Here is a 54,771-nt window from a genome sequence, read left to right as displayed (position 1 = left end):
CATCCTGAGCCAGGATCAAACTCTTCGTTGTAATCAAAAAGTTTAAATGTCTATTTGCCTGGCACGATTGGTTTTCCTCTAAAAGAAAATTGAACTTCTGGTGCTTATCTTCTTTCCTTTTCAATATTTTCAATGAACTTGTATCTCTTCTCTTAATCCCGCTCCTTACTGCCCAACCCTCAGTTGCCGTCGGACGGGCCGAAAAAAGCGTTGCAAAGATAGATAATCTTTTGCGTTAATTCCAAATCTTTTTTCGCCTTTTTTATTTGGCTCCAGTACCGGAAATCAACTCACGCTTTTCGCTAAAAACGTGGCGGCAAAGATAAACCCTTTTATCCCGACTTTCCAAATACTTTCCAAGATTTTTTTCGGTGCTATTCTGACTGCTAAAACCCGACTTTTTTATGCCCCAAACATCTCGCCGTCACGGTTGGACTCCATGACATTCAAAAACCTTTTAAGTGGTCCGCAACATCTCTTCTCATCACCTTCTGAACGCTGCCTCCCTTTCGGAAAGCGGATGCAAAGAAAGCGTATTTTTTCGGCTTACTCCAAATCCAAAAGCAACTTTTTTAACAAAAGAATCAAAAGTTGCTCATTTCCAAGAATAAAAATTCTCCAATACGTCGATGGATTGCATGCCATTTTTGTAAGGGGGCGAATTATTAAACGAAATCCATGGCCAAAAGGTTTACAAATTTCACGGAAAATTTTACCATCAGGAATGAAATCTCATCAAACGACTTTCCGCGAACAAATTAACTAATCTCGCAAACCCTAACAGACATGGATTTAAAAAGGCAAAATACGTTCATTCCAACCTCCAAATCAAGCCGTTTGGTAGAACTACTGGTCACTTCAACCAGTAATGGGAATCCGACATCCACCAGACATACGACCTGCCCGTTTTCATAAAGCAAACGCTTTATGGTTCCTTCCAGTTGGTTTTGGATGGAAATATTGGGAACAGGCTGCAACGAAATGGCAATATCGCCCGGGGGAACAGAGACTTTCACTTCCCGTCCCAACGCAACTCCTTCGCTACATGCATCGCAATGCACTTTAACTTTTCTCTTTCCCTGTTCTCCGGTGAGCGTAGTTATTCCGGTATTTTTATCTACTTCATGTACGTAAAGAGAAATCACATTCAATAACCCTTCACCTGAACTCCGAGGCAACATTTTTCGCGATAGCACCAAATCGAGATATTTGCCAAATGCCTCAACACGACCATCACGCACCATCAGAATTTCATCTGTTAAACGAAGAATATCGGGCAAATCGTGACTAACCACCAACATGGGAATTCTGTATTTCCGGTGAATGCGTACCAGGTAAATCAGAATTTGTTCCCGCAAAGCGACATCGACAGCAGAGAACGGCTCATCCATCAGTAACAACTGTGGAGATTTCAATAAAGCCCTTCCCATGGCAATCCGCTGCTGTTCACCGCCAGAACATTGTTCGGGCTTCTTTTTTAGAAGATGCCCAATCTCCAGGGTGGAAACCACATCGTCAAACTGAATTTGTCGTTGAGATCTCGGCAAAAGCCTTTCGCCATAGCAGAGGTTTTCTTCCACCGAAAGGTGCGGGAAAAGCCTTCCTTCCTGGAAAACAAAGCCCAGTTTCCGGTAACGGGAAGGAGTATCTTTCTTCTGTGCTTTATCAAAAACAACTTCGCCGCCTATGCTGATGAATCCGCTGTCTGGACTCAACAAGCCGCTAATCAACTGAAGTAACGTCGTCTTTCCATGCCCTGACGGACCATAAATCCCGGTAATTCCATCGCCAAAGGCACATTTCATATCAAACTGAAATGCTCCTCGTGATAAAGTGGCCTGGAATTCAATAACGTTCTTCATCGAATTAACTCTTCTTTTGATTTATCTATTTTCTTGAGCGCTTTATCGCCCTACGATTCAAAAATTCGGCCACAATCATTGCCAGCAGCGACAGCAGAACAGATATCATCACCAAACGGAACGTAGCCGTGTCCTGGCCGGGAACCTGCATGTAGGAATATACCGCCAGTGGCAATGTTTGGGTCTCCCCCTCGATGTTTCCCGCAAAGGTAATGGTGGCTCCAAATTCACCCAGACTTCGGGCAAACCCTAAAATAAATCCACTGATGATGCCCGGCGAAGCCATCGGCAGCGTGATAGAAAGAAATGTCTTTACCCGCGAAGCTCCCAATGTACGTGCAGCCTCTTCATATTTTTCGTCGACCAATTCGATAGCCAACCGGATGGAACGGGTGATTAACGGAAAAGATACAACCACACTTGCCAACAATGCTGCATAAAAACTGAAAGCGATGCGAATTCCCGTCAGGTCATAAAGCCATTTTCCCAGAACACCATTCGTTCCCAGAATAATAAGCAAAAGATAACCCGTTACAACTGGAGGCAAAACCAGCGGCAAATGAATCACTCCTTCCAACAACGCCTTCCCACGAAAGTGGTTGCGTGCCAGAAACCAACCGATGGCAATAGCGAACGGCAATGCAATTATCGAAGACCAGATAGCTACTTTCAGTGAAAGTGAAATAGCCGATAAATCGGAAGCCGTGAAGTTAAACAGGTCGGTCATTTGTTAGTAACGGATTTTCGAGGTTCAGCTATGGTTTTAAAGCCGAACTTTTTCCAAATATAATCAGCTTCAGCAGAATGCAAATATTTCAGCAACGAATCGGCAGTCGAACCACCATGTTTCCCTTTTGCCGCCCAGTATTCAATCGGCTGATGCAAGCTTTCCGGGAAAACGCCTACCGCTCTGACTTTTTTCGATTTCATTGCATCGGTAGCATACACAATTCCCATTTCGCACTCTCCCAACTCCACCACCATCAGCGCCGAACGTACGTCTTTTGTTTTCAGAAACCGAGGCTGTAGAAGCTTAAAACACCCCAGCGATTTCAATGCTTCAGCGGCATATTGCCCTGCCGGAACGTGAGCCGGATCGCCAATTGCCAACCGTCCGTTAAACGAGTTTGGAAAATCAAGCGTTGGAGAGATAGGCAGTGTATCGATGCGGCTATTCGTTGGAACAACAGCAACCAGGCTATTCCGGGCCACCGGAAAACAAACGGTTGAATCGGCAGAACCATCTTGGCAAGCGAATTTCATCCATCGCGGACTGGCTGAAAGGTAAATTCCGGGAGTTGCACCTTCCTGCATCTGCCGGGCCAATGTTCCGGAAGAAGCGAAATTCAATGCTACCTTCACGCCCGATTTCGTTTGATATTCCTTAGCTAGCTTTGACATTACGTCGGCTAAACTCGCTGCCGCAAAAACGCTGATTTTCTGCTCCGATTTCTCTGATAGATTCTCCTTGCCTGTTTTCGATTGACACGAAAATAAGAGTATCAGGATGAAGCTAATTAGTCCGGTCGATAAGCGCATACATTCACAATTTCTACAAATATAAAAAGGTAACCGAGAAGGTCTTCTGCTCGTAAACATTTACGACGAAATGAAGGAAGAATTTAGCGATGACGAAAAATCATATCGTTCAGTACATTATTACTTATGATTAATTTTTATTATTTTTACTGATACGCGAATAACGTTTTCACTGTTTTTCAAGCCATTTTATTGCAATTTAAAATTCGATATAGTGAGTAAGAGACAGAAACTGAATACCGGAATTCCTCCATATACAGAACCCAAATAAACGTTTCCCAAATGAGCCAGATTATTCAATGTAACCTAACCACACATTCCCACCAATTAGCCTTCATCGATTTGCTGAATCATTACATCGCTGACGATATGGGTGGAGGTGAAACTTTGAACCGTTCGAAAGCTGAAGAGCTTTTTGTTCAATTGAGTAATCAGCCCAATTTTCGTGCTTTTTTTGTTTTGCATGAGGGAGAAGTTGCCGGGATGATCACGACGTTTAAAAATATTTCCACCTTCCAGGTACGCCCACTCATTAATATCCACGATGTGATTGTGAAAAAGAGTTGCCGGAATAAAGGATTAGGACATAAGCTCGTGAGCTATGTACTCGATTTGGCACGGAATGAGAACTGTTGTCGGGTCAACCTGGAAGTACGGGAGGATAATCACCGGGCCATGGAGGTTTACCGTGATTTTGATTTTGGGCCCACTAATCCCAAAATGCTTTTCTGGGAGCGGGTACTCGATGACTCGGAAGAAAGAATAAAATCGACCGCTGCTGAAAAAGACTTATCCAGCGAATAAAATAAGAAGAGGCCCCGGATTGAGGCCTCTTTTGTTTTATGCTTCGTACTTGTAATGTCCGATATCTTCGAGTGATGAAGCACGAATAAATTCGGCTCTCGAACGTACTTCAGCCTTAGCAATTTTATTGAAAACCACTGCTGAACGCAGGAACGAATTATCGCGGTTAGTATCGATAACCAGCAGGTAACTCATGATGATGTAACCCGCCATTTCAACCAAACGACGTGCGTGGAAATCGAGAAATTCATTATCCTCTGCATCATGCACTTTCTTCACTGCTTCTTCGTAATCCTCGGTAAGTGAAATCAGCGTGCGACGGAATTTTTCCAGTTCGGGTTTCAGATCCGTTTTTTCGTATTCACGGATTTTCTTCAGATAGCCGCCGGTTGTTACACCACGAATAGCAGCAACGACCTGCAACTGGGTTGTTCCTTCATAAATAGAAGTAATACGCGCATCGCGATAAATGCGTTCTACCGGATAATCCTTCATGAAACCGGAACCACCGTGAATCTGTACCGCATCGTAAGCATTCTGGTTACAATATTCGGAACTGATACCTTTGGCCAGCGGAGTGAAGAAATCAGCCCAACGCTGGTATTCCTTCATTTCGTCACGTTCTTCTTTCTCCAGTTTGCGCTCTTCGGCAATATGTTGATAAGTCTTGTAAACATCTACAAAACGGGCAGTTTCGTAAAGCAAGGTGCGTGATGCATCGAGTTTGGCTTTCATTACTGAAAGCATTTCGTAAACGGCCGGGAACTCAATAATGGCCTTGCCGAATTGCTGACGCTCGCGGGCATAATCCAGCGCTTCCCGGTAGGCAGCCTCCGATACACCCACTGACTGAGCGGCAATTCCCAAACGGGCTCCATTCATCAGCGCCATCACGTACTTGATAAGTCCCATGCGGCGGGTACCAACCAACTCGGCCGGTGCGTTCTTGAATACCAACTCACAGGTTGGAGAACCGATGATTCCCATTTTATGCTCAATGCGACGAACCTTTACGCCTCCCTGTTGCTTGTCATACACAAACATTGAAAGACCACGGCCATCTTTGGTTCCTTCTTCCGAACGAGCCAGTACCAGCGAAATATCGCCGTCGCCGTTGGTGATGAAACGCTTTACACCGTTCAGCAACCAAACGTCTTTCTTCTCGTCGTAGGTTGCTTTTAACTGAACGGACTGCAAATCGGAACCTGCATCTGGCTCAGTCAAATCCATTGCCATGGTTTCGCCTTTGCAAACCCGCGGCAGATAATGTTCTTTCTGCTCAGGCGAAGCAAACTCATTCAGCGTTTCAGCACAGTCCTGGAGTCCCCAAATGTTCACGAAACCGGCGTCGGCACGCGAAACAACATCGGCCGCCATGATGTAAGGAACGATCGGGAAGTTGAGTCCGCCGTATTTACGCGGCAGCGTAATGCCCATCAAACCGGCATCAACCAGCGCCTTAATATTTTCGACAGTACCACTGGCATAGTTAACGTGCTCATTAACAACCTCAGGACCTTCCTGATCAACACCTTCGGCGTTGGGTGCAATGATGTCACCACTAATTTCACCCACCACTTCCAGCACGCGATCGTAACTGTCCATGGCATCCTCGAAATCAAGTGGCGCATAATCAAAACTTTCCTTATCGGTGAAATTCCGCTCTTTGAGCCCAACAATCTTCTGCATCAGCGGGTGCGTCAGATGGAATTTCAAATCTTTATTATCGTTATAATAATTAGCCATTTCTCTAATTTTTACGGGACAGACCCGGTTCAACCCTCAATTACTTGGTGTTTGATTTATAAAACCTGATCATCTTGGGAATCACTTCACCAACATCACCGTGAATTACATAATCGGCAATGCTGTTGATGGGAGCATCGGGATCGGTATTAATGGAAATAATCTGTGCCGATTCTTCCATTCCTGCGCGGTGCTGAACCTGTCCCGAAATACCACAGGCGATGTATAGTTTCGGACGAACAGTCACACCGGTTTGTCCAATCTGACGTTCGTGTTCGGCATAACCTGAGTCAACGGCTGCCCGCGAAGCACCAACTTCACCACCCAATACTTCGGCCAGTTCGTACAACATTTTGAAATTCTCTTTGGAACCCACGCCATAACCGCCGGCAACAATAATCGGTGCACCTTTGATGTTCACCTTCTTTTCCTCCATGTGGCGCTCGATAACCGAAACGATGAAGTCTTCATCGGATACATACTGAGCGACATCCAGCTTCTTCACTTTGCCTTTGTACTCCGGATTCAGCACCTCCTTTTTCATCACGCCTTCGCGAACTGTTGCCATTTGCGGACGGCAGTCGGGATTGATAATGGTAGCGATGATGTTTCCACCAAAAGCCGGGCGAATCTGATACAACAGATTTTCGTAGGTTTTACCAGCTTTCTTGTCTTCATGCGGTCCAATTTCCAGACTGGTACAATCGGCTGTTAATCCACTATAAAGAGCAGAAGAAACACGCGGTCCCAGGTCTCGACCAATAGGAGTTGCTCCCATGAGAGCAATCTGCGGCTTCTCTTTATCGAAAAGCTTAATCAGAATCGTTGCGTGAGGTGATGTCGTAAAAGGCTCCAAACGTAGATCGTCGGCAATGTGCACCACATCAGCACCATAGGGAAATATCTGATTTTCGACGCCATCCAGTCCTTTACCGATGACGACAGCTTCCAGTTTGCATTTGAGTTGATTGGCCAGGCTGCGTCCTTTGGTCAGCAATTCCTGACTCACCTCGGCCACAACGCCATCCTCAACTTCGCAATATACAAATACGTTATTCATGATTTTCCGTTTTTTAAATCGTCAGTTTGAGCGGCATCAACCGATGGTGTGGCTCAAAATCAATTCTTTCATTAACAAATCGATATCCTTGTCAACCGGTTTAAGAACCTTGGCATCTTTTGCTTGTAATACCACATTCTCAATTTTCTTCACCTTGGTAGGCGAACCGCTCAGTCCAAGCTGTTCCTGCTCAGCCTTGATATCGTTCACGGTCATTTCACGAATATTGAGGAAAGGACGCGAGTCATACAGGAAGAGGTAATCTTCGCTGGCTTCCTGACGCTCGGTTACCGTGCGCGCGTGTTTGTATTTCATCAGCAGCGTAGCATTCCGGGTACGGCACGGTGCAGCACTGCTGTTTACGGTCAGTACCAGTGGAAGCGGAGCCTTAACGGTTTCCACACCGTTCTCGAGACGACGAAGAGCCGTTACATGCTTGCTGTCTGCATCCATTATTTTCTCGACATATGTAACTTGCGGAAATCCCAGTTTTTCTGCAACCTGCGGGCCAACCTGCGCAGTATCACCGTCGATAGCCTGACGGCCGGCGATAATCAGATCGACTTCGCCCATTTCTTTGATAGCCTGGGCTAATGCATATGAGGTAGCTAACGTATCTGAACCGGCAAATGCCCTATCTGTCAACAAAACACCGTCATCAGCACCACGATACAATCCTTCCCGGATAATCTCGGCAGCACGGCCGGGTCCCATCGTTAATAATGAAACGATTGTTCCGGGATAACGGTCCTTCAATTGTAAAGCCTGCTCCAGCGCATTCAAATCCTCGGGGTTGAAGATGGCGGGCAAGGCTGCCCGGTTCACTGTCCCGTCGGCTTTCATGGCATCTTTCCCAACATTTCGGGTATCGGGAACCTGTTTTGCCAAAACTATAATTTTTAAACCCTTCATAGTGATTTGGTATGAGTTTTATATTCACGGAAGTGAGCAAATATAGAATTTCAACCATATGTTATCAAGATGGATTTAAGACACTTATATCCGAATTAGGTTTTCGTTTTGGAAAACGATTAAAAGCACATCGGGTTTGATATGCTCCACCTCCCATGGGTCAAGAGTTTAAAACAAATTAATCTTCCGGTCGAAAGTTTATAATACCAGGAATGATCAACTCAATTTAGAATAATTTTATTTTTGGAAAGACTCTAAACAGGCCGATACGGCGCGAACGGCTTGAATACAGCGGATAGGAATTTACTCTTTTACAAAGTACCATCCGTCCCATAAAAAAGTTACTATATGTATAGCAAACATGCTATCAGTAAATTTTCCCAATCAGTTCAGCACCGGTTTTTCTCCTCTTCTCTTTATCGTTATTAGTTTATTCTCTGCCATGTAGTTGGCAAACTTCTCATAGCCATGTTCCTGAATGATTGAAATGGCAGCCGGACGATCGCTGTTAAACAAGACTGACATCACCTTTGACATGATACCTTTGTGGTAACGACATTCTCTTACGTCGGTATATTCATCACAATCCGCACAACTTGCTATGCCTTTCTCCCGATTACAGCTTCTGATTTTGCACCAGGTAGCTTTTTCGTTCCCTTCACATCCGGGACATTTTCCTTTCACGTATTTCGGGCAAGAGCCGCAATACAGGCCACAATACGAGATGAGCTGTGTATTTCCTTCCATAGGTTAATTGATTTAATTGGTTTGCTGATTTGAAGTTACGAAAACCTAAAACGTGCTGTGAACTTTAAAAAGTTAACAACCGCCGATCTCCCTATATCTATTCCTATGTTACAATTCCATAACAAATTATGAACAAAATCTCACAAATCTTTACTTATTTTGTTTCATTGTGAACAAAATTGAGCTAAATAGAAGACTCAGCCAAGGTGATCCAGAAGCCTTTGAATCAATTTTTAAACTTACATACCCACGCCTTATCAGTTATTGCAGGCTTTTTATCACAAATGATGCTCAGGCTGAAGATTTAGTACAAGAGTGTTTTGTCCACCTCTGGCGAAAAAGAAATACCATTGCTCCATCGCAATCAACAGAAAGTTTCCTCTTTGTGATGCTGAAACACCGTTGCCTGAATTTTATTAGAGATAACCATTTTCTCGTATTGAAGGAAGACATTAATTTGGTAAAAATTAACGAACTGCAGCAATTGTTCGAGATTGACTTCACCAACTCTGAAAATAAAACTATCGAAGAAGAATTACTGGATGCACTCAGCGAGGAAATAGAAAAACTGCCGGAAAAAAGAAAACTGGTTTTTGTTAAGTCAAAAATTGAAGGATTAAAAAACAGAGAAATAGCAGAACAATTAGGGATTTCTATTAAAACAGTCGAAAAACATCTGCACCAGGCAAAAGAACAAATTCAAAAAGAACTAACAACTAAATTTCCCTTATACGGTGCGCTTTTGGCCCTATTCCTTAAGTAATATTAAAAAAATCTAAATAATAAGGTAGGGTATTCTTAATTTCTGTGTACTCCTAATGTAAGAACATTGCATCAGGATGAAATCAATCATTAACAAATACCTTTCCGGCATAAGCAATAACGAAGAAATGCGTAAGCTGCTCGACTGGCTCCGCAAAGAAGGCAATAAGGAGGAATTCAGAGCGGAGAAGACAGAATGGGAAGACAGAACCGCTAACGAAAGGATGCCCATAGATTCTCAAAGAAACTGGAACGAAATTCAAAGCAAAATTCTCGTTCAAACTCAATACCATTTAAATCACACCCAAAAACGTGTTCGTTATCTTTCTTATGCCGCCAGTATTTTGGTCATATTTACTTTAGCTGCCAGTGGACTCTTCTTTTATCATTACAACCAACAACCTTCACCAACAACCACAACCGTTAAAGCTGCCCCCGGGCAAATTGCCAATGTTGTTTTGGCTGACAGTACCGAAATTTGGATCAATTCCGATTCCTACATACAGTATAACAGCAATTTCGCATCAACCAACAGAGATATAAAACTAGTAGGAGAAGCATTCTTTAGTGTTGCCAAAAACAAAAATCTACCCCTTGTCGTTTCCGGTTCGAAAGTCCACGTAAAAGTACTCGGAACCCGATTCAATGTAGCAGCTTATCCCGACGACAATATTTTCAGTGTCGCACTGGAAAGAGGCAAAGTTGAGCTATTCTCTCCTGACACAAAGGATTTTAATTATAACTTAAGCCCTGATCATGTTGCGATATACAATAAGCAAACCAATGAACTAAATATCAAGAAAGCGAACATTAACCTTTACTCCTCGTGGAAAGACGGTTTAATTCAGATATATGATCTTCCATTAAATGAAGTAGTCGTTAAACTAACAAAAAGGTACAACCAGAAATTTAAAATTGATGAGGCTCTCAAGGCGCTTCACTACACATTCACCATCAAAAATGAACCGCTATCCGAGGTTTTGCACCTGATGGAGACAATTACTCCCATTGATGCAGTGCAGAAAGGAGACATTATCGAACTAAAATATAACAAAAGCAAGGAAAAAAAAATGGAGTAAAAAGAAAAACCGGAAAGCGTTGGCAGCGCTCTCCGGACATTCAAATACTCATCAAACTGATAGACTGATGAGTATCATTAGTAAACTATAAAACAAAACTATGAAAAAAACACTAAAATTCAGAGGGATACTATTTCCCCTGCTGAACAAAAAAATCTCTCGTATTATGCGCCTAACATTTCTTTTCATGTTCGTAGGGCTAATGCATGTTTCAGCCAGTCTCTACAGCCAGTCTACTCAATTGAATCTCGACATGAAGGATGCAAGAGTAAAGGATGTTCTTCACGCAATTGAGAAACAAAGTGAGTTCCACTTTGCATACAGCAAAGAATACGTTGACGTGGACCGGACCGTTAATGCCAATTTTCAGAACCAAACCATTCAGGAAGTTCTTGAATCAATTTTTTCCGGGACGAATATTAAATACCACATTGAAGATCGCCATATCTTGTTATACGACTATCGTGAATCTTCAGCTGAAGCAGCTGCCCAACAAAAGGATCTTACTGTTTCGGGATATGTAAAGAACGAAAAAGGAGAACCGCTTCCCGGGGCTACCATTTCAATCAAAGGCACTTCTATCGGTGTCGTTACCGATATAGATGGAAAGTATAGCATCACAAATGTACCTAGTGATGCAACCCTGGTTTTCTCATTTATTGGTATGGAGTCTCAGGATATTCCGGTAAACGGAAAAGAAACTCTCAACGTAACGATGAGCGAGAGTTCCATTGGGGTTGGAGAGGTTGTTGTTACGGCTCTGGGAATTAAACGGCAAGCCCGTTCACTGGGATATTCAACTGCCCAGGTAAAAGGTGATAATTTAGTTGAATCCAGAACGACTAACCTCGGAAATGCACTGGAAGGAAGAGTCGCAGGAGTAAGTGTAACTGGTAATGCAACAGGTATCGGAGGAAGTAGCCGGGTTATCATTCGGGGAAATGCTTCCCTCACCGGAAACAACCAGCCTTTGTATGTAATTGATGGAGTACCCTTTGACAATACCAACCAAGGTAGTGCCGGAAAGTGGGGTGGTATGGATATGGGGGATGGATTGTCAAATATCAATCCAGACGACATTGCAAGCATCCAGGTACTGAAAGGAGCCGCAGCCGCAGCATTATACGGTTATCGCGGTGGTAATGGAGCAATACTTATTACAACCAAATCCGGAAGGAAACACCAGAATGGAGTCGGTGTTGAATTTAACAATAACCTTACTTTCAGTACTATTTATGACTATCGTGATTTCCAAAAAACTTACGGACAAGGAACGCAAGGTATTAGACCTGCGGATCAAACTTCTGCTTATCAGACTTATAGTTCAAGCTGGGGTGACAAACTAGATGGAAGCGATTTCGTAAACCGACTGGGAGAAACTGTTCCGTATCAATACGTCGATAACTGGAAACATTTCTATAACACGGGAATTAACGAAAACTCTTCTTTAGCAATTAGTGGTAAAACTGACAAAGTTTCTTACCGGTTTGGCGTATCTGATACTTATTCAAAAGGTAATCTTCCTAATTCCGAGCTTCAACAGCAAGGTATTAATATGAATACCATTTATAATATCACAAAAAAACTGACATTGACAGTAAATGCCAATTATGTTTTCGAGCAAGTTAACGGAAGAACAAACCTATCAGACGGTAACGGCAACACAAATGCGACCTTGCTGTATTTAGCCAATGGTTATGATGTAAGATGGCTAAAAGCTGACAACGGAGCCGACACTGATGGTGCTGAGTTCCAACCGGGAAACAATGTATATTTCAACAACCCCTATTGGTTACAGTACCGGAAATCAAATAAGTCAAAGAAAAACCGGACAACAGGAGCTATTTCTCTTCGATATCAGATTGTTGACTGGATGTACGCCCAGGGACAAATTTCCCGCGATGGTTACATTACCGATTTCAAAATGGTACAACCAGACGGAGCCGCTGCGGATCCCAACGGTTATATCCAGGAATTCGAAAAGAACTATTCTGAAGTCAACATGAATTACATGTTAGGTTTTAACAAAAAAATGGATGAATTTTCGATCGACGCTACATTCGGAGGCAACAAGCAGCACGATATTGTCAAACAGTATGGAACAAATGGTGGTATCCGTCCATTCATTATCAGCGGTCTCTATTCCACTTCCAACGTTAATTCGTCTACCCGAACCTTCTCGAAAGAATATTCAGAATACGAGGTTAATTCGATATACGGAACAGCCAATTTTGGCTATAAAGACTGGTTATTCGTCAACTTTACAGGACGTAATGACTGGTTCTCTACACTCGACCCGGATAACAACAGTTATTTCTATCCCTCAGTTAACGTGAGCTGGATGCTGAGTGACTGTTTCAAATTACCTGAATGGGTTACAACAGCAAAATTAAGAGCTTCAGTCGCTTCTGCATCCAACGGTACATCTCCCTACCAAACAATGCTGACTTATACGTTGAACGACTTCAACGTACAGGGGCAATCGATGGGATATATCAGTAATTCCTCCGTCCCGAACGCACTTTTGAAGCCAGTAAAAATTAGTGAAAAAGAAATTGGAGCAAATGCTGCCTTCCTGAACAACCGGGTCGGTTTCGATTTTGATGTTTACGAGAAAAAAACAACAGATGATATTGTTCAGGTTTCTACCAGTGAAACATCCGGATTTAATTCTGCTTACCGAAACATAGGAAAAATCCGTAACCGGGGCATGGAATTAATGGTGTTTGGAGTTCCCGTAGCAACCGAAAACTTTAAATGGAATACTTCATTCAACATTTCATACAACAAAAGCAAAGTACTCTACCTGGGAGACGGAGTCAATTCGCTAACAATTGACGGAGCCAATTCCCGTAGTGGAAATGCTTCCATCCAAAACATCGTTAACGAACCGTACGGACAAATTGTTGGTTATAAATATAAAACGGATAACAATGGAAACAGAGTTTACACTTCAGATGGACTACCTGAAAGATCGGATGACGTTGAACGCTTAGGTAATGGTGTTTATAAGTGGACCGGTGGTTTCCACAACAACTTTTCTTATAAGAATTTTATTCTGTCATTCCTGGTCGACTTTAAGTTCGGCGCTAAATTGTTCTCCGGAACCAACTATAGTTTATACAGAGCAGGATTACAAAAGGCAACACTGGAAGGTAGGGAAAATGGCATTTCAGTTTCAGGAGTAGACGAAAATGGCAATGCCTTCAGCAAATCAGGAATCGATGCCCAGACTTACTGGCAATGGATTGCTTCCAATAACATTACCGAGGAATTTGTTTACGACGCCAGTTTTGTTAAGCTTAGAGAACTTTCACTTGGTTATAATTTCCCAAAGAGTCTTCTCGCCAATAAACTTCCTTTTATACAGGATTTGAAACTTTCTTTGGTGGGACGTAATCTGTGGACAATTCTTAAGCACACACCTAACATCGATCCGGAATCTGCCTATAATAATACAAACGGACAGGGCTTAGAATTAAACGGATATCCAGCAACAAGAAACATTGGATTTAATTTGAATATCAAGTTCTAAAAAGAAAAACTATGAAAAATAAGATTTCATACTATATATCTGCATTGATTTTGGTCTTATCACTCTCAAGTTGTAGTGATTTTGGGAACATGAATGTTAATCCTGAAGCAATCACACAAAATGTGATGGATTACACGTTGGAATTTAGCAATGTAGAGATGTACTGCTATGGTACAGAATACGAAGCATGGAGAAACGGAATGATTTATTGCAGTACTATGCTTCAACATACTGCTTCTACCGAGAGTTACTGGCAAGGAGACAAATACACTTATTCTGCAGGTTACAACTCAGCATATTGGGACAGAATATATCCTAACGGAATTCGTAACGTGATTGACTTACTCGAGAACTGGAAAGACAACAACAAGTATTTTGCCGAGTATCAAATGGCGAGAATTATGAGAGTTCTTATGTTCCAGCGAATGACTGATATGTATGGCGATTGTCCTTACTTTGATGCAGGGAATGGATATTATAAAGCGAATGGATATCCTGCATACGATACACAGAAAGACATCTATGCGGATATGCTGAATGAATTAAATGAGGCGGCTACAAACCTAAACGGTGCTACATCAAGTATTGGTAATGCAGACATCATTTATGGCGGCGATTGCGCCAAATGGCAGAAGTTCGCCTATTCTCTGATGTTACGCGTGGCCATGCGTCTGTCAAAAGTAGATGCAACAACTGCAAAAACATGGGTGAATACAGCTGTAACCGGTGGATTGTTTGCCAGTAACGACGACAACGCAAAAATAGAACACCCAGGTGCTACGACATCAAACAACTCATGCGAACCTTTTGGTAAAATTTATTGCCATGAAGATCCGAATGCTTATCGGATGAGCGAATCATTTGTTGACTTATTGAAGAATACCAGTGATCCCCGCTTACACTTGATTTGTACTGTTGTTGCCGACCCCAGTAAAAAAATCGGTAGTGGCGACTGGCAAATGGGTGACACAATAGCTTCTCACCAATTAGGTATGCCTAATGGATATGATGAAACAACCGGTTCGTCTAGTTCTACTTACTTGCCAAATGCACCCAATTATCCTGGTAATAAAAATGCATACTCGGTTGTTAACCGCTATACCTATGCGCGCATTGATGCACCAACATTCCTTGTGACTTATGCAGAAAACGAACTCTTGTTGGCCGAGGCAGCATACCGTGGCTGGATTTCAGGAAGTGCTGAGGAATATTACAATACAGGTGTAACTGCCGCCATGAAACAATTCGATCAATTTGGCGCCGGCCTGGCTCCCAGCGATACCCAAATTGCGAATTACCTGGCCGCCAATCCTTATAGCGCTTCTACCGCACTCGAACAAATTAATACTCAGTACTACATCAATACATTCTCCGACGAGTATGAAACATTTGCGAACTGGAGAAGATCTGGTTACCCGGTATTGAAAACCGTAAACTATGTAGGAAATGTTACCGGAGGAACAATTCCTCGTCGCTTCACTTACCCCGTATCTGAATCGACAGTTAATGCAGCGAATTACACCGATGCAGTTTCCCGTTTAGATAAAGGAGATAAGATGACCTCCCGTGTTTGGTGGGATGTAAAACAATAATATAATTGTTTCTCTATTGTAAACCAACAATTCATCATGAGGCAGTCTTTCCCGACAGCTTCATGGTGAATTTCCCAATACTAATTAACTACTCCTCCTTTCGTTTCTATTCTTTGCATATCCCTCGGCTCTGTCAAAAGAAATTTGACTCTTTGGCCGAAAATATAGCAATGCATATTATTTTTAATTTTCACCTATTACCTAATCGGAAATGAAACAGATACTTGCATTTCTATTGCCATTGATATGTCTGACCGGAATATTCCAATGTCAGGCCCAAGCTCAATCATCCGAAATAAAAATATTTAGTAAGTACAATTACTACACACAAGAGCAATATGCAAGTGTCATTGGCATTTTTCCCAATGAAGCTGCTTCCCGTAATTTCCATATGGAATGCACCGTTGCACAGAAAGGAATATGGAAAGCACCCTCCGTAAACGGTACCTCTACAGTACGCATTCCTCTAAAATCACTCCCTGTCGATACAACCAATATAACTGTCCGTGTTTTGTCGGGGAATACTGTTATAAAAGATACCATAATAGAACTTGTTCGCCTGAAACCAGCCCCGCACGAGGTAAAGATTGACCGGGTAACCGGAGGACTGGTCGTTGACGGTCTTCCTTTCTTCCCGGTAGGTTTTTATTGTGGAAAAGTTGGCAAACTACCGGAAGAAGAAGTTGGTAATGAATTCAATATGATAGGGCCTTATCAAAGCAATCTGCCCAGTAGCTTGCCCGAAAGAAAAGCATATATGGCTCGTTTCGCTCAACTAGGCATAAAAGTACAATACAGCGTCAACTCACTTATAGGTTTAGGGCATAATGGTGCGAAGGGATTGAATAAAACCGAAGCAGAAAAACTTCAACTGTTAAAAAATGAGGTACTCACCTTCCGAAATCATCCGGCATTGCTGTCTTGGTATATTAATGACGAACCGGCCGGACAGGGGCGCCCGTCGGATGTACTGGAAAAGGCTTATCGGCTGATTCACAAACTCGACCCGTATCATCCCGTTTCCGTTGTATTTATGATGCCTTCGAAAGCCAATAAATACAGGAAAACAATGGATATAGCCATGACCGATCCTTACCCCATTCCTCAATCGGTAAGCGGCGTTAGTGATTACGTCCGGCAGATGCAAAAGTATTTTCGCCATGAGAAATCCGTTTGGCTCGTGCCGCAGGCTTTCGGTGGGCAGGAAATGTGGCCAAGAGAACCCACGGCCAAAGAAATCAGGGTGATGACTTACCTTGGGATTATAGACGAAGCGAAAGGAATACAATACTTTATCCACACAGGACAGAATCTGAATCCGCAGTCAGTGTCGGCCTGGTCGGAATGCCGGGACATGGCAGCGGAAATAAACCAAATGACACCCTTCCTCCTCTCCGATGAGAAAACACAGCAACTATCAACTGATAACCCGGAAATTGTTGCCCGCTCTTTTTCGTATCGGGGAGACAAACTCATTGTCACAGTCAATCAAAGTAACCAGCCAACAGCTTTTAGCATCGGTGGTGTATACTCGCCGACGCACCAGGCTGAGGGATGGTTCGAAAACAGAACAATTGGCCTTCATAATGACACTATCCGGGATATAATTGATGCGCTGGGAACACGCATTTACTTAATCAGAAAAACGAATACACAGGACAACCGGGCCATCGATTCACATAACCTGGTATACAACCCCAGTTTCGAAAAAGTAGCAAGTCCCGGACTGGCGGAAGGCCACCACCTTAGGTTCCGCGATCCAGAAAAAGCAGATCCGGGGGCAACAGTATTCGCCGATTCCCGTCAAAGTGTCGATGGACTGTTTAGCCTCAGGTTGGTCACACCGACCGACAGTTCCGGAAAATGTGTCCAGTTTCTTCCCATCGCTATAAAAAAGGGAAATACGTACCACGTTTCTATTTGGGGCAAGGCGAAACAACAGGAAAAAATGCCAGCCTTCCACCTTTCAGTAAATGGCGACGGTAAAACCATTATCCATACATTTCGACTAACTCCTCAATGGAAGAAGTATTCATTCATTGTACCGGCTGATTCTTTAAGTTCGAATGTGATAATTCAGTTAGAGCTGATAAACCGGGGAACAGCGTGGTTTGATTTGATGCAAATGACTCCGGAGCCATTTCTGAGTTATTCCATGAACCTGTCAGAACAAAAAGCCACCGTATCGGTGGGAACAAACATCGAATCAACAGAAATTAAATACCAAATAGTCGGTTCCCCTAGAACCCAAAGTCCGAGAAAAGCGTATAAAGAACCGTTTGCGATTAAGAAAGCAGCAACGGTTATTGCAGAGGTATACAAGAACGGAAAAGAGCTGGCCCGGAGCAAGATCTTTATTCCGGTCAACAAAGCGTTGGGTAAAACGGTCCGGTTCGAAACGAAGTACAGTGACCAGTACTCTGCCCGGGGCGATTCCTCTTTAACCGACGGTCTAACGGGCTCCACGGCTTTCAAAGACGGGAGATGGCTGGGCTTTACCAATCCGGAGGTCTCTTTTGTTGTCGATATGAAAAAACCAACAGCCATTCATCAGGTGATCGCTAATTTCCTTTGTGACCCCAATAGTGGCATTTTCGTTCCCAAAGGAATGAAGGTATACACATCGTTGGACAGCCTACATTTTCACCTTGCCGGAACAACGGAATACGACACAGCGCAAAGACGAAACGCTTCTAATCTCATTCCGCTCACAGTCGACATTCCCAAAACCAACGCCCGGTACATACGAGTTGTTATTCAACCTTTCGGGGTCATTCCTGAAGGTTATCTGTTTAAGGGAACAGATTCGTGGCTGTTTACCGATGAGTTCATGGTACATTAAGCATTAATGTTAATCACCTGATACTACTTAAACACCCGGAATACTTTATCAATATGAAATTTACCAAACCTTTTCTTTGGGGTCTGTTCCTACTCATTCCTTTTGGTTTACAGGCCCAAACCGGAAGCCCGAGTGAACCGGTTCGATACATTGGCGGAAGGTACATCAATCCCAGCCACCATGAAGGAGGATTACGTTATGCCATTGGCGTCGAAAGCCGGCAAATACTTCGGGCAAACCGAACACATCCTGAATTGAGCGACGGTTTTGGCTGGACATACAATCATGCTCCGATGCTTGCCTACTGGAACCATACTTTTTTTGTTCTGTATCTGAGTAATAAGGAAGGAGAACATACACCCAACGGGCAAACCCTGTTAATAACATCAAAAGATGGTATTCACTGGGAGAAACCCGGATTACTGTTTCCTCCCTATCATGCTCCGGAAGAAGTAAAGTTACCGAAAGGAAGTACCGGCTACATGATGCATCAGCGTATGGGCTTTTATGTCGCTCCCGATGGCCGTTTACTAACATTGGCTTTTTATGCACATAGTCCCAGTCCTTTTGGAAAAGGTGGAATCGGTAGAGTTGTAAGGGAAATCCATCAGGACGGGACTTTTGGCCCGATATATTTCATCCGCTACAGCAGTTTCAATAACTGGAACGAAACAAACACCAGCTATCCGTTTTACAAGGAATCGCCCGATGCTGGTTTTGTGGCCGCCTGCGATTCATTGCTGCACGACCGGTTGAAAACATTGCAGTGGTGGGACGAAGACAACGGTATCGACGGCTTCTTTAGCTTTAATAAAAGCCACGAAGCGCTGTCATATTACCACCGAAACGACGGAAAGGTAGTCGCTCTATGGAAACATTCCTATTGCGCCATTTCTTCCGATAACGGGTACAACTTTTCGGAGCCGGTAAAAGCCGAAACGCTTATTATGTCGGGAGGAAAAATCTGGGGACAGAGAACCGACGACGGAAGATATGCGCTTTGCTACAACCCGATTGACCTGTCGGAATACCGCTGGCCGCTGGTTATTGTTACCGGCGACGACGGGATTGTGTTTGATCATATGCTGGTCGTCCAGGGAGAAGTTCCGCCCCGGAGATTTTACGGACACTGGAAAGATTTCGGGCCTCAATATATGAGGGGAATCGCCGAAGGAAACGGAAATCCTCCCGGGCCTGACATGTGGCTTACCTACAGCATGAATAAGGAAGATATGTGGATTAGCCGTATTCCGGTGCCGGTCCGTTACAAAGTGGACAGCGATATAAACGACACCTTTGAGAATATGAAAGAGGACGGCCCCATCACCAACTGGAACATTTATTCGCCCCTATGGGCTCCGGTGAAACTGATTAAAGACAAAACCGGAAATAAATGCATCCAGATGACCGATAAAGATCCATACGACTACGGTCGGGCCATCCGGGTGTTCAAAGAAGGCCACCACATCAAAGCCAGTATGCAGATTAAAATTGAGAAACAGGATACTTCTTCTTTCGATATTGATATTACTGACCGGTTTGGCAACCGCCCTGTTCAGCTTCAGTTCACCCCGGACGGCACTCTAAAAGCTTCTGACGGTTCGTCGCTAAAAACGGTGAAAAAATACGAGACAGGAAAATGGTATTCGCTCAAGATTGAAATGGATGCCAGTCCATACGGTCATTACTCCCTGTTAATGAATCACGAGAAGGTAGTCGACAAAGCTCCGTTGATAATGGTCGTCAAGTCGGCCGAACGCATATCGTTCCGAACCGGTCATTACCGCAATACACCAACGAGAGAAACACCGAATCAGCACAAAGCTCCTCCGTTGCCGGACGCAGACAAAATGCAGAGCTCCGATATTTATTTAATTGATAACGTGGCCATATCGAGCCATCAATAAATGGGATATCCGCTTCGACTGCTTTGTCTTCGATAAATTCACAAACTAAACATTTCAAAATTTTCTGACATGCTAAAAGACTATCAACATCGCTTACCTAAAAAATGGATAATCATATTGCTTGTACTGGGTAGTAGCTTGTTTTCCTGTAATTCGAAACAAACAAAGCGCTACCCGTATATGGATCCGTCATTATCGGCCGATGCGCGCGTTCAGGATTTGCTGTCCAGAATGAGCCTGGAAGAAAAAGTCCGCCAGATGGATTTGTACCGGGGCGAACACTTCAAAACCGGGAGCGCATTCTCTCCCGGGAAAACGGCAAAAGCCATCGATAGCTTGGGCGTTGGCGCTATTCACGATATTTACCCACCCACTGCAGGCATGATCGATTCGCTGCAAAAGTTCGTTATCGCTCATAACCGGTGGAGAATTCCGGCGATGATTATGTGTGAAATGTTGCACGGCTATTCGGGAAAGGGTGCAACAACTTTTCCCATGAATATCGGACTGGGAGCCACATGGGACCGCGAACTCATGAAAAAAGTAGGACGGGCCATCGGGTCCGAAGCAAGGGCACACGGCGTGGACTACGGATTCGGTCCGGTGCTGGGATTGGGAAGAGAACCCCGCTGGGGCCGGATTGCCGAAACATTTGGCGAAGACACATATCTGGACGGGGAAATTGGTACAGCGATGATACAAGGGATGGAAGGTGATTCGCTTTCATCGGACCGCTCGATTGTTGCCGGCCCCAAACATTTTGCCGCATACAGCGAGCCCCAGGCAGGCGCCAACTGCTCGCCGGTATTGCTGGGCAAGCGCACGGTTCTTCAGGATTTTCTCCCCGTATTTAAAAAGGTTATCGACAATGGAAATGCATTGGGCGTAATGTGCGCTTATTCCGAACTCGACGGAATTCCCTGTGCCGCCAATAAATGGTTACTGACTGATGTATTGAGAAATGAATGGAATTTTAAGGGACTGGTGATTTCCGATTTGGGCGCGGTGCGTTACCTGCAATCAAGCCACGATGTTGCTAAATCGCCCGAAGATGCCATATACCAGGCGGTATCAGCAGGCCTCGATATGCAGTTCTACGATTACCCCAACGAGCTGTGGCAAAACACCATTATCAAGCTGGTGAAGGAAGGGAGAATACCGGAAAAAAGAATTGACCAGGCCGCCGGAGATGTACTGCGACTGAAGTTTAAACTCGGGCTTTTCGAGAACCCATATACCAACCCAAAACTGATTGCTGAACGCTTTCACTGTAATGAGTTTCAGAATCTGGCGCTCCGGGCAGGCCACGAATCGATATGCTTGCTGAAGAACAGCCACAACCTGCTGCCGCTTTCCAAAAAAATAAAAACAATTGCCGTTATTGGCCCGAATGCCAACAAGGTCCGTCTGGGCGGTTATTCTCCCCACGAAGCCACCGGCATTACCATCCTCGATGGCATCAAACAGGTTGTTGGGAAACAGACCAGGGTACTGTACGATGAAGGCGTTCCGCTAATTATCAAGGGGCAGATTATTCCTTCCAGCGCTTTGCTTACGCCCGATAAAAAACATCACGGACTGAAAGGAGAATATTTTAAAGGGCAGGAATTTACCGGAACTCCGCTCCTGACCCGCATTGACCCGCAACTTGATTTTGAATGGCCCTGGTCTCCGGGCCCCGGCGTTCCCGACGACCACTTTTGCATCCGGTGGACCGGATTTCTGAAACCGGCGAAATCGTTTAACGGATGGCTCGGACTGAGTTCCGACGACGGTATCAGGATGTGGATTGACGGACAAAAGGTTGTTGATAACTGGAATAAGGGAGCCACCAATATCGTTAGGTATCCCATGCAATTTACAGCAGGGAAAGAGTACAAAATCCGGATTGAAATGTGGGAAGGAGGTTACCAGGCCCGTACGCATCTTAGCTGGAACATTAAAAAGGTAAACTTTGCCCCAGCCATTGCTTTGGCAAAAAAAGCCGACGTTGCCGTGGTTGTTCTTGGCGAATCGAATGATCTTGTGGGTGAAAACCGCGATGCAGCGACCCTCGACCTCCAGGGAAAACAACGCGACCTGATCCAAGCTATCGAGCAGACCGGGACTCCGGTAGTTTGTGTACTACTAAACGGTCGCCCGCTGTCGATCAATTGGATTGACAAACATATTCCGGCAATTGTGGAAGGTTGGTTCCCGGGAGAGGCCGGAGGCAGAGCTGTAGCAGATGTGCTGTTCGGTGATTACAATCCGGCAGGACGATTACCTGTTACTTTCCCGAAAGCAGTAGGACAATTGCCTATTTATTACAACCAAAAACCATCGGCTATTCACCGTTACATTACCGAAAGCGATCAGCCTTTGTATCCTTTCGGGTACGGACTGAGCTACACCACTTTTGCGTACAGTAACCTGAAGGTTTATCCCGACACCATTCAACCGGACGGAAAAGTAACGGTTAGTGTTGATGTTAAGAATACCGGGAAAAGAGACGGGCAAGACGTTGTTCAGCTATACCTGCGCGATGTATACAGCAGCGTAACGACTCCCCGGAAAAACCTGAAAGGCTTTAGCCGTGTGAGCATCAAAGCGGGAGATACAAAAACCGTTACCTTTGAACTGACATCCGACGAGCTTTCGCTCTGGAACCGACAAATGAAAAATGTGGTGGAACCAGGCGACTTTGTCGTAATGGTCGGAAGTAACTCGGCTAACCTGACTCTAAAGAAGAAATTCACTGTAATTGGACAATGAAAGAAGATGACCGGATTGATTACCAACTCACGATGGACATTCGCAAGGTAAAAACTGACAAGATGAAAGTCTGGATTCCTGAAAAATAATATTACTCCATCATAGAAAGGCTGTTCCAATAATTCTGAGCAATGCCCTCCTTCAATATTCGTTATACTTTGATAAGAAGGGCAAAGGCAAAGAAGTCTTCTAGACATTTTCGGAAGGCTGAATTATTGGGACAGTCTTAGTCTTTCATCCGGACGAAAAGAGATTCTGTATTAGTATAATTCCGGCTCTGAAATAACCTCTTTTCGCTAACCAATAACGAGATGAAGAACTTTCCGCGACGAGATGAGCATCGCAAACCAGCGAGATAAAGTTCCCGAGCCGATGAGAAAATAAACTCATTTTGATGACTCGTTTTGCAAGTGTCTTTTACATCTTTTTCCAAAATGTTACCATTCTGTCCTCTTGAAAAAGACATTTGTCCACATCTGTTTCCTTCAACCGTAATATCCTGCTAATTTCGACCCAGGAAAGAATCCAAAACAATGGAAAAAGAAATTACTATTGATAGCTGCGCTTGCCAGCATGATGATGGCCTGTGAGAAAAATTCAATTGCGATGATTACGAATACAACGGACAATCTGTTCCTGCAGTCAGTGCATCTGCTTTGGTGAAAGCCGGCGTGGTAAGCATTACACTTTGCAACCTGAATCCCGAAAAGGCAGAAAGTATCGATTTGACCTTAACCGGACAGGAATTCGCTTCGGCAAGAGGACAGGTAATCACCTCTCCCAATATGAATGACTACAACCATTTTGTACAGGATGGAAAAGTAACGCTAAAAGCTTTTGATGTGAAGAAACCGAAAAACGGCAAACTCTCGGTCGAGCTTCCTTCTAAATCAGTGGTACTGGTTCAATTAAAATAAATCACAACGTTTAATCGACGAAAAGGTGCTCCAATTTGGCGGCACCTTTTTCATTTGCTTTAATGTTTTTCTCGCCCAACCACAAAAGTGCATCGATGATGAGTTGGTTTTGAGTTGGATTATCAAAAGTGAAAGACAACTCTTTATTCGTATGGTGCTCATAATCGATGTCATTATGCCCCATATTGATGTAAATCATCCGGTAGTTGGTATTCGTCCAGACAACTGGGTAATCGCCACCGTGCCATATTTCATACAGTTTTGGTCCCGTTCCTAACGGGAAGCTGCTCGAATCGATGGAAACCAATACACGGATATCGGGATTCTTCCGCAAATCGTTTTTCCATTTGTACCACTCATTGAGCGAAGACTTGAATTTCTCGGGCAAATTTCGCGTTGCCGGATGATTTCTATTTTCAACCTTCAAAACAGCCGAAGTAGGCCGCCAGGTATTCCCATCGTATTCTCCGGAGCCTAAAAACTCATTGTGGTACCAGTCCCAGTTCTGCGGATAGGATGAGGGGGTTAAACTGAAGGCAGCAAAATGAAATCCCATCCATGCACCACCATTTTCCATGTACATTTCGAAAGCTTTCCGCTGTGGAATTGAATCGGGGCGCGTATCCAGAAAAAGAACGACCTGGAATTGTGCCAGAAAATCGGCATTCAGATTATTCCAGTTATTGGTCGAATCGTATGTGAAATGGTACTCGCCACTGGTTTTTGAGAACCAACGATTGGCTTCGTGCACAAAACTGATGTGTGCCGGACGTTCTCGGCCGTGTAAAACGCAATTACTTTAAAAGTCTTTGAATTCCCTTCCGCGAAAGCGAAATGAACGACTTGCAAAAAGAGCATAAAAACAATTCCATAGAGAAGAATTCGGTTACGAGTCATGATGTCAGTTTGGTTCACAGTTTAGTTACCCGTCAAAATACAGAATTATATGTAATTCAAAAAAGGGAATAGAAGAGTGACATCTTCCATTCCCTTTTTTTACAATTGGTTGCAACTTCCTATTTCGTAAAAAAATATTTCAAAAAAAGACGGAAGCAACCCTCATATATGTTCTACAGTACGCCCTTTCAATATTTCACCAACCGGAAAATGGCCGATGCATGGGGCCTCAGCTCTACACTTATTTTTCCATTCTCGACCGCATCTGTTTTCTGCGTCCATAGATTATGGGCGGCATAATCGCCTCTTGCCCCCAACTCAGATAAACTGACATAAACGACTTCGGGCTTTTCATCGGTTGTGTTGAACAGAGCCACATATTTGTCTTTTGAATCCGGAACATCAGCCGTCCAAACAATCAATCCATTGTTCTTCTTTAATTCCCGGTTATTAATGCTGTGCTGATCGACGTCCAGCAATTCACCATTCGTAATTAAGGAATCCGTAAAGGCGTCATTGCTGGGCAAGTCACCGCCAAACATCAGCGGAGAATGAAACATCGCCCAAAGATTCATCAGTGTATATTGCTCGTCTTTGGTAAAGCCGGTTTTGCGGGGCTCACCTCGTTCACCACGAATGGAAATCCGCCCAAGCGGAAGCATATCAGCATCAGCCCAATGGCCAGGACCGCTGTATGGAGCCCATTCTTTGCACAATTTAAACATCGGCTTCAGGTAGTTCCAGTTATCCCAAAAATCATCGCAAATACGCCACATATTGGCATGTGTCATAATATGTTTGGCTTTGGTCAATGGCGTTGCTCCGGGCGACGTACTCAACACCATCGGTCGCCCACACTGATCGATGGCTTTTCGTATCATTTCAATCTCGCCCTGGTGATACGGGCGAGATAAATTATCCACCTTCACAAAATCAACGCCCCACGAAGCATACAAATCAAACAGCGAATTGTAATAGGCCTGCGCACCTGCTTTCGTCGAATCGACGGTGTACATGTCGCGCAGCCATTTGCATTGCTGTTTCTCCGAATAGATATCCCGGGCGTGGTATTTCGAATCGACAATCGGCGTATTTTTCTTTACTGCTTCCACCGGAATACCGCGCATGATGTGAATACCAAATTTCAATCCCTTGTTATGAATGTAATCCGCCAACGGGGCGAAACCTTCTCCATCAGCAGCGGATGGAAACCGATTGACAGCAGGCATTAATCGCCCAAAATCGTCCATGCAATAAATCGGATCAGTCTGGTTGTAGCCGTGTGCCTTGGTATTTTCGACGTACCACCGAATATCGACGACAATGTATTGCCAGCCATATTCTTTCAGATGATCGGCCATGTAATCCGCATTGGCTTTCACTTCTGCTTCCGTAACGGTTGGTCCATAACAATCCCAACTATTCCACCCCATCGGAGGCGTTTCCGCGTAAGCGTAGAACTTGGGTGGAGTCGTCTGTTTTTTTGCCGAATGGCATGAACTAAACGATAAAGCTATCAGTAGAACGATGACAAGATTGAAGATTTTGCTCAGATTCATAACGAACTTTTATTTATCGGAAGCTAAAATAGAAAAGGTGAGATTCAGAAACAAACCTCACCTTTTACTTTCAATCAATCGCTAATCAGATAACCTTATCCACCAAGTTTAGAATCAATATTATCTTTGATTCTTTGAAAAAATCCAAAATCTGTGAATTCGAAATTCAACATTTGTAGACATAAAAAAGCCACCCCTCAATAATGAAGAATGGCTTTAGAATTTGGTTAGTATCTATTATCAGGCCAGGAATGTCATCAATACACCGGCAGCAACGGCCGAACCGATAACTCCTGAAATATTACTGGCCATGCAGTATTGCAAAATGTGATTACCCGAATCATGTTTCAAAGCAATTTCGTTGGCCACGCGCGATGCCATCGGAACGGCGCTTAACCCGGTAGCTCCCACCAGCGGATTGATTTTCTTTTTGGAGAACACATTGTACACCTTCACTGCCACGATACCTCCAGCGATGGAAATAGCGAATGCCAGAAAACCGCCAACGATAATTCCCAACGTTTTGGGTTCCAAAAATACTTTGGCTGTCATGGTTGCGCCTACAGTCAGGCCCAGAAAAATGGTAGCCGAGTTCATAATGGTTGTGGTGGCCGCATCGGTGAGCCGCCCCACGGTGCTTCCAATTTCCTTCACCAGGTTGCCGAAGAACAACATTCCCAACAGCGGAGTTGCTGTAGGTACCAAAATGGCAATCACGATGATCATTGAAATGGGAAACAGAATCTTCACCAGCTTCAGATTTTTGATCTTATGCTTTGGGGGAAAGAGCTTATCCTGTTCCTTCATGTTAATCTTCAACTCATTCTTCGATACCAGACCTCTCACAACCATTGGGATAATGACGGGGACCAGCGACATATATGAGTAAGCCGCAATGGCAATCGGCCCCAGCAGATGTGGTGCTAATTTAATTGTCGTATAAATGGCTGTCGGGCCATCGGCACCTCCGATAATTCCCAGCGAACCGGCCTCGCGCGGCGTAAATCCCAAGGCAATAGCTGCCAGAAACACCGTGAAAATACCAATCTGTGCTGCGGCACCAAAAAATGCCAACCGCAAGTTCCGCAACATCGGGCCAAAGTCGGTCAATGCGCCAACTCCCATAAAAATCAATGGCGGTAACAAACCGGTTTTGATGAGTGCATAGTACAGAAAGTTCATGATGCCAAACTTATGGGCAATCTCGAACAAGTTCATGAAATGCTCTTTCCCTAACTCGATGCTTTCGCCGGGAACAACGCCCATCTGGCCACCGGGAAGATTCGCCAGAATAATCCCGAAGGCAATGGGCACGAGCAATAAGGGTTCATATTTTTTCCGAATTCCAAGATATAAGAGCACCGAGCCAATAAGCAACATCAGCAAAACGGAAGGATGCTCGAAGATCGCCTGGAATGCGGTCATTCGATACAGACTTTTTAAAATTTCCATGTTAATCAGGTTTCAGGCCTTACTTAATCCGGACCAGTACATCATCCTCTTCTACATCGCTGCCACTGTTTTGAACAAGTTCCACAACCTGTCCGCCGACGTCGGCCTTAATGGCATTGTATGTTTTCATAGCCTCTACATAACCTATCAGGTCACCTGCACCAATCGTATCTCCCACTTTAATTGCAGTCTCTGATGAGTCCTTGGTCAGGTAAAATTTACCCTCCAGCGGTGCCAGAATCTCACGAACTTTTCCATCAACTACAGGCTTGGCGGCTGGTGGAGTATTCGCTGAAGCAGGTGCAGCAGGAGTTCCAGTGGTTGGTTGCTCGTCACCATACGAAACAGTCACCTTGAAATTTTCGCCATCGACATTGATATTCATGGAAGTTGGCGCAAAATCAGCTGATGCAACTGGCGCAGCAGCTGCCGGTTTCGCTGACTCAGGTTTCGTATTCACGCCGCTACCCTCTGCTTTGCGTTTAGCCAAATCTTCGTTGAAAGCTTTCTTGGCTTCGCCTGATTTATAGGCCCGGTATTGTTCCGGATGCATAGCCAGTTCAAGCAACTCTTCGTCATCCTGACCGTAATCCCAACCTTTTTCATCCATTTCCTTACGGAAAGAATCGAGCGCATCCGGATACGGATCCTGCGGATGTCCGGCATAAAATTCTTTACCTGCTTCTTTGGCAAGTTGCTCCAGTTCAGGTGCCAGTTCTCCGGGCAGTTTTCCTGAATATCCTAAAAGCATATCCCAGATGTTGTCAGCAATCATCGACCAGCGCTCTTTGCCTTTCTCCATCTGCATTACATTCATCAGAGCCAAATTCTTTACATACTGGCTAAATGGTGTTACCAATGGCGGATACCCCAACTTTGGCCAGATGTATTTTACTTCATCGAAAAGTTTGATAAGCAAGTCGTCCTGCGAAAGCTGTGGCTGATTTCTTTTGGCTTTCCATTTATTCAGACTGGCCAGGTTATTTTCCAGGTCGGCCATCAAACTTCCCATCATACCACCGGGAAGACCTGGACCAATCAACAAAGAGTTAATATAGCGGTTACGCGGGGTAATATAATAGCCCAGAAAATCGTTCATGAACTCCTGCGTCAGGCTGCGGACCTTCATATATTCAACCATGTTGATATCCGGCACATCGAAGCCATCATCCTTCAGCATCTCATGAACTGAAAGCAGGTCGGCATGTCCCGTTCCCCACGAAAGTGGTTCCATACCTACATCAATAATGTCAGCACCCGCGCGGGCTACTTCCAAAATGGAAGCCATGGTAAATCCCGGAGTCGTATGCCCGTGGTATTCTATCACGATGTCGGGATATTTATCTTTAATACCAGCGGTAATTTTCCCCAACCATGCGGGGCGACCAATTCCGGCCATGTCCTTCAGACAGATTTCATCGGCTCCTGCCTGGATCAAATCTTCCGCCAGATTCACATAATAATCTACGGTATGAACTTCTGAATAGGTAAGCGAAAGGGCTGCCTGCGCTATCATTCCGCCTTCCTTGGCATATTTAATCGAATCCTTGATATTCCGCGGATCATTCAAACCACAAAAAGAACGGGCAATGTCGGTTCCCTGTTTCTTTTTCACTTTGAACATCAGACGACGTACATCAGCCGGGACGGGGCTCATGCGAATGCCGTTCAGGGCACGCTCGAGCATATGGGTTTGGATTCCTGCATCGTTGAAAGGTTGCGTCCACTCACGGACCGACTTATTAGGATTTTCACCAAAAAGGAGATTGATTTGCTCAAATCCACCACCGTTGGTTTCCACCCGTGCAAAACATCCCATATTGACAATATGTGGAGCTACCTTCACCAACTGGTCAACCCGGGGAACATATTTCCCCGACGACTGCCACATATCACGATACAACAGTGAAAATTTAATCTTACGCTTCATAGTCAGTTACTTTTTGCCTTATCGGCATAATTGATTTATTGTTTTAAAGGTTTTTGGCTGGCTGGCGTGGGTGTCAGTCAAGTCAAAGTTTCTCGATATTGGTAATTTTTCCTTTGCCCCTGGTCGCCATATTTACTGCTGCGGTAATAGCCGCCAGTTTTTTCCGGTTGATTCCTTTGCCTGTGTCAGTTGGAAGGACTTTTTCTGCTTCGGGAAAGTATTTGTTAACTAACCTGATAATCACATTTCCGAAAACAACAACAAGTAGAAGAATCAGGAAAACGGTGATCATACCTACTCCAAGGAGCTTTAATGCCAGAGCATATTCCTCACTCATAATCTAACTATTTAATGATTTACATTTTTATATAAAAGTTTTCCCACGAAGGCCAATTTTAGTGATTATAACGTTCAAAATGAAACTAAATAGCGGCGCCAAAATTTAAATTCGCTCTAAACAAAAAAAGGCCCTTCCGAATTGGAAGGACCTTTTGGTACTTTATATCAATCAATCAGTTATGCCTCACCCTTGGGGCCAAAATTCATAGGGATACCCAATTCATGTCCCTCAGCAATATTCTTGATGGGGCCATGAAGCGATTCATACTTTTGGATATTATCCTGCAATGCTTTCATCAGCCTTTTGGCGTGTTCCGGAGTGAGAATCACCCGCGATTTCACCTTAGCTTTCGGAAGTCCCGGCATTACACGTATAAAATCCACAATGAACTCGGTTGGTGAATGGGTAATGATAGCCAGATTGGAAAATGTTCCCTGACCTACTTCATCACTCAATTCGATGTTCAACTGATGTTGTTGATTTTTGTCTTCATTCATGGTAATACACTTTATTCAGCATCTACATTTTCGGATGCCTTGATGTCTACCAGACGATCGTACTCTTCGCGTGAACCAACCACCATGTTGCGGTATTCGCGCTTACCTGTACCAGCCGGAATGAGGTGTCCACAGATGACATTCTCCTTCAGACCTTCGAGGTAATCGACCTTACCGTTAATAGCAGCTTCGTTCAATACCTTGGTAGTTTCCTGGAACGATGCAGCTGACATCCACGACTTGGTTTGCAGTGCTGCACGGGTAATTCCCTGAAGTACCTGGTTCGAAGTAGCGGGTACGGCCGGACGTGCTTCCACAATCTTTTTATCGCGACGTTTCAGTTGCGAGTTTTCATCGCGAAGACGACGGGCAGTAATAATCTGTCCCGGACGCAACGTTTCTGAATCACCCGGATCGTTTACGACCATCTTATCGTAAATCCAGTCGTTTTCCTGGTTAAACTCGCTCTTGTCGACAATCTGTTTTTCGAGGAAGCGGGTATCTCCCGGATCATCGATATCAACTTTGCGCATCATCTGACGAACGATTACTTCAAAGTGCTTATCGTTGATCTTCACACCCTGCATACGATATACGTCCTGTACTTCGTTCACAATGTATTCCTGAACCTCGGTCGGACCTTTAATCCTGAGAATGTCGGCCGGCGTAGTAGCACCATCGGAAAGTGGCGTACCTGCACGAACATAGTCATTCTCCTGAACCAGAATCTGACGAGACAGCGGAACCAGGTATTTCTTCACATCGCCTAAGCGAGATGTGATGATAATCTCGCGGTTACCCCGCTTGATTTTACCCAGTGAAACCTCACCGTCGATTTCGGAAACAACTGCCGGATTTGAAGGATTACGTGCCTCGAACAGCTCGGTTACCCTCGGCAGACCACCAGTGATATCGCCTGCTTTACCTGAAGCACGAGGAATTTTCATCAATACATCACCCGCATTCACCGTCGCACCTTCATCAACGCTCAAGTGACCTCCTACCGGAAGGTTGTATGAGCGCAATACCTCGCCGTTCTCATCTAGAATACGCAGCGTTGGGTTCTTGGTTTTATCGCGGGTTTCAACGATTACTTTTTCTTTATATCCGGTCTGTTCATCGGATTCTTCACGATAGGTTATCCCGTCAATCAAATCCTGATAAGAAACACGACCTTTAAATTCGGTAATAATTACACCGTTATACGGGTCCCATTCACAAAGCTTGCTGTCCTTAGTGATGGCGTCTCCCTCTTTCACATAGAGTTTAGACCCGTAAGGCAATGCATGTGTCGACAATGGAATACCTGTATTCTTATCAACAATCTTCAATTCGGCCAAACGGCTGACAACGATATCCATATTATCACCGGCATCGTCAGTCCATTCAACTGAACGGAGTTCCTCGAATTGAGCAATACCATTGTAACGTGCCACAACAGTAGATTGTGACGAAACGTTACCAGCAATACCTCCCACGTGGAAAGTACGCAGTGTCAGCTGAGTACCAGGCTCACCAATAGACTGTGCAGCAATTACACCAACCGACTCACCAGCTGTAACCATGCGACCTGTTGCCAGGTTACGGCCATAACATTTGGCGCAAACTCCAACTTCAGATTCGCAGGTCAGTACCGAACGAATTTCAACACGTTCGATGGGTGACTCGTCGATAATTTTTCCGAGTTCTTCGGTGATTTCCTGTCCCGACCGGATAATTAATTCACCGGTCATCGGGTGGTAAATATCATGAACAGTGGTACGACCTAAGATTCGTTCATACAACGATGCAACGATTTCTTCATTGTTTTTGATAGCGCTGGCTACCAATCCGCGCAACGTACCACAATCACTTTCTGTAATAATAACGTCCTGAGCAACATCAACCAGACGACGAGTCAGATAACCCGCATCGGCGGTTTTCAGTGCGGTATCGGCCAAACCTTTACGTGCACCGTGAGTAGAGATAAAGTACTCGAGTACCGAAAGTCCTTCTTTAAAGTTGGCCAAAATCGGATTCTCAATAATTTGAGCTCCGGTTGAACCTGACTTCTGAGGTTTCGCCATCAAACCACGCATACCGCAAAGCTGACGAATCTGTTCTTTCGAACCACGGGCCCCTGAGTCAAGCATCATGTAAATCGAGTTGAATCCCTGCTTATCGGTACTCAACGTCTGCATTACATTCTGCGTCAACTTAGCGTTGACGTGTGTCCAGATATCAATTACCTGGTTATAGCGCTCGTTGTTGGTAATGAATCCCATGTTATAGTTGGCCATCACCTCTTCCACTTCGCTGTAACCTTCGGCAACCATCTCTGATTTTTCGTCCGGGATGATAACGTCATCGAGGTTGAATGACAGACCTCCACGGTATGCCATTTTGTAACCCGTATTTTTGATGTCATCGAGGAACTGAGCAGTAACCGCGTTGCTGGTACGTTTCAGAATTGCCGAAATAATTTCACGCAATGCCTTTTTAGTCAATAACTTGTTAATGTAACCAGCTTCCTTCGGTACGAGTTCATTAAAGATAATCCGACCTACGGTGGTTTCAATCATCTGTTCCGTCAATTCTCCGTTCTCATCGAAATCAAAGACTTTACAGTTGACAATTGCGTGTATTTCTGCTTTTCCTTCGTTGTGAGCAATAATTGCCTCTTCGGGAGAATAGAAGGTCAAACCTTCACCCCGAGCACCTTTCCGTGGTTTGGTCATGTAGTACAGACCCAACACCATATCCTGCGACGGAACGGTAATAGGAGCTCCGTTTGCCGGGTTCAGCAAGTTGTGCGACGATAACATCAGCAACTGGGCTTCCAGAATAGCGCCGTTGCCCAACGGAAGGTGAACAGCCATCTGGTCACCGTCGAAGTCGGCGTTAAAACCAGTACATACTAACGGGTGCAGACGGATAGCTTTACCTTCGACCAATACCGGCTGAAATGACTGGATAGAAAGACGGTGAAGCGTAGGAGCACGGTTTAGCATAACCGGGTGTCCTTTCATCACGTTCTCCAGAATATCCCAGATAACCGGGTCTTTCCGGTCGACAATTTTTTTCGCCGATTTAACCGTCTTTACAATTCCCCGCTCAATCAGTTTACGAATAATGAACGGTTTGTAAAGCTCAGCAGCCATATCCTTCGGAATACCACATTCGTGGATTTGAAGAGTTGGTCCAACCACAATTACCGAACGGGCTGAATAGTCGACACGTTTACCCAGAAGGTTCTGACGGAAACGTCCCTGCTTACCTTTCAGCGAGTCGGAGAGTGATTTCAGTGCACGGTTGTTATCCGTTTTCACGGCGTTGGACTTACGGCTATTATCGAAGAGTGAATCAACAGCTTCCTGAAGCATACGTTTCTCGTTACGGAGAATCACTTCCGGGGCTTTGATTTCAATCAGTCGTTTCAAACGGTTGTTCCGGATGATAACCCTACGATACAAGTCGTTCAGGTCGGAAGTCGCAAAACGTCCACCATCCAACGGTACCAACGGACGCAAATCCGGTGGAATTACCGGTACAACTTTCACGATCATCCATTCCGGCCGGTTACGACCTTTCGATGCACGGAAAGCTTCAACTACCTGGAGGCGTTTCAATGCCTCGTTTTTCCGCTGTTGCGAAGTCTCGGTGTTGGCTTTGTGACGGAGATCGTACGACATTTCATCCAGGTTCAGACGCTCGAGCAGACGATACAGTCCTTCCGCGCCCATGTCAGCGATGAATTTGTCCGGATGATCATCATCCAGTGTTTGATTCTCCTTCGGCAGCGTCTCTATGATATCGAGATACTCTTCTTCCGTAAGGAAATCAAGATATTTTACACCATCATTACGTTTGACTCCTGGGTTAATAACCACGTAGCGCTCGTAGTAAATGATGGAATCGAGTTTCTTGGTTGGCAAACCAAGCAGGTAACCGATTTTGTTCGGAAGTGATTTGAAATACCAAATGTGGGCTACCGGAACCACCAGTGAGATGTGTCCCATGCGCTCACGACGTACTTTCTTCTCTGTTACTTCTACACCACATCGGTCACAAACGATACCGCGGTAACGGATGCGTTTGTATTTCCCGCAATGACATTCATAGTCTTTTACAGGCCCAAAGATCCTTTCACAGAAAAGACCGTCACGTTCGGGCTTATAGGTGCGGTAATTAATCGTCTCTGGCTTCAGTACTTCCCCGTGTGAACGTTCCAGAATTTCTTCCGGAGACGCCAAACTGATGGTAATTTTCGAGAAGTTACTTTTGACCTTGTTGTCTCGTCTGAATGCCATAATTTATCGAAAGAGTTTGTAAAGAATACAATATCTGAAGTATGGTGCTTCGGGTATACCGGGCATGTAAACATACCCGGTTTTCCCAAAGCTTAATATTCTACTACTCGAGGTTTACGCTCAATCCGAGTCCCCTGAGTTCGTGCAACAATACATTCAACGATTCGGGGATACCCGGACTTGGCATTGGATCGCCTTTTACAATGGCTTCGTAGGCTTTTGCCCTTCCAATGACGTCGTCGGATTTCACCGTCAGAATTTCCTGCAGGATGTGTGATGCACCAAATGCTTCGAGTGCCCAAACCTCCATCTCTCCAAAACGCTGTCCACCAAACTGTGCTTTACCACCGAGCGGCTGCTGCGTAATGAGTGAGTACGGACCAATCGAACGGGCGTGCATCTTATCTTCAACCATGTGACCCAGTTTCAGCATGTAGATAATACCTACAGTTGCCGGCTGGTCAAATGGTTCACCGGTTTCACCATCATGCAGAACAGTTTTACCGAAACGTGGTACACCTGCTTTATCGGTGTAATCCACGATTTCCTCCAGCGATGCACCGTCAAAAATAGGAGTGGCAAATGTCAATCCCAGTTCTTTACCGGCCCATCCCAGAACGGTTTCGTAAATCTGTCCCAGGTTCATACGCGACGGCACACCCAGCGGATTCAGTACAATATCAACAGGAGATCCGTCTGCCAGGAACGGCATATCTTCATCACGTACAATACGCGATACGATACCCTTGTTTCCGTGACGACCCGCCATTTTATCACCAATCTGCAGTTTCCGCTTTTTAGCAATATATACTTTGGCCAGCTGAAGGATTCCGGCAGGAAGTTCGTCACCAATGGTCACGTTGTAACGTTTACGACGCGCAACAGCTTCCGCTTCCTTGTACTTCATGATGTAGTTGTTCACAAGGTCACGAATCATTTCGTTCTTATCCTTATCGGTCGTCCATTTGTTCGGATTCACGTTCAGATAGTCGATTGACTGCAGTTGCTTCAAGGTAAACTTGGTTCCTTTCGGAATAATGTCCGTACTGAAATAATCTTTCACACCCTGTGATGTTTTACCATTCACTAGCGTGAAGATTTTATCATAAAGAATCTCGTTCAGCTTTTCAATCTCTGCTTCAAACTCACGGTCGATTTGCTCGAGTAAAGGCTTACTGGTGATTTTGCCTTTTTTCTCTTTCATAGCACGAGAGAAAAGCTTTTTATCGATAACTACACCACGAAGTGACGGAGAAGCTTTCAACGAAGCATCTTTCACATCACCGGCTTTGTCACCGAAGATAGCGCGGAGCAGTTTTTCTTCCGGAGAAGGATCCGATTCTCCTTTCGGAGTAATCTTACCGATCATGATATCGCCGGGTTTCACATTCGCTCCAATGCGAATCAAACCATTTTCATCGAGGTTGCGGGTAGCTTCTTCACTAACGTTCGGAATGTCAGAAGTGAATTCTTCAGCACCACGCTTTGTATCACGCACTTCGAGTGAATACTCGTCGATGTGAACCGATGTGAAGATATCTTCACGGACAATCCGCTCAGAAATTACGATAGCATCCTCATAGTTATATCCCTGCCAGGGCATGAAGGCAACTTTCAGGTTGCGCCCCAGTGCCAGCTCACCTTTTTGGGTGGCATACCCCTGAGTCATCAGCTCGCCTTTAATAACCCGTTGGCCTTTACGTACCATCGGGGTCAGGTCAATACAGGTACCCTGGTTGGTTTTCTGGTATTTTTGTAGATAATATGTTTTGGTATCCGAATTAAAGCTGACAAATCGCTCATCATCGGTCATATCATATTTAACGACAATCTTGTTCGCGTCAACATAGTCAATAACGCCGTCGCCTTCAGCAGCAATCTGTACACGTGCATCGCGTACAACATAGCCTTCCAGTCCGGTTCCTACAATCGGGGCTTCCGGGCGTAACAGCGGTACAGCCTGACGCATCATGTTCGATCCCATCAATGCACGGTTGGCATCATCATGCTCGAGGAAAGTAATCAATGATGCAGCAATCGATGCAATCTGGTTCGGACCAACGTCCATCAAAGCGATCTCTTCAGGACCAGCTACCGGATAATCGGCATCGAGACGCGATTTGATTCGGTTGTTCACAAATTCACCCTCTTCCGTCAGCGGTGCATTAGCCTGAGCGATGATTTTACCTTCCTCCTCTTCGGCTGTCAGGTAAATAACATCATCATTACTCAAACTTACTTTTCCGGTTTCCACCGTACGGTACGGCGTGGAAATAAATCCAAGATCGGTAATCTTCGCAAATACACAAAGCGAAGAAATCAAACCAATGTTCGGACCTTCCGGGGTTTCGATCGGACACAGACGACCGTAGTGCGTATAGTGAACGTCACGAACCTCGAAACCTGCGCGTTCGCGTGACAGACCACCAGGACCAAGAGCTGACATACGACGTTTGTGCGTCATTTCGGCCAATGGGTTGGTTTGATCCATGAACTGCGACAATGCATTGGTACCAAAGAAGGAGTTGATAACCGATGAAAGGGTTTTCGAGTTAATCAGGTCAACCGGTGTGAACACCTCGTTGTCACGTACGTTCATTCGCTCACGAATGGTACGGGCCATACGGGCCAGACCTACACCAAACTGGTTGTACATCTGTTCACCAACTGTACGTACACGACGGTTCGACAAGTGGTCGATATCGTCGACGTCAGTTTTGGAGTTGACAAGTTTTATCAGGTACTTGATGATCTCGATAATGTCCTCTTTGGTAAGAACGCGGGTATCCATATCGATATTCAGCCCAAGCTTTTTATTGATACGGTAACGTCCTACTTCACCCAAGTCATAACGAACTTCGGAGAAGAACAATTTTTCGATTACATCACGTGCAGTAGCATCATCCGGCGGTTCGGAGTTACGCAGCTGACGGTAGATGTGCAGTACTGCTTCTTTCTCCGAGTTACAGGGGTCTTTCTGCAAGGTATTGTAAATGATTGCATAATCACCTACATTCTGTTCTTCTTTGTGCAGAAGAATAGTTTTCGCGCCCGAATCAAGGATTTCTTCGACGTGCTCTGGTTGAATAACCGTTTCACGATCGATGATTACCTCGTTACGCTCAATGGATACCACCTCACCGGTATCTTCATCGACAAAATCCTCTACCCATGTTTTCAGAACACGAGCAGCCAGTTTACGACCAACAACCTTTTTTAATCCCGATTTCGAAACCTTTACTTCATCAGCGAGACCAAAGATTTCGAGAATCTCCTTATCGCTCTCGTATCCAATCGCACGCAAAAGGGTGGTAACTGGTAATTTTTTCTTCCGGTCGATGTATGCAAACATCACATTGTTGATGTCGGTTGCAAACTCGATCCAGGAACCTTTGAAAGGAATAATCCTAGCTGAGTAAAGTTTGGTTCCATTAGCATGTACACTCTGCCCGAAGAATACGCCGGGTGAACGGTGCAGCTGCGATACAACTACCCTTTCAGCTCCGTTAATCACGTATGAGCCACTTGGTGTCATGTATGGCACGGTGCCAAGATATACATCCTGAACAACCGTATCGAAATCTTCGTGCTCGGGATCGGTACAGTATAGCTTTAATTTGGCTTTTAAGGGTACACTGTAAGTGAGCCCACGCTCGATACATTCGGTAATCGAATATCGAGGCGGATCGACCTGATAATCGAGGAATTCGAGGACGAAATTATTTCGGGTATCAGTTATAGGGAAATTCTCCTGAAAAACGCTATTCAAACCTTCGTTTTTCCGCTCTTCAGGAGAGGTTCCCAACTGGAAAAATTCTTTGAAAGATTTAATCTGCACCTCCAGAAAGTCGGGGTACTCGAACCTACTCTTGGTAGATGCAAAACTAATTCTTTGATTTACAGTATTTGAAGACATTAGCGACCAAATTAAGGAACCTAAAATATAAACATAAAAAGGCTTAGAATCCCTTTACGGGATTCTAAACCGTATATAACCTCAGAACTATAGGTCAAAGTCTTATTTGAGTTCAACTTCAGCTCCAGCTTCTTCAAGTTGAGATTTCAGCGATTCAGCTTCTTCTTTCGAGACTTTTTCTTTGATGGCTTTCGGTGCACCGTCAACCAATTCTTTGGCTTCCTTCAGACCAACACCAGCTAATTCCTTAACCAGTTTTACTACGGCCAGTTTAGAACCTCCGGCAGCTTTAAGAATAACATCAAACTCAGTTTGAGCTTCTTCAGCGGCACTTTCACCACCAGCAGCAGGACCAGCAACGGCTACAGCAGCTGCTGCAGGCTCAATGCCATATTCTTCTTTCAGGATCTCAGCCAGTTCAGTAACATCTTTTACAGTCAGATTTACCAGTTCTTCTGCAAGCTTTTTAAGATCTGCCATTTTCCTCGAGATTTAAATATTAAGTGATTAAATTTTTTAACTCTAAATTGTAATAATAATTAGGCGTTACGCTCTTCCAATGTTTTCAATACACCAGAGATAGTTGATCCTCCAGACTGAAGAGCCGAGATAAGATTCTTGGCCGGCGACTGGAGCAGAGCAATAACGTCTGCAAGCAATTCTTCTTTCGATTTGATATTTACTAATGCATCCAACTGATCGGCACCAATATATGTTGACTCTTCAACATAAGCACCTTTCAATACGGGCTTTTTGTTTGCCTTGCTGAACTCTTTAATGAGCTTAGCGGGCACATTGCCTGTATTGCTAAACAGAATGGACGTATTTCCTTTCAGTACGTCATAAAGTGACTCGGTTTCCTTTTCAGAATTCTCGAGAGCTTTACGGAGCAGCGTATTCTTAACTACAATCAGTTTTACTTCACGCTTGTGACACATCCGCCTTAAGTCACTTGACTTTTCGGCATTCAGGTCAGCTATATCGGCCAAGTAAAAGTGACTGTATGAATTGATCTGCTCGGTTAATTGATCAATAACCTCTATTTTTTCGGATCTTTTCATCTCAATAATCTATTACTTAGTCCAAGCAAGACTTAGGTTCAACCTGAATCCCTGGGCTCATGGTACTGGAAACATAAATGCTCCGGATGTAAGTACCTTTCGCAGCAGCGGGTTTTAATTTCTGAATGGTATGTACAAACTCGCGGACATTCGCTTCGATTTTCTCCGACTCGAATGATACTTTTCCAACTGAGGTATGAACAATACCATATTTGTCAACTTTGAAGTCGATCTTACCCATCTTTACTTCCTGGATTGCCTTACCAACTTCCATGGTAACGGTTCCACTTTTGGGATTGGGCATCAGACCACGGGGTCCAAGAATACGACCCAACTGACCTACTTTTCCCATTACCGGAGGCATGGTGATCACAACGTCTACATCGGTCCAACCATTTTTGATTTTATCAATGTATTCATCCAGACCAACATAATCAGCACCTGCTTCTTTAGCTTCGGCTTCCTTGTCAGGAGTCACCAATGCCAGAACCTTGACTGATTTACCGGTTCCATGGGGCAAAGTCACAACACCGCGTACCATTTGGTTGGCCTTCCTGGGATCGACCCCGAGACGGACGTCTACATCAACGGATGCATCGAACTTCGAGCTGGTAATTTCTTTTACCAACGCTGATGCTTCCTGCAAAGTATAGACTTTCCCGGCTTCGAGTTTCTCCAAAGCAGCCTTTTTATTTTTGGTAACTTTTGCCATTTGGACGTTTACTTTTTTAGTTATTAAATGGAGAATCTCCCTTTACGGTAATCCCCATACTCCGAGCGGTACCGGCAACCATACGCATCGCCGATTCCACGGTGAAACAGTTCAGGTCAGTCATTTTGCCTTCGGCAATTTCCTTCACCTGATCCCATGATACCTCTCCCACTTTATTCACGTGAGGCTCCGGAGATCCTTTTTTTACCTTTGCTGCATCGAGAAGTTGAACTGCTACAGGCGGTGTTTTTACGATAAAGTCGAACGACTTATCGGCATACACGGTAATTACTACCGGTAATACTTTGCCTGCTTGCTCCTGCGTTCTGCTGTTAAACTGCTTGCAGAACTGCATGATGTTCACCCCTTTGGCACCAAGGGCCGGACCTACGGGAGGTGAGGGATTAGCTGCACCACCTTTAATCTGTAATTTAATTAATCCAGCAACTTCTTTTGCCATAACGTTTTTTTAGAAAAAGTTACGTTACTCCTTTTCTACTTGCATAAAGCTAAGTTCCAAGGGTGTTTTTCGACCGAAGATCTTGACCATTACTTTCAGTTTCTTCTTTTCCTCATTGACTTCTTCAATGATTCCATTGAAACCGTTGAACGGTCCATCGGTCACTTTGACGGTCTCTCCTACCACGAATGGCACTTCAAACCCTTCGCCACTTTCCTGAAGCTCGTCGACTTTACCAAGAATACGGTTTACTTCCGACTGACGCATGGGAACAGGTTCGCCCCCTTTGGTGTCACCCAAAAAACCGATTACATTGGTAATATTCTTTAGCATGTGTGGAATTTCTCCCACCAATGCTGCTTCAATCAGGACGTATCCCGGGAAGAAGTTGCGTTCTTTCGCTACCTTCTTACCGTTTCGGATTTGATATACCTTTTCCGTCGGGATTAAAACCTGTGAAATGTAATCTTGAAGACCAGCATTCGCAATTTCGTTTTCGATATATTCTTTTACCTTCTTTTCCTTTCCTCCGATGGCTCGAAGAACATACCATTTGCGTTGAATTTCACTCATTACGGTCCTCCAGAATCAAATTAATAGAATAAACTGTAAACAAATTTCATCAAATTCTCAAAAAAGAAATCGATCAAAAATATTAACAGTGCGATTATTAAGGAAGCAACCATTACTACTACTGCACTATTCTGTAATTCCTTCCAGGTTGGCCATGTTACTTTGTGTACCAACTCGGTATAGGCTTCAGCAAAATACGATTGTATCTTCATATCTGAATTTAATTCGTGTTATTTCTCTTTGCGAGATGTCGGGCAGGAAGAGTCGAACTTACCAGCAATAACACCCCCAATTGGGCTTACCCGTTGTAAATACAGTCCCGGACATAACGTCCGGGACTGCTTTATTGTTTAAGCTTTATGCTTTCAAATTACTCAACAATCTCAGTAACCTGACCTGCACCTACGGTACGACCACCTTCGCGGATAGCGAAACGCAGACCGAGGTTCAAGGCAACCGGGTAAATCAGCTCAACAGTAATTGATACGTTGTCGCCAGGCATTACCATTTCAGTTCCTTCAGGAAGAGAAATTTCACCGGTTACGTCCAGGGTACGCAGATAGAACTGAGGACGGTACTTGTTGTGGAAAGGAGTGTGACGACCACCTTCTTCTTTCTTCAGTACATAAATCTCAGCTTTGAATTTGGTGTGAGGAGTGATTGAACCTGGTTTTGCCAGAATCATACCACGCTTGATTTCTTTTTTGTCGACACCACGCAGCAACAAACCTACGTTATCACCAGCTTGTCCGTCATCAAGAATCTTACGGAACATCTCAACTCCCGTACAAACAGTCTTACGACCTTCAGCACCCAAACCAATCAACTGCATTTCGTCTCCGGTATGAATCACACCAGTTTCGATACGACCAGTAGCAACGGTACCACGACCTGTGATCGAGAATACGTCCTCAACCGGCATCAGGAAGTCTTTATCGATGTCACGTGGAGGCAGCGGAATCCAGCTATCAACTGCATCCATCAACTCCATCACTTTGTCTTCCCACTCTTCTTCACCGTTCAATGCACCCAGTGCTGAACCCTGAATAACTGGAGTGTTGTCACCGTCGAATTCGTAGAAATCGAGCAGTTCACGAACTTCCATTTCAACCAGCTCCAACAATTCCTCGTCATCTACCATATCCACTTTGTTCATGAATACGACGATTTTAGGAACGTTTACCTGGCGAGCCAACAGGATATGCTCGCGAGTTTGAGGCATAGGACCGTCAGTAGCAGCTACTACAAGAATAGCTCCGTCCATCTGAGCAGCACCAGTTACCATGTTCTTTACATAGTCGGCGTGACCAGGACAGTCAACGTGTGCGTAGTGACGTTTCTCAGTCTGATACTCAACGTGAGCAGTATTAATGGTAATACCACGCTCTTTCTCTTCAGGTGCGTTGTCAATAGAATCAAATTCTTTTACTTCAGACAGACCTTTCTTAGCCAGAACTTTGGTAATAGCAGCTGTAAGTGTTGTCTTACCGTGGTCCACGTGACCAATGGTACCAATGTTCACGTGGTCTTTGGTCCTTTCGTAATGTTCTTTAGCCATAACTCCAAAAATTAGATAGTGTGTTTTAAATTTTCTATTTGTTAATCATCTAATCTTTTTACGAGCCGATGACGAGAATTGAACTCGTGACCTCTTCCTTACCAAGGAAGCGCTCTACCCCTGAGCTACATCGGCAAAATCAGAGCGGGAGACGGGGCTCAAACCCGCGACCCTCAGCTTGGAAGGCTGATGCTCTATCAACTGAGCTACTCCCGCAAAAATTTCACGTGGGGAGAGCAGGATTCGAACCTACGAAGGCATAAGCCAGCAGATTTACAGTCTGCCCCAGTTGGCCACTTTGGTATCTCCCCATTTCAAGAAAAAAAGATGAACTTTTTTACTGCTTTCGACAATAACCGGGGAGTTCAGGTTTCAAACAAAACTCCTCACCTATTTACCTAACAGTTGTTTACCTGTGATAGTTGCGCTCAATCCAAAGCTACCTGCCCAAATCACGTCCCTATACACAGAACAAACCATTCCTAAGGAATTACTCCTTAAAAATGGTTTGCAAATGTAAAAATTTTTTTGCCTATAAAGCAAATTTACCACACTTTTTTTTAATTATTTAGCCTTTAGTTTTTCCTTGTATTTCTTGAGCTGACGACGCAATGCATCGATCGCCGAATCGGTCGCTTCTTCGAAGGTTCGGGCCTGCTTTTTGGCAAAGAGGTTTTCGTTGGAAGGAACGGACAATCTTATCTCCGCAACCTTGTTTTCCTTTTCCTCGTCATTTACCAATTTTAAAACTATATCGGCACCGATAATCCCGTCAAAGAACAAGTCCAACTTGTTTACTTTTTTCTCACAAAATTCGACCAATTTCTGATCGGCCTTGAAATGAACTGCTTGTACTTTAACGTCCATAATAGATCCTCCATTCGTTTAAGCTCTGGGGTGAGCTTGTTTATAAACTTCTTTTAGCTTCTCAAACGATGTATGGGTGTAGACTTGCGTAGCTGCCAGGTTTGAATGTCCCAACAACTCCTTGATTGCATTCAGGTCTGCCCCATGATTCAAAAGATGCGTGGCAAAAGTGTGCCGCAGGATATGCGGACTTTTTTTATCGAGTGTGGTAACTTTAGCCAAATGTTTTTTCACAGAACGATAGACCAGCTTATCGTATACCGGTTCACCAGCTGCTGTCATAAATAAAAAACAAGACCCTTCTCCGAAAAGTTCACGTCGTTTGGCAATATAGGCGGTTAAATCACGATTTATTTCACGTGGATAAGGAACCAGGCGCTCCTTATTCCTCTTCCCCAGCACTTTCACCATCGATTCTTCCTGGTTCAAATCTTCCATTTTTATGGCTCTCAGCTCTGCCAAACGAATACCAGTACCGTAAAACAGGCTTATCATGGCCTTATCGCGCAAGCCTTCGAAGTCATCACTGAAATAACGGCCATCGAGCAACCGGTTAATTTCGGTCTCCTGGAGGAACGAAGGAAGACGTTTGCTCACCCTTGGCGAAATAACACGATCCATCGGGTTCTTCTCCATCAATTCCTCCCGCATCATAAACCTGAAATAGGTCTTCAGCGTCGAAAGCTTCCGGTTAACGGTCCGGGCCGAAATATCCTGTTCCATCATGGAAATAATCCATTGCCTGACCAGGTGATAATCGACCGCCTTTAAACAAAAATCCTCCACCAATTCATTCCCGAAAGAAATAAACTGATCGAGGTCTTTTTCATAGGCCGCCAGCGTGTGCGGCGAATAACGCTTTTCGTATTTCAGATAATTCAGAAATGATTCCTGATTAAACATTGAAAAGGGTTAAAGAGATTTAAATTCAAGATACGAAAAAAAACGCATCCATTTTACATATCTCAGCCCTTAACATGCTTTAATCTTCCTCACGCTGCATTTGCTGAATATAGATCGCTTTTTTCACTTCCGTGCGACGCTCAACCGAAGGTTTGGTATAAGCCTGACGGCTACGCAGTTCTTTTACTACTCCGGTTTTTTCAAATTTTCTTTTGAAACGCTTGAGAGCACGTTCGATGTTCTCTCCTTCTTTCAAGGGAATTACAATCATACCGTTTCCTTATTACTTATTTATTCGAGTTTCTTTATTATTCCTGATTTCGGGTCGCAAATTTATGAATATTCCGTTACGAATCAAACTGTCAGCACGAAATAATTGGTGCCAACGACAAATAATGCTGCCGAAATTTACGGCGCAAAGATAATGTAAGGATGTAGTTTTTCAACTTTTTCAGGAAGGAAAATATCCTCAAGGACGTCAAAACTTTCAATCTTGCCCAGTTTCTCTCGTTTGTTCACGACCGCTTTAGCTTCACGATAGTTGATATAAGGATGACGAGCCAAATCGCCCAATGAGGCAAAGTTGATTTGAATGGGATGCAACGAGTCTTTTGCCACCTTTAAATAAGGCAGGGCTTTATTATAATGTTCTCCCCTCAGGCCATAAACTTCTTTTAATTGCCCTACCGAATAATATCCGCCCAGCAACCTACGGTATTTGACAATGCGTCCGGCCAACACGGGACCAATTCCCGGTAGTTTTTCCAGATCGACGGAATCAGCCCTGTTTAAATCGACAACCGGAATTGCTATTTTATCCGGAACGGCAGCTTGCAGCCGAGGCTTTTTAACTGCTGATGATTTCCGGAGAGGTCGATTCTTTACGATTCTCTTAACGCGAGGCATTGTATCCTCCACCATCCGGACGAAAGGCACAAGTTTCTCACTAATCGAATCAGACAATCCATAAATTTTCCCAACGTCTTCCGGCTTTCTGAAATGACCTCCTTTCCGGAGATAGTTCGCCCAATTGGATGCAGGCTTTTCCGGAATTCCCATCGCCATTAGCTCATCTCTGGTAACTTTGTTTGGATTGAATGGGACAAGATGCAATCGGTTTTTCTCTCTGGAAAGACTATCCAGATGTTTTTGATATGTCGCGACTTGCTCTTCCCACTCCGAAAAATCGTATTTCGGTGTTGGGATAATAATTGGTAACATCAAATTGATTCCGATAATTACCAACAAAATGGTGAGCAAAACCAATAGGCCGTTTTTCTCTCTTTTCGAGAAGCTAAAATATGTGCGCAAAAAAGAAAATTTCATTAATATGAAGTCTTGGATTGGCAACTTCCATATTAAAGTTACAAAAAAAGCTTCCTGTTAACCAGAAAGCTTTTCAATGAATTCAATATTATCGGATTAAAATTTCAGAATTCCAAGACTGTTCAAAAAGACAAAGGCGATCGCCACCGGTGCCAGAAACTTGATGATGAAATAGTAAACCTTGAAGAGTTTTTCATGTCCGCTTTCACCTTCCACTCCCTTTTTCATTACGGCCTTTTTAAGGATATAGCCGGCAAAAATGGTAATTAATAGTCCGCCGAAAGGCAACAGAATGTTGGAAGAAACGTAGTCGAGCAACTCAAAAGCGGTTTTTCCGAATAGTGTAACATCTTTCAGGGGTCCATATGACAAGGCGCTAAGAACTCCTAATATTCCCGCTGCAATCCCCGACAACCACGTGGCTTTTTTCCGGCTAATCTTTAATTCCTCGGAGAAATAGGCAACAATGACCTCTAATAATGAGATGGAAGATGTCAATGCCGCAATGACTAACAGGACAAAGAATATTAAAGCAAAGAAATATCCGCCGGGCATTTGCTGGAAAATATTCGGTAACGTAATGAACACAAGCTTGGGACCTGCATCGGGCTCAATATTAAAAGCAAAAACGGCAGGGAATATAGCGACTCCTGCCAATACCGCTATCAATGTATCGGCAAGCGAAACGGACGCCGCCGTACTCATCAATCTCTCTTTCCTGTTAATGTAAGAGCCATAGGTAATAATGGTTCCCATTCCCAGGCTTAGTGAAAAGAAAGCCTGTCCCAATGCTTCCAGGACTGTATTTCCGGTTAGCTTGCTAAAATCGGGTTTAAACAAAAACTCCAATCCTTCACCTGCACCGGGAAGGGTAATCGCCCGGATGTCGAGAATGATGATAATAACAAGCAAAACAGGCATCAGAATTTTAGTATACTTCTCAATTCCTTTGCTCACTCCTGCCACCACAATAGCTGATGTTAGAAAAAGAAAAATCAGCATCCACACAACAGGCCAAAACGAGCCGGAGACGAAATCGCCGTACATCGTATTCAATTCTACCGGATTTTTTCCTGCAAAGTTGTTTCTAACAGCCTGAAGTGTATACTCCAGCGTCCATCCGGCTACGGCACTGTAAAAAGATAAAATCATGAATGCTGCTGCCACTCCCATAATACCGACCAATGGCCAGCCAGTTTTGGGAGCCAGAAATTTAAATGTCCCGAAGGCGTTACGCTGAGCACTTCTTCCAAGCGTCATCTCAGTTAACATTAACGGAATGCCTATTAGGACAATGAAAAAAAGGTAAATCAGGAAAAATGCTCCTCCCCCGTTTTCGCCCAGGACATAGGGGAATCGCCAGATGTTACCAAGTCCGATGGCCGAACCCGCCGCTGCAGCAATAACGCCAAAACGACTTGTAAAGCTGTCTCTCTTTCCTTGCATAAGGTGGTTAGTGTTAGTTCAATAAATTGAAATCGCAGATAATCTCAATTTAGAATAAATAAAAGCTTTTTATAATCAACATTTTACAGCGAGCAAATTTGTCATTTTTTTTCGGATTGCCCAAGATACTTCCTAACACGAACAAATGTATATAAACAAAAAAACCACCCGAAGGTGGTTTTCATATATGTATCGTTCGGTATGAACTTTCTTAGTCGCGATCGATAGCGTTCAGTGCTTCAAAAGCTTCTTTCAAACGATCAATCACACCCTGCTCGCCGGCACGCAGCCAAACACGAGGATCGTAATATTTCTTGTTCGGTTTTTCTTCACCTTCAGGGTTACCAATCTGCGATTGCAGGTAGTCGTGGTTTTTAGCTTCGAATTCACGAACACCATTCCACATAGCCCACTGAGTATCGGTATCGATATTCATTTTGATAACACCATAGCCAATAGCTTCGTGGATTTCTTCAGGTTTAGAACCAGAACCGCCGTGGAATACGAAGTTAACGGGTTTCTTATCTTCGAGACCCAGCTTCTCAGCAATGTAATCCTGTGAGTTTTTCAGAATCACCGGAGTCAATACAACGTTTCCTGGCTTGTAAACTCCGTGTACATTACCAAATGAAGCAGCAACCGTGAAGTTCGGAGATACTTTGCTCAATTCGGTGTAAGCATAAAAAACATCTTCCGGCTGAGTGTACAGCAGTGAGTTATCTACTCCTGTATTGTCAACTCCATCTTCCTCACCACCGGTGATACCCAATTCGATTTCAAGAGTCATACCCATTTTGCTCATGCGGGCAAGGTATTTTTTCGAAATCTCGATGTTTTCTTCCAGTGACTCTTCTGACAAGTCGAGCATATGTGAACTAAACAGCGGTTTGCCGTATTGTTCGAAATGTTTTTCACCTGCATCGAGCAATCCGTCAATCCAGGGCAACAGTTTCTTTGCTGCATGGTCGGTGTGCAGAACCACGTGCACTCCGTAGGCTTCAGCAACCGTATGAATATGTTTTGCAGCTGAGATTCCACCCAGGATAGCAGCTTGCTGACCTTCGAGTTTCAACCCTTTACCTGCATAAAAAGCAGCACCACCGTTTGAAAGCTGAATGATGACCGGTGAATTAACAACTTTGGCAGCTTCCAAAACTGCGTTAACAGTATCGGTTCCGGTTACGTTTACTGCCGGAAGAGCGAAGTTGTTTTCTTTGGCTACTTTAAAAATGGTTTGAAGGTCTTCCCCGGTTACAACACCAGGTTTAATGTCTTTGAATAATTTTGCGCTCATAGCTCTTATTTTACAGGTAGATATAACTTACTATAAATAACCTAATTCTCTTGGTTATCGTTTCAAATAACCGGTTGCAAAGGTACGAATAAAAAATGAAATAATGTTTTACAACACCTGTTAAAACTACGTTAAAAGGGATACCCTATTGCGAAGGTAACGTTGAAATCATCAGTTGTATACGGGCGGTTACCAATGATCCATCTTGAGCCTGCCGGACGTGAAGGATCACATAGTTTCATTCCAACATCCAGTCGAAAAATCACATATGAAAAATCGAACCGAAATCCGGTTCCTGTTCCCACTGCTAATTCATTATAAAACTTGTCCAAACGAAACTCGGTTCCCGGGCGGTTATCATTCAACGACCAGATATTACCGACATCCAGGAAAAAGGCTCCTTCCAGCATACCAATCATCTTATAACGATATTCAATATTACCTTCCAACTTAACATCTCCTGTTTGATTCGGGAAAGCATTCGGATCGGCTTTATAAGTACCTGGACCAAGTGAACGAACCGGCCAGGCACGAATGTCGTTGGCACCTCCGGTAAAGTATTTCCGCTCGAAAGGTACCTGCTTCGAGTTACCGTATGGAACTGCAATACCGCCAAAACCACGAATGACGACCGTATTGTACTTATCGAGTACCCAGCCACGACGATACTCCAGATCGGTTCTGACATACTGAGCAAATGGTGTTCCCAGGAATTTATACTGGCCTCCTGCTAACGTGTCCGTCAGTTCCTGGGGGCGGTTTGCCAGTTTGCTGTATCCATATAATGTATTCCCGGCTGTTTCGAATGAGGCACGCAAATATTTATAGTTGGTTCTCTTCTGCAAGCGCTGTGTATTATATGTATAAATGTAATTAAACGATGAAATGGAGTGATCGGTATATGAGCTACGGATATACAGATTTTCGATGGATGCAATGAACTCCGGATCGTATGAAAACATTTTCACCAGATTGAAATCCAGCAAATTGATTCGGTGTGTTGAGAACTCGGACGATTTCCACTGGTAGCCAAAACTGGCACGTGCAATGGTCCGGGTGTAATCGGGACGACGCTGATAATTGTATGCCAGACTAAAAAGCGTTTTGGGCGTAGAGTATTGAAACAGTCGATTTGATCGAATCGGAGCCAAAAATTTGGGCAGCGTAAGTTTGGTTTCGATACCTGTTTCCAGGGTATTAAAAAATTTGACAGAATCCTTCACACCATAGCTTTGCCGCTCGGTTGCTCCACGCAATTGTACATCGAGAATCTCTCCCCCCTTGAAAAGATTTCGGTGCTGATAATTTAAATTCCCGGCGACTCCCAGGTTCCCCGATGAATTAGTTCCTTCGAGCGAGAATGAATAAGATTGCTTGGTAGACGGGGTCAATTGAATGATACAATCGAGCATAGAGTGCCCCAGTGAATCCCGTTGCCCGGTATCCTCGAACTGAATATTAATTACTTTGAATAATCGCAACAACGATAGTTCATTGTAGGTGCGCTCTACTTCACTCACCTTATAATAACCCGCATCACCAATATGGTTCGCATTGATGAGCAAATCAGGACGGAAACGCAACGATTTTTTATAGATGAAGTAGTAGTTGTCAACTTTCAGCGTATCCTGCGGGACCATGTCCATATTCAGGTGCTCACCGAATAGTGCTTTACGGGGTTCATATTCTGTCAAGAAATAGAAATTCCGGAATGTAAACTTCGTATGCGGCTGATATTCGATATTGCCCAGCGAGTCCTGTATTTCCTGCTCTCCAACCAGCATGGTTACGGCCGATTGCCGTTTTCCCAAAGTTGTATCGGCCTCATAGGAAATACTGTTACGATTCATCCGATAATAACCTTGATCCTTTAATGTACGAACCATCCGCAATCGCTCACTGGCCAGTTTATCCATGTCCAGATTTTCACCGACATGAACCGTCGACAATGTCGAATCCTGATGTACGATTGTCTGGAGTGAGTCGTCAAGCACGTCAACCTTGTAGCGACTGATTGTATAAGGTTCATTGGCGGTAATGCGATAGACGACTTCAGCCTTTTTCTTTTTACGATAAACCGTATCGGTTACCTCTGCATCATAATAGCCCTTGTTGTGCATGTACCGTTTCAACTCTTCGTCTGAACGCCTGGTCAGGAAGGGATCGTATATCACAGGTGCTTCACCTATGCGCTTCAGCCAACCGTCGTTTTTCTTTCGTGACGATAAGTTGTAAAGTGCCAAATGAAACTTCCAGAATCCGAGAATGGAGGTGTTGGGGGTTTGCCGAAAATAATTTTTTAATTCCTGTCTGTCAATGTTTTTCGTATCAACTTCCACCTTCACTTTATTCAACAGGTATTGGTCCTGCGGAACAAATTTCGTTGTCCGGCACGAAAAAAGTAGTAAAACCAGAAAGGCCAATCCGGAAATCAGCTTTATTATTCTCAACAAATCCTTCAATACACTGAAAATTGGAAACCTCACAAATATAGTGAACTCAATAATTTAAAATCGCTTATTTTTGCTGAAGTTAATTGTGAAACTCAGTATAGCGGTTTGCTCTCAAAAAACAAAATAAAACAACTCCGTTCGCTTCATCTGAAAAAATTCAGGCGCAGCGAAGGCCTTTTCGTCGCCGAAGGCCAAAAACTCGTTTTCGATCTGCTTGATTCAGAAATGAAAGTTCGGGAAGTCTTTTGCACGCCAGAATTAATTGCAACTGTCGAAGGAAAGGGTTTTAACCCGAAAAACATCCATACCTCGCAACCTGCGGATTTAAAGAAAATCTCTCAGCTAAAATCGTCTCCCGACATTGTTGCCACAGTTAGAATTCCAGAACATTCATTGTCATGGGAAGAAATTGCCGGCGATCTGTGCCTGGCGCTGGATGGAGTTCAGGATCCCGGCAACCTGGGAACCATTATTCGCCTGGCCGATTGGTTTGGCATCAAAAATATTCTTTGCTCAGAGGATACAGTCGATTTGTATAATCCCAAAACCATTCAGGCAACCATGGGTGCCATCGCTCGTATCAGACTACACTACGGTAACCTGCCGAACTATCTTCAATGGGCAAATGAAATGGAAATTCCGGTGTACGGAACATTTCTCGAGGGCGAAGCCATTTATTCTGCTTCACTCTCTCCAAACGGGATTATTGTAATGGGCAACGAAGGGAAAGGCATTTCTGACGATGTTGAACCTTTCATTCAGCACAAAATTCATATCCCTAATTTTCCGGCCGACCGGATGACGTCGGAATCACTGAACGTGGCCATGGCAACTTCTATCACCTGTTCCGAATTCAGACGCCGGATGATGCCGAACAAATCCTGACAACTGCTTCCGCACAACGTTCTCCGTCGATAGCCGAGGATACAATGCCTCCGGCATAGCCAGCGCCTTCACCGCAAGGGAAAAGTCGTGGCATCTGTATATGCTCTAACGATATCTTATCTCGGGGAATCCGCACCGGCGAAGATGTCCGCGATTCAACCCCCATGATAACAGCATTGTTTGTGAGAAATCCGTTGGCTTTCCGCCCGATTTGAATAAATCCTTTTTGTAGTTTTTCACGAATATGCTCTGGTAACCATTCGTGCATAGGCGACAGCTGAATTCCCGGCCGGTACGACGTTTCGGGTAAATCATACGATAACCGTCCCTTCACAAAATCATCCAACCGTTGGGCCGGTGCCAATTGCGAACGATTAGCCTGCCGGAAACACTTCTGCTCCAAATCGGATTGAAAATGCAGACCGGCCAACTGCTCAAACCGCTTATAATTCTTCGGAATATCTTCCAACCGAATTTCCACGACAATGCCCGAATTAGCAAAGACACCTCCTCGTCCCGAGGGCGACATACCATTTACCACCAACTCTCCGGGAGCAGTGGCTGCCGGTACAATCATTCCGCCGGGGCACATGCAAAAGGAATAAACACCACGTTGCTCTACCTGTTCCGCGAACGAATAAGTGGCTGCCGGCAACAACTCTCCTCTGGACCTTCCATGGTACTGGATCGAATCAATCAACTCCTGTGGATGTTCGACCCGAACGCCCATGGCAAAAGGTTTCCCTTCGAGCGTAAGATGTTTGTCGTGTAGCATCTGGTACACATCGCGGGCTGAATGACCCGTTGCCAGGATGACAGCTTTCCCTGAAAGGGTTTGCCCGCTCTTTAATTTTACGCCGGAAGCTTTGCCATTCTGACTGATGATATCGGTTACCCGCGAATGAAAATGAACCTCGCCGCCAGCTTCCAGGATCGTTTTCCGCATAGCCGTTACCACCCGGGGTAATACGTTCGTGCCGATGTGCGGATGCGCGTCAATCAGGATATCGTCCTGCGCTCCGTGAAAATGCAGAATTTCCAGAATACGATTGACATCTCCCCTCTTTTTCGAACGGGTGTAAAGCTTGCCGTCCGAAAATGTTCCTGCTCCACCTTCGCCAAAACCATAATTGGAATCCGGCTCGATCTGCTGATCACGATGAATGGTCGCAATATCTCGTTTGCGCTCGCTCACGCTTTTCCCCCGCTCGAGAATAACCGGCTTCATTCCCAGTTCGACGAGGCGAAGTGCAGCGAACAGACCTGCAGGCCCGGCACCGACAATAATCACCGGAGCGGCTTTCGACACATCAGGATAAATTTTTTCAGCTGGCTTCAACGGTTTGGGTTCTTCGTCGATAAAGGCCAGGATACCCAAATTAATCCGGATATCGCGCTTCCGGGCATCCACCGAACGTCGACGAATAATGATTCCGCGGACTCGATCTTCATCCAAACGCAGCTGGGATGCCACGATTCGTGACAACTGCTTTTCATCGGCAGCCTGTTTTGGACTGACGGAAATGTTTATCTCTTTTTGCAACTTATTTCTGTACTTAAGGTCATACGATTCCTGTACAAGGAACTTCCCGCTACAAAAATACAAACATTCAGGCCTTGCCTAACGAGGAATTATTCAAAATAAAAGACAAGTGAAAAAACATTGGAGGTAAGCCGTTCGATGGCGAAACCGTAATAAGGGATACGATTTTCATTGGCTCCAACACTGTGATCGATCAAATTATCGACTCCAAGAGAAACACGGAATTCGGTGGAAAGCCGGAAAAATTGCAGATAGGAGTCAAGGCCCATCGCAAAATCGACATAGGCTCCCATTTTTTGCATATGAAATACGCGCTCTGCTACCCTTTTGTTCTCCAAGTCGATGCGATAAGTACCGCCAAGGTAAATGTAGGGACGCAGGTTGCCGTATCGCTTTCCCTTCAGGCGAACGCCTATTGGAATATCAATGTAGGTGGAAGGAATATTCAGATAGGACTTCTCGTCCAGTCCGTTTGTTCCCAAACCACTTAAAATATCCTGATTGATGGTATCGTTATAAACCAACTGCCGGCTACCAAAACTCATTCCCGGCGTAATACGTAAATCGGCAAATTCCGCCAGACGGAAATTGGACACGATTCCCACGGAAAATCCGGGAGAAATTGGATCAACATCTGCGCGAATGGAACGCCCCCGGTAATACTGCTCCGTTTTATCCTTGATGGCGGCATTTGCAGGCATTTGCAGCACCGGGTTCTGGCTGATGGGATCGGGATAGAAACGGAAACCAAA

The 54,771-nt window shown here is 44.5% G+C and carries 40 protein-coding genes, 3 tRNA genes and 1 pseudogene (1 of these 44 running past the window's edge); 10 read left to right on the top strand and 34 right to left on the bottom strand.

What is annotated here, in order from left to right:
* Positions 1 to 758 precede the first annotated feature (758 nt).
* Genes modC through modA form a run of 3 tightly spaced genes read right to left on the bottom strand, consistent with a single transcriptional unit; the run spans position 759 to position 3,401 of the window.
* Positions 759 to 1,862 (bottom strand): molybdenum ABC transporter ATP-binding protein, encoded by a 1,104-nt coding sequence (modC, locus tag T426_RS23050; protein WP_025865216.1) that lies wholly within the window; start codon positions 1,860 to 1,862, stop codon positions 759 to 761.
* Between the two features lie 25 nt (positions 1,863 to 1,887).
* Positions 1,888 to 2,589: a molybdate ABC transporter permease subunit gene (modB, locus tag T426_RS0107790; protein WP_025865215.1), complete on the bottom strand. Its 702-nt coding sequence runs from the start codon at positions 2,587 to 2,589 to the stop codon at positions 1,888 to 1,890.
* Positions 2,586 to 3,401: a molybdate ABC transporter substrate-binding protein gene (modA, locus tag T426_RS0107785; protein ID WP_025865214.1), complete on the bottom strand. Its 816-nt coding sequence runs from the start codon at positions 3,399 to 3,401 to the stop codon at positions 2,586 to 2,588. The genes modB and modA overlap by 4 nt, the downstream gene beginning before the upstream one ends.
* 282 nt (positions 3,402 to 3,683) lie before the next feature.
* On the opposite strand from modA, the gene T426_RS23045 reads away from it, so the two are divergent.
* Positions 3,684 to 4,205: a GNAT family N-acetyltransferase gene (locus tag T426_RS23045; RefSeq protein ID WP_025865213.1), complete on the top strand. Its 522-nt coding sequence runs from the start codon at positions 3,684 to 3,686 to the stop codon at positions 4,203 to 4,205.
* Between the two features lie 36 nt (positions 4,206 to 4,241).
* Here T426_RS23045 and T426_RS0107775 read toward each other — a convergent pair whose 3' ends face one another.
* The 4 genes from T426_RS0107775 to T426_RS0107760 form a co-directional block, all read right to left on the bottom strand.
* Positions 4,242 to 5,951 carry an acyl-CoA dehydrogenase family protein gene (locus T426_RS0107775; RefSeq protein ID WP_025865212.1) on the bottom strand — a complete coding sequence of 570 codons (1,710 nt, stop codon included), beginning with the start codon at positions 5,949 to 5,951 and terminating at the stop codon, positions 4,242 to 4,244.
* A 40-nt stretch (positions 5,952 to 5,991) separates the two neighbouring features.
* A complete protein-coding gene (locus T426_RS0107770) occupies positions 5,992 to 7,011 on the bottom strand; it encodes an electron transfer flavoprotein subunit alpha/FixB family protein (protein WP_027585493.1) in 1,020 nt (339 codons plus the stop codon).
* 36 nt (positions 7,012 to 7,047) lie between these two features.
* Entirely contained in the window at positions 7,048 to 7,899 is an 852-nt protein-coding gene (locus tag T426_RS0107765) for an electron transfer flavoprotein subunit beta/FixA family protein (RefSeq protein ID WP_234406787.1), read from the bottom strand.
* 408 nt (positions 7,900 to 8,307) lie between these two features.
* Positions 8,308 to 8,670 (bottom strand): DUF3795 domain-containing protein, encoded by a 363-nt coding sequence (locus T426_RS0107760; RefSeq protein WP_025865210.1) that lies wholly within the window; start codon positions 8,668 to 8,670, stop codon positions 8,308 to 8,310.
* A gap of 169 nt (positions 8,671 to 8,839) precedes the next feature.
* Between T426_RS0107760 and T426_RS0107755 the strand changes: the two genes are divergently transcribed.
* The 8 genes and pseudogenes from T426_RS0107755 to T426_RS0107715 all read left to right on the top strand — a co-directional run.
* Entirely contained in the window at positions 8,840 to 9,433 is a 594-nt protein-coding gene (locus tag T426_RS0107755; protein WP_025865209.1) for an RNA polymerase sigma-70 factor, read from the top strand.
* 76 nt (positions 9,434 to 9,509) lie between these two features.
* Positions 9,510 to 10,511, top strand: coding sequence for a FecR family protein (locus T426_RS0107750; protein WP_025865208.1), 1,002 nt, complete (start codon positions 9,510 to 9,512; stop codon positions 10,509 to 10,511).
* A gap of 166 nt (positions 10,512 to 10,677) precedes the next feature.
* Positions 10,678 to 14,046, top strand: a complete 3,369-nt coding sequence (locus T426_RS0107745) for a SusC/RagA family TonB-linked outer membrane protein (protein WP_199898649.1) — start codon at positions 10,678 to 10,680, stop codon at positions 14,044 to 14,046.
* Positions 14,047 to 14,057: 11 nt separating this feature from the next.
* The gene (locus T426_RS0107740) at positions 14,058 to 15,638 is read left to right on the top strand and encodes a SusD/RagB family nutrient-binding outer membrane lipoprotein (protein ID WP_025865206.1); all 1,581 of its coding nucleotides are present in this window, start codon (positions 14,058 to 14,060) and stop codon (positions 15,636 to 15,638) included.
* A gap of 211 nt (positions 15,639 to 15,849) precedes the next feature.
* Positions 15,850 to 18,480, top strand: coding sequence for a carbohydrate binding domain-containing protein (locus tag T426_RS0107735; protein ID WP_025865205.1), 2,631 nt, complete (start codon positions 15,850 to 15,852; stop codon positions 18,478 to 18,480).
* 53 nt (positions 18,481 to 18,533) lie between these two features.
* Complete coding sequence (locus T426_RS0107730; protein WP_036984722.1) at positions 18,534 to 20,387, top strand: hypothetical protein; 1,854 nt, start codon at positions 18,534 to 18,536, stop codon at positions 20,385 to 20,387.
* A 69-nt stretch (positions 20,388 to 20,456) separates the two neighbouring features.
* Positions 20,457 to 23,141: a glycoside hydrolase family 3 N-terminal domain-containing protein gene (locus T426_RS0107725; RefSeq protein WP_036985385.1), complete on the top strand. Its 2,685-nt coding sequence runs from the start codon at positions 20,457 to 20,459 to the stop codon at positions 23,139 to 23,141.
* 614 nt (positions 23,142 to 23,755) lie between these two features.
* Positions 23,756 to 24,058: pseudogene (locus T426_RS0107715) on the top strand (alpha-L-arabinofuranosidase C-terminal domain-containing protein); the annotation flags it as partial.
* A gap of 10 nt (positions 24,059 to 24,068) precedes the next feature.
* Here the strand turns inward: T426_RS0107715 and T426_RS23040 are convergent.
* The 25 genes from T426_RS23040 to tamL all read right to left on the bottom strand — a co-directional run bounded on the left by T426_RS23040 (position 24,069) and on the right by tamL (position 51,588).
* Positions 24,069 to 24,818, bottom strand: a complete 750-nt coding sequence (locus T426_RS23040) for a ThuA domain-containing protein (RefSeq protein ID WP_345938813.1) — start codon at positions 24,816 to 24,818, stop codon at positions 24,069 to 24,071.
* Positions 24,819 to 25,143: 325 nt separating this feature from the next.
* Positions 25,144 to 26,514, bottom strand: a complete 1,371-nt coding sequence (locus T426_RS0107705; RefSeq protein WP_027585489.1) for a glycoside hydrolase family 27 protein — start codon at positions 26,512 to 26,514, stop codon at positions 25,144 to 25,146.
* Positions 26,515 to 26,754: 240 nt separating this feature from the next.
* Positions 26,755 to 27,966, bottom strand: a complete 1,212-nt coding sequence (locus T426_RS0107700; RefSeq protein ID WP_025865198.1) for a sodium ion-translocating decarboxylase subunit beta — start codon at positions 27,964 to 27,966, stop codon at positions 26,755 to 26,757.
* A gap of 19 nt (positions 27,967 to 27,985) precedes the next feature.
* Positions 27,986 to 29,896 (bottom strand): biotin/lipoyl-containing protein, encoded by a 1,911-nt coding sequence (locus tag T426_RS0107695; RefSeq protein WP_025865197.1) that lies wholly within the window; start codon positions 29,894 to 29,896, stop codon positions 27,986 to 27,988.
* A gap of 82 nt (positions 29,897 to 29,978) precedes the next feature.
* Positions 29,979 to 30,233, bottom strand: a complete 255-nt coding sequence (locus T426_RS0107690) for an OadG family transporter subunit (RefSeq protein ID WP_025865196.1) — start codon at positions 30,231 to 30,233, stop codon at positions 29,979 to 29,981.
* Positions 30,234 to 30,412: 179 nt separating this feature from the next.
* Positions 30,413 to 30,733 carry a DUF3467 domain-containing protein gene (locus T426_RS0107685; protein ID WP_025865195.1) on the bottom strand — a complete coding sequence of 107 codons (321 nt, stop codon included), beginning with the start codon at positions 30,731 to 30,733 and terminating at the stop codon, positions 30,413 to 30,415.
* Positions 30,734 to 30,744: 11 nt separating this feature from the next.
* Positions 30,745 to 35,022 (bottom strand): DNA-directed RNA polymerase subunit beta', encoded by a 4,278-nt coding sequence (rpoC, locus tag T426_RS0107680; protein WP_025865194.1) that lies wholly within the window; start codon positions 35,020 to 35,022, stop codon positions 30,745 to 30,747.
* A 103-nt stretch (positions 35,023 to 35,125) separates the two neighbouring features.
* The gene (rpoB, locus tag T426_RS0107675) at positions 35,126 to 38,938 is read right to left on the bottom strand and encodes a DNA-directed RNA polymerase subunit beta (protein ID WP_025865193.1); all 3,813 of its coding nucleotides are present in this window, start codon (positions 38,936 to 38,938) and stop codon (positions 35,126 to 35,128) included.
* A gap of 102 nt (positions 38,939 to 39,040) precedes the next feature.
* Positions 39,041 to 39,418: a 50S ribosomal protein L7/L12 gene (gene rplL / locus T426_RS0107670; RefSeq protein ID WP_027585488.1), complete on the bottom strand. Its 378-nt coding sequence runs from the start codon at positions 39,416 to 39,418 to the stop codon at positions 39,041 to 39,043.
* A 59-nt stretch (positions 39,419 to 39,477) separates the two neighbouring features.
* The gene (gene rplJ / locus T426_RS0107665) at positions 39,478 to 39,999 is read right to left on the bottom strand and encodes a 50S ribosomal protein L10 (RefSeq protein ID WP_025865192.1); all 522 of its coding nucleotides are present in this window, start codon (positions 39,997 to 39,999) and stop codon (positions 39,478 to 39,480) included.
* Positions 40,000 to 40,015: 16 nt separating this feature from the next.
* Entirely contained in the window at positions 40,016 to 40,711 is a 696-nt protein-coding gene (gene rplA / locus T426_RS0107660; protein WP_025865191.1) for a 50S ribosomal protein L1, read from the bottom strand.
* Positions 40,712 to 40,727: 16 nt separating this feature from the next.
* Positions 40,728 to 41,171 carry a 50S ribosomal protein L11 gene (gene rplK / locus T426_RS0107655; protein WP_027585487.1) on the bottom strand — a complete coding sequence of 148 codons (444 nt, stop codon included), beginning with the start codon at positions 41,169 to 41,171 and terminating at the stop codon, positions 40,728 to 40,730.
* Between the two features lie 24 nt (positions 41,172 to 41,195).
* A complete protein-coding gene (gene nusG / locus T426_RS0107650) occupies positions 41,196 to 41,744 on the bottom strand; it encodes a transcription termination/antitermination protein NusG (protein WP_025865189.1) in 549 nt (182 codons plus the stop codon).
* Positions 41,745 to 41,764: 20 nt separating this feature from the next.
* A complete protein-coding gene (gene secE, locus T426_RS0107645) occupies positions 41,765 to 41,956 on the bottom strand; it encodes a preprotein translocase subunit SecE (RefSeq protein WP_025865188.1) in 192 nt (63 codons plus the stop codon).
* A 158-nt stretch (positions 41,957 to 42,114) separates the two neighbouring features.
* A complete protein-coding gene (gene tuf, locus T426_RS0107640) occupies positions 42,115 to 43,302 on the bottom strand; it encodes an elongation factor Tu (protein ID WP_027585486.1) in 1,188 nt (395 codons plus the stop codon).
* A gap of 63 nt (positions 43,303 to 43,365) precedes the next feature.
* A tRNA-Thr gene (locus tag T426_RS0107635) sits at positions 43,366 to 43,437 on the bottom strand.
* 8 nt (positions 43,438 to 43,445) lie between these two features.
* Positions 43,446 to 43,518, bottom strand: a tRNA-Gly gene (locus T426_RS0107630).
* A 12-nt stretch (positions 43,519 to 43,530) separates the two neighbouring features.
* Positions 43,531 to 43,613, bottom strand: a tRNA-Tyr gene (locus tag T426_RS0107625).
* Between the two features lie 253 nt (positions 43,614 to 43,866).
* Positions 43,867 to 44,169, bottom strand: coding sequence for a ribosome hibernation-promoting factor, HPF/YfiA family (hpf, locus tag T426_RS0107620; protein WP_025865187.1), 303 nt, complete (start codon positions 44,167 to 44,169; stop codon positions 43,867 to 43,869).
* Positions 44,170 to 44,187: 18 nt separating this feature from the next.
* Positions 44,188 to 45,072, bottom strand: a complete 885-nt coding sequence (locus tag T426_RS0107615; protein WP_027585485.1) for a tyrosine-type recombinase/integrase — start codon at positions 45,070 to 45,072, stop codon at positions 44,188 to 44,190.
* 79 nt (positions 45,073 to 45,151) lie between these two features.
* Complete coding sequence (rpsU, locus tag T426_RS0107610) at positions 45,152 to 45,343, bottom strand: 30S ribosomal protein S21 (protein ID WP_025865186.1); 192 nt, start codon at positions 45,341 to 45,343, stop codon at positions 45,152 to 45,154.
* A gap of 137 nt (positions 45,344 to 45,480) precedes the next feature.
* Complete coding sequence (locus T426_RS25005; protein ID WP_025865185.1) at positions 45,481 to 46,398, bottom strand: helix-hairpin-helix domain-containing protein; 918 nt, start codon at positions 46,396 to 46,398, stop codon at positions 45,481 to 45,483.
* Between the two features lie 96 nt (positions 46,399 to 46,494).
* Positions 46,495 to 47,844 (bottom strand): sodium-dependent transporter, encoded by a 1,350-nt coding sequence (locus T426_RS0107600; RefSeq protein ID WP_025865184.1) that lies wholly within the window; start codon positions 47,842 to 47,844, stop codon positions 46,495 to 46,497.
* A 211-nt stretch (positions 47,845 to 48,055) separates the two neighbouring features.
* Positions 48,056 to 49,138, bottom strand: a complete 1,083-nt coding sequence (gene fbaA / locus T426_RS0107595) for a class II fructose-bisphosphate aldolase (RefSeq protein WP_025865183.1) — start codon at positions 49,136 to 49,138, stop codon at positions 48,056 to 48,058.
* Positions 49,139 to 49,269: 131 nt separating this feature from the next.
* Entirely contained in the window at positions 49,270 to 51,588 is a 2,319-nt protein-coding gene (gene tamL / locus T426_RS0107590; RefSeq protein WP_148303793.1) for a translocation and assembly module lipoprotein TamL, read from the bottom strand.
* A gap of 108 nt (positions 51,589 to 51,696) precedes the next feature.
* Between tamL and T426_RS0107585 the strand changes: the two genes are divergently transcribed.
* Positions 51,697 to 52,476 (top strand): TrmH family RNA methyltransferase, encoded by a 780-nt coding sequence (locus tag T426_RS0107585; RefSeq protein ID WP_025865181.1) that lies wholly within the window; start codon positions 51,697 to 51,699, stop codon positions 52,474 to 52,476.
* On the opposite strand, the gene T426_RS0107580 is transcribed toward T426_RS0107585, so the two are convergent.
* Positions 52,445 to 54,019, bottom strand: coding sequence for an NAD(P)/FAD-dependent oxidoreductase (locus T426_RS0107580; RefSeq protein WP_025865180.1), 1,575 nt, complete (start codon positions 54,017 to 54,019; stop codon positions 52,445 to 52,447). The genes T426_RS0107585 and T426_RS0107580 overlap by 32 nt on opposite strands.
* Positions 54,020 to 54,108: 89 nt before the next feature.
* A protein-coding gene (gene porT / locus T426_RS0107575) for a type IX secretion/gliding motility protein PorT/SprT (RefSeq protein WP_169737678.1) crosses the window boundary here: on the bottom strand, positions 54,109 to 54,771 show its 3' portion. 156 nt of this gene lie beyond the right edge of the window; the window shows 663 of its 819 coding nt (coding positions 157-819); its start codon lies off the right edge, out of view; it ends in the stop codon at positions 54,109 to 54,111.

It is taken from the genome of Prolixibacter bellariivorans ATCC BAA-1284, assembly GCF_000621705.1.
Taxonomy (GTDB): Bacteria; Bacteroidota; Bacteroidia; order Bacteroidales; family Prolixibacteraceae; genus Prolixibacter; species Prolixibacter bellariivorans.
The sequence above is the reverse complement of the archived record's forward strand: the minus strand, read 5'-3'. Positions and strand labels throughout refer to the sequence as shown.

Bases quoted from the DNA above. Each gene is read 5' to 3' on its own strand.
- T426_RS0107770 (WP_027585493.1), bottom strand. From the start codon at position 7,011: ATGAATAACGTATTTGTATATTGCGAAGTTGAGGATGGCGTTGTGGCC.
- modC (WP_025865216.1), bottom strand. From the start codon at position 1,862: ATGAAGAACGTTATTGAATTCCAGGCCACTTTATCACGAGGAGCATTT.
- modA (WP_025865214.1), bottom strand. From the start codon at position 3,401: ATGCGCTTATCGACCGGACTAATTAGCTTCATCCTGATACTCTTATTT.
- T426_RS0107750 (WP_025865208.1), top strand. From the start codon at position 9,510: ATGAAATCAATCATTAACAAATACCTTTCCGGCATAAGCAATAACGAA.
- modB (WP_025865215.1), bottom strand. From the start codon at position 2,589: ATGACCGACCTGTTTAACTTCACGGCTTCCGATTTATCGGCTATTTCA.
- T426_RS0107690 (WP_025865196.1), bottom strand. From the start codon at position 30,233: ATGAGTGAGGAATATGCTCTGGCATTAAAGCTCCTTGGAGTAGGTATG.
- hpf (WP_025865187.1), bottom strand. From the start codon at position 44,169: ATGGACGTTAAAGTACAAGCAGTTCATTTCAAGGCCGATCAGAAATTG.
- T426_RS0107705 (WP_027585489.1), bottom strand. From the start codon at position 26,514: ATGAATCTGAGCAAAATCTTCAATCTTGTCATCGTTCTACTGATAGCT.
- tuf (WP_027585486.1), bottom strand. From the start codon at position 43,302: ATGGCTAAAGAACATTACGAAAGGACCAAAGACCACGTGAACATTGGT.
- T426_RS0107730 (WP_036984722.1), top strand. From the start codon at position 18,534: ATGAAATTTACCAAACCTTTTCTTTGGGGTCTGTTCCTACTCATTCCT.
- T426_RS0107725 (WP_036985385.1), top strand. From the start codon at position 20,457: ATGCTAAAAGACTATCAACATCGCTTACCTAAAAAATGGATAATCATA.
- T426_RS0107740 (WP_025865206.1), top strand. From the start codon at position 14,058: ATGAAAAATAAGATTTCATACTATATATCTGCATTGATTTTGGTCTTA.
- rpsU (WP_025865186.1), bottom strand. From the start codon at position 45,343: ATGATTGTAATTCCCTTGAAAGAAGGAGAGAACATCGAACGTGCTCTC.
- T426_RS0107685 (WP_025865195.1), bottom strand. From the start codon at position 30,733: ATGAATGAAGACAAAAATCAACAACATCAGTTGAACATCGAATTGAGT.
- rpoB (WP_025865193.1), bottom strand. From the start codon at position 38,938: ATGTCTTCAAATACTGTAAATCAAAGAATTAGTTTTGCATCTACCAAG.
- rpoC (WP_025865194.1), bottom strand. From the start codon at position 35,022: ATGGCATTCAGACGAGACAACAAGGTCAAAAGTAACTTCTCGAAAATT.
- T426_RS0107775 (WP_025865212.1), bottom strand. From the start codon at position 5,951: ATGGCTAATTATTATAACGATAATAAAGATTTGAAATTCCATCTGACG.
- T426_RS23045 (WP_025865213.1), top strand. From the start codon at position 3,684: ATGAGCCAGATTATTCAATGTAACCTAACCACACATTCCCACCAATTA.
- rplL (WP_027585488.1), bottom strand. From the start codon at position 39,418: ATGGCAGATCTTAAAAAGCTTGCAGAAGAACTGGTAAATCTGACTGTA.
- rplJ (WP_025865192.1), bottom strand. From the start codon at position 39,999: ATGAAAAGATCCGAAAAAATAGAGGTTATTGATCAATTAACCGAGCAG.
- T426_RS0107700 (WP_025865198.1), bottom strand. From the start codon at position 27,966: ATGGAAATTTTAAAAAGTCTGTATCGAATGACCGCATTCCAGGCGATC.
- T426_RS0107600 (WP_025865184.1), bottom strand. From the start codon at position 47,844: ATGCAAGGAAAGAGAGACAGCTTTACAAGTCGTTTTGGCGTTATTGCT.
- T426_RS0107745 (WP_199898649.1), top strand. From the start codon at position 10,678: ATGCGCCTAACATTTCTTTTCATGTTCGTAGGGCTAATGCATGTTTCA.
- rplA (WP_025865191.1), bottom strand. From the start codon at position 40,711: ATGGCAAAAGTTACCAAAAATAAAAAGGCTGCTTTGGAGAAACTCGAA.
- nusG (WP_025865189.1), bottom strand. From the start codon at position 41,744: ATGAGTGAAATTCAACGCAAATGGTATGTTCTTCGAGCCATCGGAGGA.
- T426_RS0107615 (WP_027585485.1), bottom strand. From the start codon at position 45,072: ATGTTTAATCAGGAATCATTTCTGAATTATCTGAAATACGAAAAGCGT.
- T426_RS25005 (WP_025865185.1), bottom strand. From the start codon at position 46,398: ATGAAATTTTCTTTTTTGCGCACATATTTTAGCTTCTCGAAAAGAGAG.
- secE (WP_025865188.1), bottom strand. From the start codon at position 41,956: ATGAAGATACAATCGTATTTTGCTGAAGCCTATACCGAGTTGGTACAC.
- rplK (WP_027585487.1), bottom strand. From the start codon at position 41,171: ATGGCAAAAGAAGTTGCTGGATTAATTAAATTACAGATTAAAGGTGGT.
- T426_RS0107695 (WP_025865197.1), bottom strand. From the start codon at position 29,896: ATGAAGCGTAAGATTAAATTTTCACTGTTGTATCGTGATATGTGGCAG.
- T426_RS0107760 (WP_025865210.1), bottom strand. From the start codon at position 8,670: ATGGAAGGAAATACACAGCTCATCTCGTATTGTGGCCTGTATTGCGGC.
- fbaA (WP_025865183.1), bottom strand. From the start codon at position 49,138: ATGAGCGCAAAATTATTCAAAGACATTAAACCTGGTGTTGTAACCGGG.
- T426_RS0107735 (WP_025865205.1), top strand. From the start codon at position 15,850: ATGAAACAGATACTTGCATTTCTATTGCCATTGATATGTCTGACCGGA.